Here is a 57,671-nt window from a genome sequence, read left to right as displayed (position 1 = left end):
CGCTGTCGTCGGCTTCCATCTCGAAGGCGAAGGGCATCGCCGCGGCGAACGGCGCTTCCTGCAGCGCGCGCTGGCAGAACGCGTGAATCGTGTGGATCGCGGCCTGATCGAACGTGGATACCGCGATGCGCAGGCGCTTCGCGGCTTCATCGGCGTCGAGGTCCGCGAGCGTCGTATCGAAAAGCTGCTCGATGAACGGATCGCCGCCGGCGTCGCCGTTTTCGATTGCATGCGCGACGCCCGCGAGCCGCGAGCGGATGCGCTCGTGCAACTCGGCGGTCGCGGCCTTCGTGAATGTCACGACGAGAATCTGCTCGACGGACAGCCGCTTTTCGAGCAGCAGGCGCACGTAGAGCGCGCAGATGTTCCACGTCTTGCCCGTGCCGGCGGACGCCTCGATCTGGTTCACGCCGTCGAGCGCGCATGAGAAGACGTCGAGTTCGCGCACTTCGTTGTTATCCAGAATAGTCATGCGCCGCTCCGCAGATGTTGCACGAGCGGTTCGAACACGATGCGCGCGATGGCTGCGAAGGCGTCGTCCAGTGCGAGATTCGCGCCGCGAAACGCGATGCGCAAAACGGGATCGTCGGACTCGGCGCGCGTGCGCTCGGACTCCCACGCGCCCTGCGCTTTCGCATCGCCCTCTTTCACCTTGAGCCACGCGCTTTTCGGAAAGAACCGGAGCGGCATGCGCCGTCCCGCGCGATACAGCGCGGCGAGCGCGGCGAGATGCGCGAGCGGATCGGCGACGGGCGCGAGCTCGAAGTCCGCCGCCTGCGAGCCGCGGCCATGCCACACCGTGCGGCGCGGGCCGTCGGGCAGCGCCGCGCAATACGCGAGATGCGCGAGCCACGCCGAAAGATAGTCGCGCGCGCGCGGCGCGTCGTAGCGATAGATCACCTGACCTTGCGGCGTCAGCGCGTTGAGCGTGCCGACGAGCGTCATCGGACGGAGATCGACGAGTGCATCGTCGTGCGCGCCGAAGAGCGCGACGTCATCCTGATCGTGTGGATGGGGCCAGCGCGGCGTGAGGTCGAGCGAGAACGGCAGACGTTCGATGCCCGCCGCCGTCGAGGCCCGCACGCGCTCCGCCAGATGTCCGAGCGCGTGCAGCTCGCGCGCCTGCCACACGCCGCCCGTCGCGCCACCGGGCATTTCGGGGCTCGCACGCGCGACACGGCGCGCGCGTTCGCGGGCGGCGCGATCGTTGTCATCGGCGGCTTCGAGCAATGCGGGCAGCACGCGCGCGGCAAGCGCATCGCGGCCTGAGAAGCCCAGTTCGAACGGCTCGGTGTCGTCGAGCTCGGCTTCGGCATCGAAGAGCGCAATGCCGAGCCTGTCGCGCAGCAGCGCGCGCGCGGGATGCCGCCAGAAGCGCACGAAGTCGTCGAAAGCGACCGTCTGCACGTCGTCTTCGCGCGGCAGGGGCGCGGAGAAAAACGGCGCGACCGGCTGCGTTTTGCCGGACTCCAGCGCGCGCGCGAGTTCGGCGCGCTCGGGCTCGTAGGTGAAGAGCCGGCCTTCCTCGTTGAAATAGTCGGGCGCGTAAGGCTGCAGCGGATGCTCGAACACGAAGCTCGCGCGCGCCGATTCCAGCGCCTCGGGCGCCGCGTGCTTGCCCGCGACCGACTTCGCCAGATAGTCGAGCAGTTCGTCGATGAGCGCGGCGGGCGGCAGCACGGCGTTGTCGCGAATGCTGCGGCCCGTGTAGGCGATCATGAACCGGTCGCGCGCGGCCAGCATGAGATCGAGGAACAGATTGCGCTCGTCGTCGCGGCGCTGCCGGTCGCCGAGCCGGGAAAAGCGCGCCATCAGGTCGAACTCGTCGGCGCGCGTGAGGCTCGGCAGCATGCCGTCGTCCATGCCGAGCAGGCAGACCACGCGATACGGCAGGCCGCGCAGGCTCGTCAGCGACGAAAACGTGACGCCGCCCCACGGCACGCCGCCGCGTGCGGGATCGTCGAGCGTATCGGTAAGCGCGGTGCGGATCACCGCCGCCGACACTTCCGTTGCGCCCGCGCCCTCGTCCATGGCGACGACGAGCGCATCGATCGCGCCGCGCACGTCGGACAGCGCATCGGTGAAGGCCACGCCCGCATCGAAAAAGCGTTCGAGCGCATCGAGCAGCAGATCGCCCCAGGCGCGCGCGGTGCGCGGGCTCGCGATGCGCTCGGCGAAGGCGTCGATGTCGTCGACGAAGCGCGTGAGGCGGCCGAGCAACTCGGCGTCCGAGCCGTTCGCGCCTTCGATCGGCAGCCACTCCGCGACCGGCGCGCCGCCCTCCGGCAACGCATAGCCGAGATAGAGACGCGTGAGCGCATCGGCGAACGTGTGGCGGGCGCGCCGCGCGCCCGCCGCCGCGAGCCACGCCTGCGCCGTTTCGAGCGCGCCGGCGTCGATGCCATAGCGCGCCGCGATGGCGTCCACACGCAGCCATTCGACGAGCTCCGGCGCGCCGACGCTGCGCTCGGTGAGCGCGAGCCAGTCGATGAGCGCGCGCGCCACCGGATTCGCCTGCGACGGCGGCAGGCCCGTGATGCGATACGGAATGCGCCGCCGCTCGTTGCTCGCCCCCGCGGGCGCGGTGCCGAAAATGCCGTCGATGAGCGGCCCCGCCACGGCGAGATCCGGAAACGCGACGAGCACGTCCGACGGCTCCAGCCCTTCGATATCGTCGAACCAGTCGAGCAGCCGGTCGTGCAGCACTTCGAGCTGACGCGACAGGCTGTGGCACACATGCACTTCGATGCCGTTCGCGGTGATCGCCTCGGGCTGCGGCCCGGCGTTCTCCTCATCGAGCGCGAGAATGCCGTTCTGCACGCGCGCGAGCCAGGTCGGGGCGGGATTGCCTTCGAAATGCTGCCGTTCGCTGGACGCCGCGCGCTCGGTCAGTTCGTGCAGCATGTGAAGCTGCGCCTGCGTCTGCCGGCCCCATTCCGCGAGCAGCGGATGACCGACTTCCTGATAATCCGCCTCGCCTTTCAATTCGAGTTGCTCGACGCGCGCCTCGCTTACGATATCGAACCAGAACTCGCGGCACGGATTGCTCGCATAGACGCGCACGTCGATCCAGCGTGACAGCTCGCGCAAGAGCGCGATATGCAGCGGCGGCATGGTCGGCAGCGCGAACACGCTGATGCGGCGCGGCCATTGCGCGCGCATCGCGGCATCGAGATCGAGATGGGGCGCATCGGCGAGAAAGCGGTACGCGGGCGGCGTCGGGTCTTTTTCGTGGCCGTTCGGATCGACCGCGAGATCCGCGAGCAGCGCGCGCCAGAGCGCGGCCTGCCAGCGTTCGTCCTCGCGCTGGATCTCGTTCGCGCCCGCGAGGCGCGGACCGCGCGTGTCGGCTTCGGCGCCCGAGCCGGAACCGCCCGCCAGAATCGACCCGCCCGCCTGCCATTGTCCCAGCCACTCCGGCCGATAGGTCAGATAGTGGTCGAAGACCGTTGCGATGCGGCGCGCGAGCTCATAGCGCATCGAATCGTCGGCGGCGTGGAGGTAGGTCGAGAGCCGCGCCGAATCGCCAAACGACGGGTCTTCGAAGAGCCGGTAGCAGCGCCACGCGAGCCGGTCCGGCGCGAACGGCGAATGCGTTGGAACTGGCAGCACGCGCCCGATCTGCGCCCACAGCCATTGCGCCAGATAGCAAAATTCGACGTTCGCGCAGATGCCGAAGCGCTCGGCCATGTCGAGTTCGAGTCGCCGCCGCAGGGCAGCGCTCGGCACGATCACGGCCTCGCGCGCGAAGGGATCGCCCTCGCGCATCGCGAAGGCGTCGAGGTCTTCGAAGAGCGCGGCGGCGAGCGTCTCGTGACGGTTCGAATAGAAGAGTTCGAGCATGGAAGGCGGTTTGCTACACGCCAGAAAATGGCGCGATTTGAAAAGCTTTGTCAGTTCAGGCGCCAGCATAGCAAAGCACGCGCGGCGCCGAGAACCTGGCCGAATGGCCGAGGTCCGAAGCCCATGGGAGTTGAGTTAGACTCGTTCTCGCCTCGTCCCCCGAAACATCAACGAGCGTCAAAAAACAGGAAGTCGATGCGCTATTCGTTCGAAATCAGGAAGTTTATTTACAGCCAGTATTTCTTCGGCGGCTTGCGCATCGCCGTGGGCGTGTCGCTACCCGCCGTTCTGATGCTCATCGTTTTTCACAATCGCGAGCTTGGTTTCACGATCGCGACCGGCGCGCTCGGCGCGTGTGTCGTCGACATGCCCGGCCCACTGCGGCACAAGCACAACGAGATGCTGGCGTGCTCGATCATCGGCTTCGTTGCGGCGCTTGCAACGGGTATTGCTTCGGCGCATGCGCTCACGCTCTGGCTGACCATCGTGCCGCTCACGTTCGTGCTGTCGCTCATCGTCGTGTACGGCAACCGCTGGCCGCAGATCAGTTTCGCCACGCTCTTCATGATGGTCGTCACGCTCGAGGAGCATTTCACGCCGATGCAGGCGCTCGTCAACGCGTCGTGGATTCTCCTGGGCGGCCTCTGGTACACGTACTGGGCGACGCTCGTGAGTCATCTGCTCGTGTATCGCATCGAGCAGCAGGCGCTGGCCGAAAGCATGTTCAGCTGTGCGGAGTATCTGCTCGCGCGCGCCGAGTTTTACGATGGCGAAGCCGATCTCGACGAATGTTACCGCGCGCTCATCGAAAAGCAGATCGCGGCCGTGGAGCGGCAGGAAGCGGCGCGCGACATCGTGCTGCGCAATCTGCCGAAAGTGAAGAGCGGCAAGCTCGACCCGCGGCGCGCCCGGCTCTTCAACCTGTTCATCAATGTGGTCGATTTGCACGAGTTTTTCGTCGGCGCGCATACGGATTATCCGCTCGTCAGAAAGACCTTCGCGGGTTCCGACGTGCTCGTTTTCTATCGTGACCTGATGCGCAAGGCCGCCGCCGACCTCGAGGAAATCGGGCTTGCGGTGCTGCAAAACGATCCGGCCGGCAAGCAGATCAGCGTGAAAGCCGAACTGCGCGCGATCGAATACGAACTGGAACTCATGCGCAAGCATGGCCTGCCGGAGAAGAATCCCGAAGCGTACACGGCGGCCACCGCCGTGTTCAGGCGCTTGTGGAGCGCCACGCGCCTCATCGACAAGATGCGCCGCCGCACACGCGACGACGCGAGCCAGACCGAAACCGAAGTGCGGATCGACCACGCGTTGTCGCGCTTCATTTCGAGCCGGCGCGTGCCGTTCATGCAGATATTCTCCAATCTCACGATGGCCTCGCCGAGCTTCCGGCATGCGTTGCGCGTGACCATCGCGGTGGGCATCGGTTACTGGGTCGGGCGTCTTTTGCCGCTCACCAACGCGTACTGGATCGTGATGACCACCGTCATCATTCTGAAGCCCGGCTACTCGCTCACGAAGCAGCGCAATACGCAGCGGATCATCGGCACGGCGATCGGCTGCGCGGTGACCATCGCGCTGATTCTCTTCGTGAAGGAGCCGCATATCCTGCTCATCGTGATGTTCGCGTCGATGGTGATGAGCTACAGCCTGCTGCTCTTCAACTACGCGGCGAGCGTGGTGTTCACGTCGTCGTATGTGCTCTTGATGTTCCATCTGCTCGCGCCGGGCAGCTTGCGGCTCATCGGCGAGCGCGCGATCGACACGGTCGTCGGCTGTGCGATCGCCATTGCGGCGAGTCATCTTTTCCCGTATTGGGAATATCGGCTGATGGGCAAGCTCGTGAAGGACCTGCTCGCCGCCACGCGCAACTATCTCGAAGCCAGCTGGTGGTGGCGGGCGAAGCCTGCGGCGCAGACGGCTCAGACGCAGGCGGCGCAGGCAGAAAAGGCGCGCGCGGCTTCTCCGGCCGATCGTGCGGTCTTTGCCGATGCGAATGCGCTCGCCGCCGTGTCAGCGGCAGCAACGGCCGGTGACGCCGTCAAAGAGCCGCCGCCCGACCCGGCGATCGTCGCGGATTCGGCCATGAAAGCCGCGAGCGCGACGGCGCAACGCCTGTCGTCGGTGAGCATCGGGGAAAGCACGGCGGCCACGGCGAGCAAGGGCGCGTCCGCCGCGGCGACGGTCGCCGCCACCGCGCTCGACCGCGACTTCCGCTACCGGCTTGCGCGCAAGAACGTGCACATTGCGTTCGCCAATCTGGCGCAGGCATTTCAGCGCATGATGCTGGAGCCGAAGGCGCAGCAGCGGTACGTCGCCGAACTGAACGACCTGCTCGTGCAGAGCCATGTGCTCGCCTCGCAGATCACCGCCGCCGCGCCGCTGCTGCAATCGCTCAATGAAGCGGGCGGCCAGCCGTTCGATCCGGTGCAGCGCACGTTCGGCGTCGTGCGCGACAATCTCGCGGGCGCCGAGGACAATCTTCCCGCCGCGCCGCAGCCCGATACGCCGCTTGCGCAAGCCGAAGCCTTGAAGGCGCTGCGGCGCGATCTCGACAAGATGGTGGTCGAGGCCGAGCGCGCGCAGTCGCTGCCCGCCGACGCGCTGCATGATCTGAAGCTGCTCGCGCATCAGTGCAAGCAGATGTTGACGGCCGCGTCGCTCATCGGAAAAGACGCGGCGCAGATTCGTTTGCCGGCCTGACGCCGCTATTGGGACGCGCCGATCGCGGGCACGGCCGGACGCACGTCGCTCGCAGCGGACGGCTGCGCGTTATCCCGATCGAACTCGCGTTTTTCGCGGATCGCGTTAAAGAGGACCGTGCCGATCACGATCAAAACGACCACGACGATGAACACGCTCACGGCGCGGGTCGGGTTTTTCTTCGGCTTGTCGTGACGGGGATCGCGTGGGGCGTTGTTCATGGAGGGAAGCGTGGGAAAGGCGCGGTTCGTGGAAAGAACCGCCATCCTACCCTCGCTGGATTTCAGTCGGGTTGCGCCGCACTGGCGCGCTCCCGTGCTCGACGGTGTAAAGCGTTTCGCTATGCGCGCGCCCGGCCTGAAATTCTCTGCTGCACCGGCGCGCTTGAACGCCGTCTCCCTGAACGGCAATACTACACACGATTCCATGCGCATCCGATCCCGGCTCGGCTGCAAGGGGCAAGGCCGGGATACCTAGTGACCGGACGCGTTGCGCCGCCCTCCCCGGGCGGCTTTTTTATTCGAATGGCCGGGCGAGGTAGCGCCGCCGAACGCCATCCGCGGCGCAATGAGAAAGCGAGAATGGCGGATCTTGCGATTCCGCCATTCTCGCTTCATCACGCGGCGGTTGGTCAGAACACGACCGTGCGGTCGACGACGACCTTGCCGTCGACAACCACGAGCGTGGACGTCATCCCCGACTGAGTCGGCGTACTCGGCTCGATCGGGCAGGACTTGCCGGATTGCTTCGCGGCTCCGCCCGCGACACCGGATTGAGCCAATGCATGACGGCTGATTTCAATCATTGTGTTTGTTCCTCTGGATTAAAGGCCCGCAGGCCGTGATGACGAGACGGGGCACGCCCCCTTGGGCTTTTTGATTCGATAAGGATACCGAATCTCATCGAATCTAATGCCCAGCGAGTCTCATCATACACACGCTCAATCTCCGCGTATTGCTTGTAATTCCTAACTTTATCTGCGAAAAAGCAGTGAACAGGCGCGATTCTCCTGCAGCGCCTGTGAGCATCCGAAGCTCAAGGCGCAAGCGTCGGCCGCACCGGCAATGCCGTCGAATACTTGATCTGCTCCATTGCGAAGCTCGAACTCACGTCGTAAAGCGGCACCGCGCGGATGAGCTGCTTGTACACGCGATCGTAGTCGTCGATATCGGACACCACGACGCGCAGAAGATAATCGGTCTCGCCGCTCATCCGGTACACCTCGACCACTTCCGGAATGTCGCGCACGGCGCGCGTGAAATCTTCCGCCCATGTCTGCGTGTGCTGATTCGTGCGCACCGCGACGAACACCGTCGTGCCCACGCCCAGCTTCTTCGGATCGCAAAGCGCCACCTGCGCGCGAATCACGCCCGTCTCCTTGAGTCGCTGAACGCGCTTCCAGCACGGCGTCTGCGACAGATTCACGCGTTGCGCGAGCTCCGCGATGGGCATCGTCACGTCGTTCTGCAGTAATTCGAGCAGTTTGCGGTCGATGAGGTCCATTCCCATGCTGCACCCCTTGGAGGAAATTATTCTATTTCTGGCTATCCGAGCGGAATTATATGGAAACTATTTCTGGAGGCAAGCCGGTATAAATAGTTTGACCCGATAACGACAGCAAGACGGCCCTCTCACTATGCGATCCGAACATGTCAGCCGCCCGGCGCGGCCCTTCTTCCCCGCTTCCGGCGGCAATCCGAGCGCGGCGCTGGAACAGCTGTGCCGCGAAATCGACGCCGCGTTCGAGGCCGCCGAAACGGCCCCGGGCGCGTCGTTCGGGCAACGCGTGCGCCTCGCGCTGCAACGCGCCATCGCCGGGCCGGACCTGCTGCGCCCGGATCAGCGCACAAGCAATGCGCAAGCCTATTGCCGTCATCTGCTCGCCGCCGATCCACTGAATCGCTATGCGATCGCCGCGCTCGTCTGGGAGCCGGGGCAAGCGAGCCCGGTGCATGGCCACCGGACGTGGTGCGGCTATGCGGTGATCGAAGGCACGCTGGAGGAGACGCTTTATCGCTGGGACCCGCTCGAACATTGCGCGGTCGCCACGCGGCGGCACGCCCGCGCGCCGGGCGCGGTGTCTTACGTGGATGCGGGACGCGGCGCGATTCATCAGCTCGGCAATCCCGCCGATGCCACCGCGCGCGCCGTGTCGCTGCATATCTACGGCGTCGCGGGCGCGCAGATCGCCACGCATGTCAACGATCTGCTCGCGGCATAAGACGACGTAAAGCGGCGCGCGCTCAGCCCTTCCCCGGCTCGGACGCCGTCGGAATCTGCGGCGGAATCGGCACGGACTGATCGGTCGGCGGCGGCGCGGCCTGGGGTTCGTGCGACACGTCGCGCGCCGCGGCCGTCGCGGGCTTCGTCCCACGCGCAGGGCCCGACCCGGCCGTCAACGCCTCTTCTTCCTCTTCCACCGGCGCGTTCGCCTCGCCGGTCCAGATGCGGCGCGCGCGTTCGCGCCCTTCGGCGTCGAGGCCGGACATCGCATCGCGCGTCATCTGAACGTGCATTTGCGGCACCGGAATCTCCATGCCCGCTTCGTCCATCTTGCGCTTGATGCGCAGATTGAACGCCCGCGCGACGCTCCATTGCTGCAGCGGCCGCGTCTTGATCTGCCCTTTCACGACCATCCAGTTCGGATCGAAGCGGTCGAGGCCCCACACTTCGACCGGCCCGAGCATTTCGAGGCGGTATCGGAAATCGGCCATCAGATCGGCGCCGACTTCGCGGATCATCTGCGTGACGTCGTCGATGTCGGCGGAAAACGGCACGCGCACTTCAAACACCGCGTACGCGAAGTCGCGCGACAGGTTTTTCACCGTCTTGATCTGCGAGAACGGAATCGCGTGGATCGCGCCCTGCCCGTCGCGCAGACGCACCGTGCGTATCGTCAGACTTTCGACGATGCCCGCGTGGCCGCCCTCGACCTCGATCGAATCGCCGACCGAAATCGTGTCCTCGATGATGATGAAAAGCCCCGTGATCAGATCCGCGACCAGCGACTGCGCGCCGAAACCGACCGCGAGACCGATCACGCCCGCGCCCGCGAGCAGCGGCGTCACGTTCAGGCCGAGATTGGCGGCCGTGACGATCGCAGCGACCGTCAGCAGGAACACGAACACGACGTTGCGCACGAGCGGCAGCATGGTGCGCGCGCGCATGCTCGGGCCGCGCCCACCGCGCCGCGCGGCATCCGGGCGCAGCGCTTCCTGAATGCCCGTGTCGATGAGAATCCAGATCAGCCAGACGACGAAGAACGTCAGCACGATCATCGCGACCGCGTGCGTGATGCCGCGCGCCGCGACGCTTTGCTCGGCCATGTGCGCGAGCGAAAAACCCCAGAAGCGCGACGACAGTTCCAGAAACACCAGCCACACGCCGACGACGATCATCGTGCCGACGAACTTGATCAGCCTGCGCACGTACGCCGATTGCCGGCGCGGCTTGCGTGACTTCGGCCGCGTGATGCGCACGACGATCGCCGACAGAAAGAACGCGACGACGAGCAGCCCTGCGGTCGCGATCGCCATCTGCAAGACGTTCTCCGACGTGCCGATGCCCATCAGCGTCGCCACCACCGACGCCGACGCGAGCAGCAACAGCGGCAATTGCCACAGCGAGGCGACCACTTCGAAGGTTTCGGTTGCGGCCTTGCGCGTGTTGCGCTGCTCGTAGGTGCGGCTGCGGATCAGATGCGCGACGGGACGCTGATAGGCCAGCGCGAAATACGCGGTGAGGCCCGCCGCGCCCATGTTCGCGCACGTCGATATCAGCGCGGAGAGATTGGTGCCGAGTTGCTGCGCGACATCGTAATTGGCGGCGGCGTCGCCGAGCGCGCCGAGCGTGCCGATCAGAAACAGGAGCCGCCGCGCGCGCACGATCAGCACGTTCACCGCCACGCGCCGGTGCGCCGAGCCGAACAGCGAAAACATGATGAGACAGATCGCCGAGAACACCGCGCCCGCGACGATCGCGTAAGCGGTGACCATCGCCAGCGTGCGGCCGAGCGACAGCGGCATGTAATGCGTGAAAGTCAGCGCCGCGAGAAACGCGAACAGATACGGCGCCACGCGACGCAACGTGAAGCGCAGCAGTTCGCCCGTGGTCGGATTCGAATGCAGGCCCGTGTCGATGCCGTAGCGCGCCTGCACGCGCCGCTGGATGTAGACGAGCACGAACGCGCACGCGCCCCAGCCCAGGAGCGTCGCGAAGAAGTTGAAGAGCGTGCGGCCAAACGATTCGCGGCTCTGGCTCGTGACGATCGTGAAGAGCTCGTTGCCCGCCGCGTTGAAGCGCCCGACCCAATACGCGAACGGCGTCTTGCCGCGCTTCACGTCGGCCTCGATGTTGGTGAGCGCCGACGCGATCGCGCCGAGCAGGCCCGCGTTCTGCGCCATCGTCGCGACGACCGAAGGCGCCGCCGGCGCGGACGCCGGCGTGCCGCTCGCGGCGGCGTCGGAGGCCGCAACGCCCGATGCGGGCGCGGCGGTGTCGGCCGCGCGCTTGGCGTCGCGCAGATGCTTCAGTTGCGCGACGAGCGCCGCGCGCTGCTTGTCGCTGTCGAGCGTCGTGATGATGTTGTCGAGCGAGCGCAGCATCTCGGCATCGGACATGGCGGGCGCATCCGCTCCCGACGCAGGCTCTGGCGCGGATGCGGGCGCGGCCGGCGTGATCAGTTCCTGGAAAGTAGGCAGCGTGAGTGCGGGCCCCGCGTGGGCGATCGATGCGGCAAGCATCGACGAGATGACCAACGAAATTGCGCAGCCAATATGTCGCGCGCGGACCCGCGCGAGCGCCGCCATCCAGGACATCGCGACTGACGCCCACGCGCGTGGCCGCGCGAGGTTGCGTGACTTCATAACGGTCTCGATTTCTGAAAGACCGCCAGTTTAGCGGCTGTGACTAGACGCCCGACCGTTGCGGACGTAACCGAATGTTAAGCGTCGCGCGCCGATTTTTCAGATGAAACGGCGCTGCGATTCGTCCCGCGACACGCTTGTTCGCGCTATTTGTCCATCTCCGTGCGCGCACCGCTGCCTTCGCCCGAAGGACTGGCCGCTCCCGCCGACGTGTTCGACGCGCTGCCCTGCGCGGACCATTCCTGCAACTTGCGCCCGGCCGACTGCAGGCCCGCGCCGGTCGCGCTCGCGGCGTTATTGATCGCGGCATTGGTCGCGCTCGCCGCATTGTCGAAGTTCGAGCGGGCCGTCGCAGCCACGCCGCTCGCGGAAATATCGGGCATCGAGCCGGCATTGCCGATGTTCTGCTGCGCCGACTGCTTGGCCGCATCGACTTTCTGGCCGACGTAACTCGCCGCCTGATCGAACTTCTGGCTGGTCTGGCTCGCCAGGTTGTTGAAGGCGCCCGCGGCCTGCCCCGCGGTGGCGTCGTGCTTCTCGCATGCGGCGAGCACGCCGAGCGCCGCGAGCGCGATGACGATTCGGGTCATGGGATTCATCTGCATGGTGTTACCTTCCGCGTGATGCGTGCGCATTCGCGCGCACGGCTGTGAGCATCTCAAGATTTCGGCCACATCATACGCCACGTCGAATGGCCGAACCTTGCATCGCAGGGGAACCTGATCGCCGACAAGCGCACTTTATTAGCCTTTCAAAATGGTTTCATAGAAAGCGCATCCGCGAAAAAATCGTGAATAGAACGTTCCCTCTACATTTAAGAGACTTCTGGTTTTAGCCGATATCGCCTTGGCATATATTCGCCGCGTCCCGCCTCCACGATGTCCAGCACCATGCTCTTCATGAATGTCGCTATCGCCCTTGTCGCAGGGTGCATGTTGTTCGAGCCGTTTACCCGCGCCCCGATCTCACGATTCACGACTGTCCGCATGCGCCGCAATCTCGCCAATCGCTCGTACTATCAGGCGGGCGCGGCATTCTTCGCTGCCTTGCTCATTGCGACAACCCCGCCGCCGCCGCAACAAATCTCGCCGCTGATCGTCTTCGCCGTCGCGCTGCTGCTCGTGTGCGCGAGCGTCTACTGGATTGTGCGCGGCAAGCGTTTGCGCAAGCCGCCGCGTGTGTTCAGCAGCGTGTATTGAGCTTTCGGCGCGGCGAGCATCGCGCCTTCGCCGCCTCTCTTGCAGGCCCCCTTCGCAGGTCCCCCGCCTTCCCCGCGCCCGTTTAGCCGATGCGGTTCGCCCGCATTAAAGGTATATTCGCGCCGAAGCATTTCGCGAACGCGCGGGCGAAAAAAAAGGCGCTACGTTTCCGTAGCGCCTTAAAAGTTCTAGCCATTCCGAGGGCCGTGCTAGAACCTGAGAGCCTGTCATCAAACCTTAACGGGAAGCGCATTCGCGCACATCGCTTCGGGTTTCGAAATTCGGTTCCATTTTTTCCGGGATCGCTGCCCAAGTCAAGCAAAATTTCGCAGTCCGGGCAAGTGCCCATCCATCGCTCAACTCATGCCATTGCGGAAAAAACTTTCATCAGTCATGCCGCTTATTGTGAACTCTTGCATCGTTTGCAAGTTTCTTGATTCCTGCTTGTAGAATTGCGGTCAGTTATCAAATAAAACGATGTTTCACAAAACAAATGCCTATGCAAATTGATCGGTCGATGGGCCGAGAGCGTGTCCGGGAAAAGGACGGCGAAGAAGTCACCGCGCTTGCGCGCGGGCTGGACGTGCTGCGCAGGATCGCCGCCGCCGATGCGCCCGTGAGCAACCGCGAGCTGACCGACTGGACCGGCATTCCGAAGCCGACGATCTCGCGCATTACCGCGACGCTCGTCGGCGCGGGACTGCTGCATCGTCTGCCGGACAGCGAACGCTTCGTGCTGACCGCGTCCGTGCTCGAACTGAGCAACGGATTCTTACGCAATTTCGATATTCGCGCACGGGCGCGCCCGTTTCTCATCCGGCTCGCCGAGCATACAGGACTATCTGTCCATCTTGCCGTGCGCGATCGTTTGGAAATGGTTGTAATCGATGCCATTCGGCCGCGATCGGCCGTGCTCGTCTCGCGACTCGAAGTCGGCGGCCGCATGGACCTGAGCCGCACGGCGGTCGGGCGCGCGTATCTTGCGGTGCTGTCGGAGGCGGACCGGCGCGCGCTCATCGGCAGTCTCCAGACCGCATCGGGCGACGACTGGCCTGCCATCTCGGGCGGCTTGCAGCGCGGCATCGACGATGCATTGCGCCTGGGCTTCGCGACTTCGCTCGGCGAATGGCATCACGGACTCAACGCCGTCGCGGCCGGCTTCGTCGGACCGTCGGAAGAGCGCTACTCGGTCAACTGCGGCGGCGCCGCGCATCAATGCCCCCGCGAAATCCTGTTCGACGCCGTGGCGCCCGCCCTGCTCGAATGCATCGGCAACATCACGCGCGAGATCGGCGGCACGCGCGCCGCCAGTTAGACTGAGCGCCGCGTGAAACTGTGCAACGACGTCGAAAGCCAGCGCCCGCACGCGTGTAACAGTCGTAATCAACAGAAAGAATGACGGGTGGACGGCCCCCGGTACGGGACGTAGCATCATGCTTCGCGCGCACCGGGGCCGCGCCGCGAGTCCAGCCAACTCTCCGGCCTTGCGCCCGCTTTCGCGGCCCCGACCATGCAAGGCTTCCGCTTCGGTTGCGGTTCATGCGCGCCCGAATCGCGACCGCCGCCCATCCGCGCTCCGTACGACAGTTTTGAAAGACCCAGCCACCGAACCGATGGACGACCATAAGAATCCCTCCGGGCAGCGCCCGACGCCTCCTACACACGCCGCCATCGAGCCCGCGCCGCGGCGTCGCCGGATCGTGCCGCTCATCGTCGCGATCCTGATCGTCGCGGGCGCGCTCGCGTGGTGGCATCCGTGGAATCGCGGCAGTGGCAGCGGCAGCGGCGCGAGCGGCCAGTCCGAAGCGCGTCAGGGCGGCCGGCGCGGCGGCCCGAGCGCGGCGAACCAGCCGCAGCCGGTGCACGTGGCGAGCGTCACGCAGGGTGAAATGCCGGTCGTCATCAATTCGCTCGGCACGGTCACGCCGCTTGCGAACGTCACGGTCAAGACGCAACTGAACGGCACGCTCGTCGATGTCGCTTTCAGGGAAGGCCAGATGGTCAAGAAAGGCGACGTGCTCGCCCAGATCGACCCGCGTCCGTATGAAATCTCGTTGCGCAACGCCGAAGGCGCGCTCGCGAAAGATCAGGCGCTCTTGCAGACCGCGCGTCTCGACTTGCAGCGCTACCAGACGCTGCTGTCGCAGGATTCCATCGCCAAACAGCAGGTCGACACGCAAGCCTCGCTCGTGAAGCAGTACGAAGGAGCGGTGAAGTCCGACCAGGCGAACGTCGATACCTACAAGCTCGACCTGACCTACGCGCGCATCACGGCGCCGGTGTCGGGGCGCGTCGGCCTGCGCCAGGTCGATCCCGGCAACTACGTGACGACCGGCGACACCAACGGCGTCGTCGTCATTACACAGTTGCAGCCGATCAGCGTGATCTTCACGACTTCGGAAGACAACCTCGCCGCCATTCTCAAGCCGCTGCGCGCGGGCACGAAGATGTCGGTCACGGCATACGACCGCGCCAACACCACGGCGCTCGAAGCGGGCTTCCTCGAAACGGTCGACAACCAGATCGACACGACCACCGGCACCGTCAAGCTGCGCGCCACGTTCGACAACAAGGAAAGCATGCTTTTCCCGAATCAGTTCGTGAACACGAAACTGCTCGTCGACGTCATCAAGAGCGCGACCATCGTGCCGACTTCCGCGGTGCTGAACGGCTCGTCGGGCGCGTTCGTGTACGTCGTGAAGCCGGACAACACCGTGACGGTGCGCAACGTGAAGATCGGCCCGGTCGACGGCGAGCGCACCAGCATCAAGTCGGGCCTGCAAGTGGGCGAGCGCGTGGTGATCGACGGCTCGGACCGCCTCAAGGAAGGCGCGAAGATCACGATTCCGGCCGAAAAGGCGAAGGCGGCCTCGGGTGCATCGGGCGCCTCGGGCGCTTCGGCGGCCGCGCCCGCTTCCGCCGCCTCGGGCACGCGCCACGGCGGACATCGCCGCCAGCAATCGCAGCAGCCGTAACACGTTAGCCAACGCATGAATCCATCCCGCATTTTTATCCTGCGCCCGGTCGGCACGGCGCTCCTGATGGCGGCGATCATGCTGGTCGGCCTGGTCGCGCTGCGTTTTCTGCCGCTCTCCGCGCTGCCCGCCGTCGACTATCCGACCATTCAGGTGCAGACGTTCTATCCGGGCGCATCGCCCGACGTGATGACGTCGAGCGTCACCGCGCCGCTCGAAAAGCAGTTCGGGCAGATGGCGAGCCTGAATCAGATGTCGTCGCAAAGCTCGGCGGGCGCGTCGGTCATCACCTTGCAGTTCTCGCTCGACCTGCCACTCGATATCGCCGAACAGGAAGTGCAGGCGGCGATCAACGCGGCGGGCAACCTGCTGCCGTCCGACCTGCCCGCGCCGCCGATCTACGCGAAGGTGAATCCCGCCGACGCGCCGATCATGACGCTCGCGGTCAGTTCGAAAACACTGCCGCTGACCCAGGTTCAGGATCTCGCGGACACGCGTCTCGCGCAGAAGATTTCGCAGGTGGCGGGCGTGGGTCTCGTATCGGTGAGCGGCGGCAACCGCCCCGCCGTGCGCATCCGGGCGAACACGCGCGCGCTCGCGTCGTATGGCCTGAATATCGACGACCTGCGCACCACCATTGCCAACCTCAACGTCAATACGCCGAAGGGCAACTTCGACGGCCCCACCCGCGCCTATACGATCAACGCGAACGACCAGCTCACCGACGCCGCCGCCTACCAGAGCGCGGTGGTCGCCTATCGCAGCGGCCGGCCGGTGATGCTGACCGATGTCGCGAGCATCGTCGAGGGACCGGAGAACACGAAGCTCGGCGCGTGGGTCGATTCGACGCCCGCCATCATCCTGAACGTGCAGCGACAGCCGGGCGCGAACGTGATCGCGGTCGTCGACGGCATCAAGAAAATCCTGCCGCAGTTGCAGCAATCGCTGCCCGCGGCGCTCGACGTGCGCGTCGTCACCGACCGCACCACCACGATTCGCGCGTCCGTGCGCGACGTGCAGTTCGAGCTCGCGCTGTCGGTCGTGCTGGTCGTGCTCGTCATCTATCTGTTCCTCGCGAACGTCTACGCGACCATCATTCCGAGCTTGTCCGTGCCGCTCTCGCTGGTCGGCACGCTCGCGGTCATGTATCTGTGCGGCTTTTCGCTCGACAACCTCTCGCTGATGGCGCTCACCATCGCGACGGGTTTCGTCGTCGACGACGCCATCGTGATGATCGAAAACATCGCGCGCTACGTCGAGGAAGGCGATCCGCCGCTCGAAGCGGCATTGAAGGGCTCGAAACAGATCGGCTTCACCATCATTTCGCTGACGGTGTCGCTCATCGCCGTGCTGATTCCGCTGCTCTTCATGGGCGATGTCGTCGGCCGCCTCTTCCACGAGTTTGCGATCACGCTCGCGGTGACCATCGTCATTTCGGCGATCGTCTCGCTCACGCTGGTGCCGATGATGTGCGCGAAGCTCTTGCGCCACACGCCGCCGAAGGAAAGCAAGCGCTTCGAAGCACGCGCGCACCAGTTCATCGATTACGTGATCGGGCGCTATGCGGTCGCGCTGAACTGGGTGCTGGCGCGTCAGCACGCGACGCTGTTCGTCTTCGTGCTCACGCTCGTTTTCACGGCCGTGCTGTACGTCTACATTCCGAAGGGCTTCTTCCCGACGCAGGACACGGGCGTGATCCAGGCCATCACGCAGGCGCCGCAGGCCGCGTCGTATCAGGCAGTCGCCGAGCAGCAACAGGCGCTGGCGAAGAAGATTCTGCAGAACCCGGACGTGGAAAGCCTGACCTCGTTCGTCGGCGTCGACGGCACGAATATCACGCTCAACAACGGGCGCATGCTGATCAACCTGAAACCGCGCGACGACCGCGACAACACGTCGAGCGAGATCATCCGCACGATCCAGAGCGAAGTGGCGGACATTCCCGGCATCAAGCTCTATATGCAGCCGGTGCAGGATCTGACGATCGACTCGACCGTGAGCCCCACGCAATATCAGTTCATGCTGACGGACCCGAATCCGGCCGAATTCGCGGAATGGGTGCCGAAGCTCGTCGACCGCCTGCAGCACACGTCGATCTTGACGGACGTCGCGACGGATCTGCAGCAGAACGGCCAGTCGGTGTATATCGAGATCGACCGCGCGACGGCGGCGCGCTTCGGCATCACGCCCGCGACGGTCGACAACGCACTCTACGACGCGTTCGGCCAACGCATCATCTCGACGATCTTCACGCAGTCGAACCAGTATCGCGTGATCCTGGAAGCCGAACCGTCCGACGCGCACTACAGCGAGACGCTCAACGGCATCTACCTGCCCTCCTCCACCGCGAGCAACGGCCAGGTGCCGCTTTCGTCCATCGCGAAGTTCCACGAGCGCGCCGCGCCGCTGCTCGTCACGCACCTCGGCCAGTTTCCGGCGACGACCGTTTCCTTCAACCTCGCGAAAGGCGCGTCGCTCGGCGAGGCGGTGAAGGCGATCGAGCAGGCGAAGCAGGACATCGGCTTGCCCGCGTCGTTCCAGATCCGCTTCCAGGGCGCGGCGCTCGCGTTCCAGGCGTCGCTGTCGAACGAACTGTTCCTGATTCTCGCGGCCATCGTCACGATGTACATCGTGCTCGGCGTGCTGTACGAGAGCTTCATCCATCCGATCACGATTCTCTCGACGCTGCCTTCCGCGGGCGTCGGCGCGCTGCTCTCGCTGATGATCACCGGGCACGATCTCGACATCATCGGCATTATCGGCATCGTGCTGCTGATCGGCATCGTGAAGAAGAACGCGATCATGATGATCGACTTTGCGCTCGAAGCCGAACGCGATGAAGGCAAGCCGCCGCGCGAGGCGATCTTTCAGGCGTGCCTCCTGCGCTTCCGCCCGATTCTCATGACGACGATGGCCGCGTTGCTCGGCGCGCTGCCGCTGATGCTCGGCTGGGGCGCGGGCTCGGAGCTGCGGCATCCGCTCGGCATCGCGATCGTTGGCGGGCTGATCGTGTCGCAGTTGCTCACGCTCTTCACCACACCCGTCATTTATCTCGGCTTCGATTCGCTCGCCCGCAAGCTGCGCGCGCGCTTTGGCCGCGCGCCGGACGCGGCGGCCGCAGGTGAAGGACGGTAAGGCATGAACCTGTCGCGCATCTTCATCGGCCGGCCCGTCGCGACCACGCTGCTCGCGATCGGGATCGCGCTCGCGGGCATGTTCGCGTTCGTGAAGCTGCCGGTCGCGCCGCTGCCGCAAGTCGATTTCCCGACCATTTCCGTGCAGGCGAGCCTGCCCGGCGCGAGCCCGGAAACCGTTGCGACGAGCGTCGCGAGTCCGCTCGAACGGCATCTGGGCACCATCGCCGACGTCAGCGAAATGACGTCGATGAGCTCCGTCGGCAGCACGCGTATCACATTGCAGTTCGGGCTGAACCGCGACATCGACGGCGCCGCGCGCGACGTGCAGGCCGCGATCAACGCCGCGCGCGCCGACCTGCCGGCCTCGCTGCGTCAGAACCCGACCTATCACAAGGTCAATCCGGCCGATGCGCCGATTCTCGTGCTCGCGCTCTCCTCGCCCACGCGCACGGCGGGCTCGCTCTACGATTCCGCCGCGACCGTGCTGCAGCAGACGCTCTCGACGGTGCCGGGCGTCGGCGAAGTCGATGTGAGCGGCTCCGCGAACCCGGCCGTGCGCGTCGAGCTGGAGCCGGGCGCGCTGTTCCACTACGGCATCGGGCTGGAAGACGTGCGCGCCGCGCTCGCATCGGCGAATGCGAACAGTCCGAAGGGCGCGATCGAGTTCAAGGGCACCCGCGTCCAGCTTTACACGAACGATCAGGCGAGCAAGGCCGCGCAGTACAAGGATCTCGTGGTCGCGTACCGCAACGGCTCGGCGGTGAAGCTGTCCGATGTCGGCGAAGTGGTCGATTCGGTCGAGGATCTGCGCAATCTCGGCCTCATCAACAACAAGCGCGCGGTGCTCGTGATTCTGTACCGGCAGCCGGGCGCGAACATCATCGAGACGATCGACCGCGTCAAATCCATGCTGCCGCAGTTGCAGGCCGCGCTGCCCGCCGACGTGCAGATCACCCCGACCGCCGACCGCTCCGTCACGATCCGCTCGTCGCTGCACGACACGGAGCTCACGCTCATGATCGCGGTGGCGCTCGTCGTGATGGTCGTGTTCCTGTTCCTGCGCAACTGGCGCGCCACGCTGATACCGAGCGTCGCCGTGCCGATATCGATCATCGGCACGTTCGCGGCCATGTATCTGCTCGGCTTCTCGCTCGACAATCTCTCGCTGATGGCGCTCACCATCGCGACGGGCTTCGTCGTCGACGACGCGATCGTCGTGCTGGAAAACATCACGCGGCATGTCGAGAAAGGCGTGCCGCGCATGCAGGCCGCGATACTCGGCGCCCGCGAAGTCGGCTTCACGGTGTTGTCGATCAGCGTGTCGCTCGTCGCCGTGTTCCTGCCGATCCTGCTCATGGGCGGCATCGTCGGGCGGCTGTTCCGCGAGTTCGCGCTCACGCTGTCGCTTGCCATTGGCGTGTCGCTCGTCGTCTCGCTGACCGTCACGCCGATGATGTGCTCGCGCCTCCTGCAGGAGCCGGGCGAGCGCAAGGAAGAAGGCCGCATCGCGCGCTGGCTGGAGCGCCAGTTCACGCGCATGCAGAACGGCTATGAGCGCACGCTCGGCTGGGCGCTCGCGCATCCGCGCACGATCCTCATGATCCTGCTCGCGACCATCGGGCTGAACATTTATCTGTATGTGATCGTGCCGAAGGGCTTTTTCCCGCAGCAGGACACCGGGCGCATCGTCGGCGGCATTCAGGCGGACCAGAGCACGTCCTTTCAGGCCATGAAGATAAAGTTCGCGGAGATGATGAAGATCGTCGAAGCGGATCCGGCCGTGGACAGCGTCGCGGGCTTCACCGGCGGGCGCTCGACCAATTCGGGCTTCATGTTCATTTCGCTCAAGCCCAAGAGCGAGCGCAAGGTGTCCGCCGACCAGGTCATCAACCGCCTGCGCAAGCCGCTCGCGGATGTCGCGGGCGCGCGCACCTTCCTGCAGGCGGTGCAGGACATTCGCGTGGGCGGACGGCAGTCGAACGCGCAGTATCAGTTCACGCTCTTGTCCGACACCACGTCCGATCTCTACAAGTGGGGCCCGCTTCTCACCGACGCGCTGCAAAAGCGCCCCGAACTCACCGACGTCAACTCGGACCAGCAGCAAGGCGGCCTCGAAGCCATGGTCACGTTCGACCGCGCCACCGCCGCGCGCCTCGGCATCAAGCCCGCGCAGATCGACAACACGCTGTATGACGCGTTCGGCCAGCGCCAGGTCTCGACGATCTACAACCCGCTGTCGCAGTATCACGTCGTGATGGAGCTCGCGCCGAAGTACTGGCAAGACCCGGAGATGCTCAAGCAGATCTGGATCAGCACGTCGGGCGGCACGGCAAGCGGCTCGGCATCGACGCAATCGACGACGACTTCGGCTTCGGCTTCGACAGCCGCGACGGGCTCCACGGGCGCGGGCGGCGCCTCGACGAGCGCAACCGACACGACCGCCGCCCTCGCGCTCGCCGCCGTGAAAAATTCGGCGACCAACGCGATTGCGGCCACCGGCAAGAACGGCTCGTCGTCGGGCTCGGCGGTGTCGACCGCGAAGGAAACGATGGTCCCGCTGTCGGCCATCGCGAAGTTCGGCCCGGGCAACACGCCGTTGTCGGTCAATCACCAGAGCCAGTTCGTCGCGTCGACGATTTCGTTCAATCTGCCGCCGGGCAAGTCGCTGTCGGACGCGACCGCCGCCATCTACGAAACGATGGCGGAGATCGGCATGCCGCAGACCATCCACGGCAGTTTCCAGGGCACGGCGCAGGCGTTCCAGCAGTCGCTCAACGATCAGCCGCTCCTGATTCTCGCGGCGCTCGCGGCGGTTTATATCGTGCTCGGCATCCTGTACGAGAGCTACATTCATCCGATCACGATTCTCTCGACGCTGCCGTCGGCGGGCATCGGCGCGCTGCTTGCGCTGCTTTTGTTCAAGACGGAGTTCAGCATCATCGCGCTGATCGCGGTCATTCTGCTGATCGGCATCGTGAAGAAGAACGCGATCATGATGGTCGATTTCGCCATCGAGGCGACGCGTCACGGCGCGTCCACGCCGCAGGACGCGATTCGCGAGGCGTGTCTCCTGCGCTTTCGCCCGATCATGATGACGACGGCCGCCGCCCTCCTCGGCGCGTTGCCGCTCGCGTTCGGCACCGGCGAAGGCTCGGAGATGCGCGCGCCGCTCGGCATCGCGATCGTCGGCGGGCTGATCGTGAGCCAGATGCTGACGCTGTATACGACGCCCGTCGTCTATCTGTACATGGACCGCTTCCGCATTCGCGCGGAGCAACGGCGTGCGCGCCGTCAGAGCGGCGCGCAACCGGCGAACGCATCCGAATGAGCCAGTGAGAAAATGCTGCGGACGCAAACGCGTCGCGCAGCGCACCGCGCCAAAATGACCTACTTTGTCGGATAGAAAACCACGGCGAAGGAGTGTCCCCGCATGAAAACGCTGAAGGTTCTGCTGATCGGCGCGCATGGCCGCACGGGCCGCCTCATCGCCGCGCGCCTGCACGAAGAAGCCATTTCCCTTCGCGCGATGCTGCGAAAATCCGCGCACAAGAGCGAGTTCGCCGCGATGGGCGCGGAAATCGTGCTCGGCGATCTCGCCAACGACTTCTCCCACGCCTTCGACGACATCACGCACGTGATCTACGCGGCCGGTTCGGCGCACGACGAAGGCGTGCACGAGCAACGCGCGATCGATCGCGACGCCGTCATGCGCACCGCCGATTACGCGAAGCGCCGGCGCGTGCGGCAACTCGTCGTCGTGAGCGCGCTGTCGGCGTTTTATCCGGAACGCAGCGGCTTTGCGTTCCGCCATTATTCGCGGATGAAGCGCGAAGCCGATGCCTATGTCGCGCGTCGCGGCGTGCCGTTTGCGATTCTGCGTCCCGGCCCGCTGTCGGATGAGCCCGCGCACGGCGCGATCGCGCTCGCCGACGCGCTCACGACACACAAGCCGCAGGTCGCGCGCGCCGATGTCGCGCGGATCGCGGTGCAGTGCGTGACGCTCGGCATACGGGATCGGCTGATCGCGTTCGTCGGCGGCGACCAGCCCATCGATATCGTGCTGAACACGCTATCGCTGCAACACGCGCAACACGCCCATCACGCTGCGCCGACGAGCCTGTAGCCGACACCCGTTTCCGTCACGATATGCTCGGGCTGCGCGGGATCGCGTTCGAGCTTCTGCCGCAAATGCGCCATGTAGATGCGCAGGTAATGCGGACTCTCGACATGCGACGGCCCCCACACTTCCACCAGCAATTGCCGGTGCGTGAGCACGCGGCCCGCGTGCCGCACGAGCGTCGAGAGCAGCCGGTATTCGATCGGCGTCAGATGCACGTTCTCGCCGCTTCGCGCGACGCGTCGCAGCGCGAGATCGACGGTCACATCGCCGAAGGTCACGACCGGCGTCTCGCTGCCCGACGCCTGATTGCGCCGCCGCAGATGCGCGCGAATCCGCGCCATCAGTTCGGAGACGCCGAAGGGCTTGGTGAGGTAATCGTCCGCGCCGGCATCGAGCGCGGCCACTTTCTCCTCTTCCTGCGTGCGCGCCGACAGCACGATGATCGGCAGCTCGGTCCAGCCGCGCAGTTCCCGAATCACGTCGATGCCGTCGGTGTCGGGCAGGCCAAGATCGACGATCACGAGATCCGGCTTGCGCGTCGCGGCTTCGACGAGGCCCTGCTGCCCGGTTTCCGCCTCGTGAACGGTCATGCCCTGACCTTCGAGCGAGACGCGCACGAAGCGGCGAATCTGCTTCTCGTCCTCGATGAGAACGACGGTTGCGGTCGGGTTCGAACTCAAGGCAGCAGAATCGTCGAGCCGGTGGTCTTGCGCGCTTCGAGGTCTTCGTGCGCGCGCGCGGCCTCGGCGAGCGGATAGCGCTGGCGCACGTTGGTCTTCACTTTGCCCGACGAGACGACTTCGAACAGCTCCGCGGCCATCGTGTCGAGATCGCTGCGCTTGGCGATGTAGCTGAAAAGCGTGGGCCGCGTGAAATACAGCGAGCCGCGTCCGGCAAGCTCCGACGAATCGAGCGGCGGCAACGGTCCCGACGAATTCCCGAAGCTCACGAAAAGCCCGAGCGGTGCGAGGCAGTCGAGCGACGCGATATACGTGTCCTTGCCGATCGAGTCGTACACCACCGGCACGCCCGCGCCGTTGGTGATCTCGCGCACGCGCTGCGTGAAATTCTCGCGCGTGTAGACGATCGGATGATCGCAGCCGTGCGCCTTGGCGAGCGCGGCCTTCTCGTCCGAGCCGACCGTGCCGATCACCGTCGCGCCGAGCGCCTTCGCCCACTGGCACGCGATCATGCCGACGCCGCCCGCCGCCGCGTGAATCAGCACGGTATCGCCCGCTTTCACGCGATAGGTCCGGCGCAGCAGATATTGCGCGGTGAGGCCTTGCAGCATGATCGACGCGGCATCCTCGTAGCTGATCGCATCCGGCAGCTTGACGACGTAGTCCGCCGACATCACGCGCTCCTCCGCATACGCGCCCGGCGGACGCGATGCATACGCGACGCGATCGCCCGGCTTGAATTGCGTGACGCCCTCGCCCACCGCCGTCACCTCGCCCGCGGCTTCCATGCCGAGGCCGCCGGGCAGCGGCATCGGATAGAGGCCGGTGCGGAAGTAGACGTCGATGAAATTCAGCCCCACGGCGTGATGCTTCACGCGGATTTCGCCCTTGCCCGGCGCGCCCACGTCCACATCGACCCACTTCATGACGTCGGGGCCGCCGGCCTTGTCGAATCGGATTGCCTTGGTCATCGCTTCGTTCTCCTTGTTCGTGCTCGGTTCGTGCTCGCTTCCTGCTCACGCGGCCCGCGCAAAGCGCAGGCGCAAATCGTCGAGGATCATGCGCGCCGTCGCGATATTGGTCGCGCACGGCACGTTGTGCACGTCGCAGGCGCGCACCAGCGCGTTGATGTCGGGCTCATGCGGCTGCGGGGTCATCGGGTCGCGCAGGAAGATCACGATATTCACGCGCCCTTCCGCCAGTTCCGCGCCGATCTGCAAATCGCCGCCGTGCGGGCCGGACAGCTTGCGCTCGACGTCGAGCCCGTGCGCCGCCGCAATGCGCCCGCCCGTCGTGCCCGTGGCGACGAGTTCGCACTGCGCGAGCGTATCGGCGAATTCGCCCGCGAGCGTGACGATGTCGTCCTTTTTCATGTCGTGCGCGATCAGCGCGACGCGTGTGGTCATGGTGTGCTCGCTATCAGTAGGTGCCGGGGTACGCGCCGCCGTCGATCAGCAGATTCTGCCCGGTGATGTAGCCCGCATGCACGCTGCACAGGAACGCGCACGCCTTGCCGAATTCCTCGGACGTGCCGAAGCGTCCCGCCGGCAGACTTTCCGCGCGGCGCTTGCGCACTTCGTCGAGCGGAAGATTCTGCGCCTTCGCCTGCGCTTCGAGCGTGACGGCGATGCGGTCGGTGTCGAACGAGCCCGGCAGCAGATTGTTGATGGTGACGCCGGTCGCCGCGACCTTGCGCGCGACGCCCGCGACGAAGCCGGTCAGACCCGAGCGCGCGCCATTGGAGAGCCCGAGCACGTCGATCGGCGCTTTCACCGATGAACTCGTGATATTCACGATGCGCCCGTAACCGCGCTCGATCATCCCGTCGATGGTCGCTTTCATGAGCTCGATCGGCGTCAGCATGTTGCCTTCGAGCGCCTTGATCCACATGTCGTGCGTGAAGGTGCGGAAGTCGCCCGGCGGCGGCCCGCCCGCGTTGTTCACCAGAATGTCCGGCGACGGGCACGCGGCGAGCGCGGCGGCATGCCCTTCGGGCGTCGTGATGTCGCCCGCGACGGTTTTCACGTCGACGCCGTATTGCGCGCGAATGTGCGCCGCGGTCGCTTCGAGCGTTTCGGCCGTGCGCGCGGTGATCACCAGATTCACGCCCTCGGCGGCGAGCGCCTCGGCGCAGCCGCGTCCGAGTCCCTTGCTCGCTGCGCACACCAGCGCCGTACGGCCCGCGATTCCCATATCCATCGTGCTTCCTCCAGTTTTGTTTGTCACAATTTGCGATGTCTCCGCGCAATTCTAGAAGAATCGGGGCGGCAACGTCGGCGGGCCGAATAGTCTTAGGGGCACGCCGCGTTTTGGGTAAACTGTCGCCACTGTCCGCGTCGCCCCAGGCGAGGCGCAAAAGTAACGAATGGCAGCCCATCACACGAGCAGGACGCGCAGCGCGCGAGACCCATGAAACAAGACAGCCGCTTTCCCAATCTCTTTATCCTCGATCACCCGCTGATCCAGCACAAGCTCACGCACATGCGCGACAAGGACACGTCGACGCGCACGTTTCGCGAACTGCTGCGGGAAATCACGCTGCTGATGGGCTACGAAATCACGCGCAACCTGCCGCTCACGACCAAGCGCGTGGAGACGCCGCTCGTCGAGATCGACGCGCCCGTGATCGCCGGCAAGAAGCTCGCGATCGTGCCGGTGCTGCGCGCGGGCATCGGCATGTCGGACGGCCTGCTCGACCTGGTGCCCTCGGCGCGCGTCGGGCATATCGGCGTGTACCGGGCCGAGGATCACCGCCCGGTGGAATATCTCGTGCGCCTGCCGCCCGATCTGGAAGAGCGCGTCTTCATCCTGTGCGATCCGATGGTCGCGACGGGCTATTCGGCGGTGCATGCCGTCGATGTCATGAAGCGGCGCAAGGTGCAGGCCGAGAACATCGTTTTCGTCGCGCTGGTCGCCGCGCCCGAGGGCGTGAAGGTGTTCCAGGACGCGCATCCGGACGTGAAGCTCTATGTCGCGTCACTGGATTCGCATCTGAACGACCATGCGTATATCGTCCCCGGCCTCGGCGACGCGGGCGACCGGCTCTTCGGCACGAAGAACTGAGCGTCGTTAAGCGCTTCTACCGACCGCCGCGCCACGCGCGGCGGTTTTCGTTTCAGCGCGCCTTTGCGCGCCGTTTTGCGATTACGCCCCGATTCGGCGTGATTTCCTCCGGTTTGCGCCGTCTTTGCCGCGCAGATCCGCGCACAGCGGCACTGAGCGCACGCCCCGCCATGCTAAAATTTCGGTCTGTTCCTATTCGGATTACGCCGGACCCGACTGGTCCACGCGGTCCGCGGGCGAACCCGGCCGCCGTTCACGAACGAAGCGCGCGCACGCGCGATCCATGAACGCGGCAAGCGGAACGCGAACAGACATTTTCAGCACGACAGCACACTAGGCGCGCGGCTTCCAGTTCCGCGCGCGATGGAGAAAGGTAATGGCGGGTCATTCGAAATGGGCCAACATCAAGCATAAGAAGGCCGCGGCCGACGCGAAGAAAGGCAAGGTCTGGACACGCCTCATCAAGGAAATCCAGGTCGCGGCGCGCATGGGCGGCGGCGAGATCGATTCGAATCCGCGCCTGCGCCTCGCCGTCGACAAGGCCTACGACGCCAACATGCCGAAGGACAACATCAATCGCGCGATCCAGCGCGGCACCGGCGGCGTCGATGGCGCGAACTACGAAGAAATCCGCTACGAAGGCTATGGCATCGGCGGCGCGGCGATCATCGTCGACACGATGACGGACAACCGCACCCGCACCGTCGCGGAAGTGCGCCACGCATTCTCGAAGTTCGGCGGCAACATGGGCACGGACGGCTCGGTGTCGTTCATGTTCGATCACGTCGGCCAGTTCCTGTTCGCGCCCGGCACGCCGGAAGACAAGCTGATGGACGCGGCGCTCGAAGCCGGCGCGGACGACGTGGTCACGAACGAAGACGGCAGCATCGAAGTGGTATGCCCGCCGAACGATTTCCAGAAGGTGAAGGACGCGCTCGAAGCCGCGGGCTTCAAGGCGGAACTCGCCGAAGTGACGATGAAACCGCAGACGGAAGTCGAGTTCAGCGGCGACGACGCGGTGAAGATGCAAAAACTGCTCGACGCGCTCGAAAATCTCGACGACGTGCAAGAGGTCTATACGAACGCCGCGATCAACGAAGACTGAAGCTTCGGATCGCGAGGGGCGCGGCGAAACCGGATTTCGCCCGCCCTCGATGGAATGTCTTTCGCTTCGGCTCCACATGCCGGAGCAGCGCCGCTCGTTCGACACCGAGTCGCCGCGGCGCGGCATCGCCCGTGGAAGGCGCGTGACGCAGCCGATGTCAGCGCGAGCCGCCTTCGCGGCGCCATGACGGCCGTCATGCGCGCGCTTTATGGTCGATGCGCCCGCCGCTTTTACTCAAGCCGCTTTTTGTCAGGATTTCGGGGATTCACATGAAGTTACTCGTCGTCGGTTCCGGCGGCCGCGAACACGCGCTGGCCTGGAAGCTCGCGCAATCGCCGCGCGTGCAGATCGTTTATGTCGCGCCGGGCAACGGCGGCACCGCGCAGGACGAGCGCCTGCGCAACGTCGACATCACGGACCCGGCGGAGCTCGCCGATTTCGTCGAAAAGGAACATGTCGCGTTCACGCTCGTGGGTCCGGAACAGCCGCTCGCGGCCGGCATCGTCAATCTGTTCCGCTCGCGCGGCCTGAAGATTTTCGGGCCGACGAAGGAAGCCGCGCAGCTCGAAAGCTCGAAAGACTTCGCCAAGGCGTTCATGAAGCGCCACAACATCCCCACGGCCGAGTACGAGACCTTCTCCGACATCGCCGCCGCGCACGCGTACATCGACGCGAAAGGCGCGCCGATCGTCGTCAAGGCGGACGGGCTCGCAGCCGGCAAGGGCGTGGTCGTGGCGATGACGCTGGAAGAAGCGCACGGCGCCGTCGATGCGATGCTCGCGGACAACAAGCTCGGCGATGCGGGCGCGCGCGTGGTCATCGAAGAATTTCTCGCGGGCGAGGAAGCGAGCTTCATCGTGATGGTGGACGGCAAGCACGTGCTGCCGCTCGCCTCCAGCCAGGATCACAAGCGTCTGCTCGACGCCGACCGCGGCCCGAACACCGGCGGCATGGGCGCGTATTCGCCCGCGCCGATCGTCACGCCGCAACTGCACGCGCGCGTGATGCGCGAGATCATCCAGCCGACCGTGCGCGGCATGGAAAACGACGGCATCCGCTTCACCGGCTTCCTGTACGCGGGCCTGATGATCGACGCGAACGGCAACCCGAAGACGCTCGAATTCAACTGCCGCATGGGCGATCCCGAGACGCAGCCGATCATGGCGCGCCTGAAGGGCGATTTCTCGAAGGTCGTGGAACTGGCGATCGACGGCAAGCTCGACACCGTCGATCTCGACTGGGACCGCCGCACCGCGCTCGGCGTCGTGCTGGCCGCGCACAACTATCCGGACACGCCGAGAAAGGGCGACCGCATCAACGGCATTCCCGCGGAAACCGAGAATTCCGTCACTTTCCATGCAGGCACCACGCTCGCCGACGGCAAGCTCACGACGTCGGGCGGGCGCGTGCTATGCGTGGTCGGATTGGCGGATACCGTACGCGGCGCGCAATCCGTGGTCTACGATACAGTGAATCAGATCTCGTTCGACGGCATGCAGTATCGCCGGGATATCGGCTATCGCGCGGTGAACCGCAAGCAATCCGCCGATAAAAGCACCGAAAAGCCCGCCGACAAGCACGGCTAAGCGCGGCCGGAAGGCCCGCATGAGCGACGCGCTGCCGGACCTCGTGTCCGGCAGCGCGCTTTTAAGCGTTTCGAAACGAAGGGTTAACCCCGGAACCGACCAGCCGCAATCGATGAGTGAACCGAACCGCAGCGCGGAACCGCGCGAGCAAGAAGACGCATCCCGCGATATCGGGGCCGTGCGCGACTATCTGACGGGCCTGCAAACGCGTATCGCCGATGCGCTCGGCAACTTCGACGGCACCGCTTTCGCCACCGACGCCTGGACCCGCGAGCCCGGCGCGCATCTGCGCGGCGGCGGCGTGACGCGCATTCTGGAAGGCGGCGGCTTTTTCGAGCGCGGCGGCATCGGCTTCTCCGACGTGCAGGGCGACGCCCTTCCGCCCTCCGCGAGCGCGGCGCGTCCGCAACTCGCCGGACGCGGCTTCGAGGCGCTCGGCGTCTCGCTCGTCATGCATCCGCGCAATCCGCACTGCCCGACCGTGCACGCCAACGTGCGCATGCTCACTGCGCTCAAGGAAGGCGAACCGCCGATCTTCTGGTTCGGCGGCGGCATGGATCTGACGCCGATTTACGGCTACGAGGACGACGCGCGCCATTTCCATCAGGTTTGCCGCGACGCGCTCGATCCGTTCGGCGTCGCGCTGTATCCGCGCTTCAAGACGTGGTGCGACGAGTATTTCTATCTGAAGCATCGCAACGAGCAGCGCGGCATCGGCGGCATTTTCTTCGATGATTACGCGGAAGGCGGCTTCGAGCGGGCGTTCGCGCTAATGCGAAGCGTCGGCGATGCATTCCTGAAAGCCTATCTGCCGATCATCGAGCGCCGCTGCGACACGCCGTACACCGAGCGCGAGCGCGAGTTTCAGGCGTACCGGCGCGGGCGCTACGTCGAGTTCAATCTCGTGTTCGACCGCGGCACGCACTTCGGGCTGCAAAGCGGCGGACGCACCGAGTCGATCCTCATGTCGATGCCGCCCGCCGCGAACTGGCGCTACGACTGGACCCCCGCGCCGGGCACGCCCGAGGCGCGGCTCTATTCGGACTTTCTGGTGCGGCGCGAATGGCTTTGAACCCCGCTGCGCCCTGCACGAAACGCGTCGGCATTTTCGGCGGCACCTTCGATCCGATCCACAACGGACATCTCGCGCTCGCGCGGCGCTTCGTCGAACTGCTTGGGCTGACCGAGCTCGTGCTGTTGCCCGCCGGCCAGCCGTGGCAAAAAGCGGGCGTCTCGGCGCCGGAGCATCGGCTGGCGATGACGCGCGCGGCCGCCGCATCGCTCACGCTCGACGGCGTGCGCATCACCGTCGGCACCGATGAAATCGATCGCCAGGGCGACACCTATACCGTCGACACGCTGGCGCACTGGCGCGAGCGCGAAGGCGCGCAGGCGTCGATCTCGCTTCTGATGGGCGCCGACCAGCTCGTCAAGCTCGACTCCTGGCATCGATGGAAAGAGCTCTTCGACTACGCGCACGTCTGCGTGGAAACGCGCCCGGGCTTCGATGTCGCGACGCTGTCGCCGGCCGTTGCCGCGGAAGTCGCGCAGCGCGCCGCGCCGCGCGAGACACTGCAGGCGAGCCCGCACGGGCACATGCTCATCGACGAAACGCTCCTGCTCGACGTATCCGCCACGGCGATCCGCGAAGCCGCGCGCACGATGACAGACGCGGCCGAGGCGCGCGCCCAGGTCCAGAAGCACGTCCCCGAGGCAGTATGGGACTATATTGTTCAACATCACCTGTACCGGACACGGTAAAGACACGGTAACTATGGAACTTCAGAAGCTGCAACGCGCGATCATCGACGGTCTGGAAGACGTCAAGGCGCAAGACATCAAGGTGTTCAACACGACGCATCTCACGTCCCTCTTCGACCGCGTGGTCGTGGCGAGCGGCACGTCGAACCGCCAGACCAAGGCGCTCGCCAACAGCGTGCGCGAGAAGGTCAAGGAAGCGGGCGGCGATATCATCAGCACGGAAGGCGAAGAGATCGGCGAATGGGTGCTGGTCGATTGCGGCGACGCGGTCGTGCACATCCTTCAGCCCGCGCTGCGCCAGTACTACAACCTCGAAGAAGTCTGGGGCGACAAGCCCGTGCGCGTGAAGCTGCAAAAGCCGAACATGTTCGGCGGCGCGAGCGTCACCGCGGACGAAGACGAGGACGACGAAAACGCCGCGCCCGCGGTCAAGCGTCCCGCGCGCAAGACCACGCGCAAGCACTGATCCCGCTTCATTCGATGAAGCTGGTCATCCTCGCCGTCGGACACAAGATGCCCGACTGGATCACGAATGGCTTCGACGAATATGCGAAGCGCATGCCGCCCGAGTTGCGCATCGAGCTGAAAGAGATCAAGCCCGAGCAGCGCTCGTCGGGACGCAACGCCGAGAGCGTGATGGCGGCCGAAAAACAGCGCATCGAAGCTGCCTTGCCGAAGAACGCGCGCGTCGTCGCGCTCGACGAACGCGGCCGCGACTGGACCACGATGCAGCTTGCGAACGCCCTGCCCGGCTGGCAGCAAGACGGGCGCGACGTCGCCTTCGTGATCGGCGGCGCGGACGGGCTTCATCCGGATGTGAAATCGCGTGCCGAAATCCTGCTGCGCGTGTCGAGTCTCACGCTGCCGCACGGCATGGTGCGCGTGCTGCTCGCCGAACAGCTTTACCGGGCGTGGAGCATCACGCAGAATCATCCTTATCATCGCGCGTGAGGCGGGAGCGAAGCTGGACTTCGAATGCCGCGCGCGTCATTCGAAATCAGGTTCCCGATGACTCACCCTTTCGTCTATCTCGCGTCCCAAAGTCCGCGCCGGCAAGAACTGCTGCGTCAGCTCGGCGTGCAGTACGAACTCCTTCTTCCCCGTCCCGATGAAGACGCCGAAGCGCTCGAAGCCGAGCTGCCCGGCGAAGCCGCCGATGCCTACGTCGTGCGCGTGTGCGCGCTCAAGGCGCATGCGGCGCGCGCGCGTCTTCTCAACGGCAAACACGCGAACGCGCCGATTCTCGTCGCCGATACGACCGTGACCATCGACGGACTGATCCTCGGCAAGCCGCTGCACGAAGAAGACGCGGTCGCGATGCTCGAACGCCTCGCCGGCCGCGCGCACGAAGTGCTGACCGCGATCGCCGTCGTGGATGGCGCGGGCGCGCTGCTCGATCCCGTGCTCTCGCGCTCGCATGTGCGTTTCGCGAAAGCCGACCGTGCTGCGCTGCAGCGCTACGCGGCATCGGGCGAGCCGCTCGGCAAGGCGGGCGCGTATGGGATTCAGGGCCGCGCGGCCGAGTTCATCGAGCGAATCGACGGGTCCTATTCGGGTATCATGGGTCTGCCCCTTTTCGAAACCGCAGCTCTCTTGCGCGTGGCGCGCGTCGAATTCTAAACAGGCCATGAACGAAGAAATCCTGATCAACGTCACACCGCAGGAAACCCGCGTCGCACTGGTTCAGCAAGGCGCCGTTCAGGAACTTCACGTCGAGCGCACGCTGTCGCGCGGACGCGTCGGCAATGTCTATCTCGGCAAGGTCGTGCGCGTGCTGCCAGGCATGCAGTCCGCGTTCATCGATATCGGTCTGGAGCGCGCCGCGTTTCTCCATGTCGCCGATATCTGGCATCCGCGCATTGCGGGCGAGTCGCACAATTCGACGCCGCATGTGCCGATCGAGAAAATCGTCTTCGAAGGCCAGGCGCTGATGGTGCAGGTCGTGAAGGACCCGATCGGCACGAAAGGCGCGCGCCTGTCGACGCAAGTGAGCATCGCGGGGCGCACGCTCGTGTATCTGCCGCAGGACCCGCATATCGGCATCTCGCAGAAGATCGAGAGCGAAGCGGAGCGCGAGGCCGTGCGCGCGCGCCTGACGGCCGTGTTGCCCGCCGACGAGAAAGGCGGCTATATCGTGCGGACCATCGCGGAAGACGCGACGAGCGAAGAGCTGGCCGCCGATGTCGCGTATCTGCGCAAGACGTGGGCGACCATCGTCGCGCAGGCGCAGCGCGTGCCGCCCACGTCCCTGCTCTATCAGGATCTGAACCTCGCGCAACGCGTGCTGCGCGATTTCGTCAACGACGAAACCACGCGCATTCAGGTGGATTCACGCGAGACGTATCAGATGCTCGCGGACTTCGCGGCCGAGTTCACGCCGGCGGTGGCGTCGCGGCTGCATCACTACACCGGCGAGCGGCCGCTCTTCGATCTGTACAACATCGAGACGGAGATTCAGCGGGCGCTGTCGCGGCGCGTCGATCTGAAGTCGGGCGGCTATCTGATGATCGACCAGACCGAGGCGATGACGACCATCGACGTGAACACGGGCGGTTACGTCGGCGCGCGCAATTTCGACGACACGATCTTCAAGACCAATCTCGAAGCGGCCCACACGATCGCGCGGCAACTGCGCTTGAGGAATCTGGGCGGGATCATCATCATCGATTTCATCGACATGGAGAATGTCGAGCATCGGGATCAGGTGCTGGGCGAACTGAAGAAGGCGCTGTCGCGGGACCGCACGCGCGTGACCGTCAACGGGTTCTCGCAGCTGGGGCTCGTCGAGATGACGAGAAAGCGCACGCGCGAATCGCTGGCTCACGTGCTGTGCGAGGCTTGCCCGACGTGTGAGGGCAAGGGGCAGGTGAAGACGCCGCGCACCGTGTGCTACGACGTGCTGCGCGAGATCATGCGCGAGTCGCGACAGTTCAATCCGCGCGAGTTTCGCGTGGTGGCTTCGCAGCAGGTCATCGATCTGTTTCTTGAAGAGGAATCGCAGCATCTGGCGATGCTGATGGACTTCATCGGGAAACCGGTTTCGTTGCAGGTGGAGTCGAATCTGAGTCAGGAGCAGTATGACATTGTGTTGATGTGAGGATCGGGCGGTGCCGGTTCGGATCTTCCAGAATCCAGAATCGACGAAGCATGGGGCGGTTTCAAACCGTGACGCTGATTTCAGGGCTGACTAGAATCGGCGAACTGCGTCATCGCGCGACGCCGGGAGGTTGGCCGAAGTGCGTAGCCCAGGTGTGAGCAGACGCTTGCCGAGTGCGATTCCTGGTTTCTCGACCACTCGATGCAATACCCAGGAGAGCCCAAGGGTCGCCGCTCCCACGACCGTAGCGACTACGGCGAATCGAAGCGGAGCGGAAGCGTTCAGATAGCCTTCGAATTTCGTCAGGTATCCGGCGACGGGTAGAAGAATCAACAAGTGGATCAGGTAGAAACCGTAAGCAAGATCGCCCAGTACCTTGCCTATCCGCATGCCAAGCAACCTGCGCGCTGCGCGTACGGCCCGCATCGACCCCGCACCGTGGCCCACGGATTCTGCCGAGAGGAGCATGAAAAGGGCAACGACAAGCACGATTCGTACGCCTGACATGGCGTCCGGATGTAGCGCGAACTGAATCGAAGGCAGGCTTGCAGCGAGCATCAGGCCCCGCGTTGCCTTCGAGCTGTCTCGCGTCAGTGCTGCGACCATGCCAGCGAGGAACATATATAACTTCATCGGCAGGAATGAGGGCATGGGAAAAGCCGCGAACAAGCCCGGTGCCATCAACTGAACTGCAAAAGCAACGATCGCCAACCCCGCGATCGCGATGAAAACTCCGTGCCTCGCAATCAGCAGCATCAGCAAAGGAAACACGGCATAGAACTGCATTTCCAAGCCAATCGACCAGTCTGGTAACGCGGTGTTGAACGAATATCGAGGCAGGACGCCGAACGAATAGGTAACGTGCGTCAATACGTTCCAGACACTGTGATCGAGATAACGCGAGTCCAATGTGGCCGTCGCTGGCCAGAAATGCGCAATCGAAGTGCGTGCATCAGCAAGATAGTGACCGGCGGCGAACGAAATCAAGAGCAACAGGTAGTAGGCCGGGGTAATTCGAAAGAAGCGCCTGCACCAAAATCTCCACCACGTGCGACCCGTGTTCCATGGCTCGTCGGCACGCCGCTCCAAGTAGTGGTGCGCCATCAGGAACCCGGAAAGGAACATGAATAAATCCACCGCCAGTTCGCCATAGGAAAGAATCGGGATGGACTTCATCCCGGTAAGAATCTGCACATGGCACAAAAAAACCCACATTGCCGCCAGGCCCCGCAAGCCATCCAAAGCGGGTATCTGACTTGCGTCGACACGCGTCTGCATTCTCGGAACGCCTGGTTGATACCCCATGGCTGCCTTATCTTCTTTCTGAACGAATCGTCTCGAATTGTACGTGATGCAGTCTCCGACGATCCGCGGGCAACGAAAAGCGGTTCAAAAGCTGACTGCGGGCCACCCGTTGAGCAGTTGTCCGCGAGTCTCAGATGCCATCGAGCAAAAAATCAGCGTCTTGAAAAGGTCAAACAACACGACATCGTGTTGATGCGACGCCGTGCGCATCGTCCAGCGATCGTCAGGCTCGCGCTCGCGCCGCCGCCACATCGCGGCCTTTCCCGGGCGCCGTGCCGATCAATATGCCGATGAGGAAGACGAAGAGATTGCCTTCCGTGAAGTTCAGCAGCAGAGAGTTCGCGAGGCAGCCGAGGACGAACGCGAAAAGGTAGCCGATCGCGATCAGCTTCGCGGGCTCCGCCAGCCGCCGGCACTCTCGCCCGATCGCGACCAGGAACCACACGAACAGCGCCACGCCGATGAGCCCGAGCTGCACGCCCATCAGGAAGAACTCGTTGTGGGGATTGCCCGCCATCGCCGCATGCCCGCCGGTCTGCGCGCTCGCGAGACGCTCGAACTGCGTGCGCACGCTTCCCACGCCGTAGCCGGCAATCGGCCGGTGCGACATCAGCTCGATGCTGCGGCGGTAGAACAGCAGCCGCACGCCCATCGACGTATTCTTGTTTTGCGTCTCGAACTGCGAGACTTCCTGCGCCGTGTCCGCAAGCCGCCGGTCTTTGGCGTAGAGCACGAAAGCGGCGATACAGACGCACACGGCGGCCACACCCACGCCCGCAAGCAGGCGCGCGCGCTTGTCGTAACGGCGGAACTGCGCCGCCTGCACGACCAGATAGATCGCGACATACGCAATCGCCACGACCTGCCCGGTGCGCCCCTGAAGCACGAACAGGACGTTGATCAGCGCGAGCAGCGCCACGAGATACAGCACCTTGCTTCGCCAGCCGCTCGCCGCCTTCGCAAGCGCAAAGGACAGGCAGACGAGGAACGCCATCATCAGGCCGCCCGAGATGTGATCCTTGAACACCCAGGGCCGCCTGACCGGGTCGTCCGCGTGCATCGGACCGAGCGACGTCCAGCCGAACGCGTTCGTGTATGTCAGCACCATAGTGAGCACGAGCGTGGCGAACAGGCTCCAGACGGCAGCGCGCGCAAAGAGCTTGCCGGCGTCGTCCGCGAAAACGAGCAGCAGGAGCGGGATGAACAGCAGCTTCCGATACTTCATCAGGAAGTCGAGCGCCTCCGCGAATCCAGCGGAACTGTAAGCCAGGCTCAGACTCAGCACGACGAACAGCGCGAGCGCGGCGGTGGCGCCCGCCGTCCACGTCAGCAAAGGCCGTGCGCGACGCCAGACTTCGGGCGAAATCAGCGCGAACAGCGCGAACGCGGCCGAACCGACGTTGACGCCCGCCGTCGAAATGGGGATCAGCGACAGCGTGATCAGCGCGAACCACCGCGCCAGAAACAATGAGTACGACTCCGTTCCCGAACGGCCCAGCATTGAGATGTGTGTGACTTGCATTGTGATGTTCTGCTACCCCGTTTCGGATCGAGCGCCCAAGGCGCGCTTTCAGGTCGTGTTTTTTCAGCGTGGCTCGCGCAGATAGAAGTCGGCACGTTCCCGGGCCGCTTTGGCCGAATACATCGTCTCCACCGTCGCGCGCGCGCGTTCGCCGATCGTTTTGCGCAGGCCGGCGTTCGCGAGAAGCGTGCGCACCAGTTGGTCTGCCTCGTCGGAACGATCGAAAAGGAAACCGTTCTCGCCGTGCCGGATCCAGTCGGCATAACCGCCGCGCCGGTGACAGACGACCGGCAGGCCGCACGCCATCGCTTCGAGCACGACGCGCCCGAAGGTCTCCACGTGCGCGCCAGTCCGATAATAAAAGATATCGAGCCCGCGCAAGAACGCGACGGTCGGAACCGCGCCCTCGGGCAGGATTTGCATCCGGAGCATGGCGCCGAGCGCGTCGCCCGATGCGGCGGAAAACTGGGTCGCGCCCTGCAGCCTGACTTCCGCGCCGTCCTCGATCCACGCCCGATAGAGCGGGATATCGTCGGTATCGTGCTTGTCGGTCGTATCGCGGCTCAGCCGGCCGATCACGGGCCGGGCGTTGTCCGGGCGCGGATCGGGCGAAGGCGAGAAACGCGCGATGTCGATCGGAGACGGCTGCACTTCACATTCGACGCCGAGCAGGCTGCGCTGGAAGTCGGAGATCGCCACATACTCGGTCCGTGGCCAGCGCAGCATGAAGGGATGCGCCGCCGTCAGCGAGAGAATTTTCGGATGAAACGTATTGAAGACGTAGATCAGGCGGCGCGGCGCTCGCACGAGATACGGCCACGCGGTGTGACGCCAGTGCGCGCCCACGAAAACGAAGGTGCCCCCCTCCGGACGCGTTCCCGGGCGAAGGCCAATGCGGCGAATCCCGTAGCGCTGCGCGAGATCGCGCGAAAAACGCGACGAGGACGACCACAGTGCCAACTCGCTTCGGTCTCGCAGGAGACCGGCGAGGTGCAGCGCTTCCTGCTCGCTGCCACCGTTTTCATTCATGAAACCGTTGATGATATGAATCACCGGCTTCGGAGCTGCATTAGGCATGACAGTTGTGAGTAACGCGGGTAAAGGCTCGCGAATCGCCGATTGTATCGACGGACCGCAAAGACACGCCGCAACGCTCGCCATGCGCTTTGCCGCTGCGCCCGCGGACAAAGCGCCCCGCGAACGAATCAGGCCGCCTGCTGCTGATATTGGATGCGATGCAGATGGGCATAGAGCCCGTCCAGTCGCAACAGCTCCGAGTGGCTACCCTGCTCGATGATCTTTCCGCCATCCAGCACGACGATCCGGTCGGCGCGCTCGATGGTCGACAGACGATGCGCGATCACGAGCGTCGTGCGGCCTTTCATCAGCGTTTCGAGCGCCGACTGCACATGCCGCTCCGATTCCGAGTCCAGGGCCGACGTGGCTTCATCGAGCACGAGAATCGGCGCGTCCTTGTAGATGGCGCGCGCGATCGCGAGACGCTGGCGCTGCCCGCCCGACAAACGCATGCCGTTTCCGCCGACGAGCGTATCGATGCCCTGCGGCAGCGACGATACGACGTCCGCCAGATTGGCCGCGGCGAGCGCGGCCAGCACCTTTTCGCGGTTGGGGATCGTACCATACGCGACATTGGCGGCGATGGTGTCGTTGAAGAGCACGACGTCCTGGCTGACCATCGCGATCTGGGCGCGCAGGTCGCGCAAGGCGAACTCGGGCAACGGCACGCCATCGACGAGCACCTCGCCCTCGGCGGGATCGAAAAAGCGCGGCAGCAGGTTCGCCAACGTGGTCTTGCCGCTTCCCGACGGCCCCGCCAGCGCGACCATCTCGCCGGGCGCGACTTTGAACGACACGCGATCCAGCGTGGCGCGCTCGCGCGACCCATAGTTGAACGACACGTTGCGAAACTCGATGCTGCCCTGAGCCCGTTCGAGGCGGCGGCCGCCGCCCGCGGGCTCCGGCGGTTCATCGATGAGGCCGAAAATCAGCTCGGCCGCGGTCACGCCGCGCTGCAGCGGCTGATTGACGTCGATCAGATGCTTGAGCGGTGAAATGACGAGCAGCATCGACGTCACGAAGGCGACGAAGCCGCCGACCGTGGTCTGGTCGCTTGCGGATTGCAGCACGGCGATGGTGATCACGATGGCGAGCGCGATCGACGCCAGAAACTGCGTCAACGGTTGCGCGAGCCCGCCCGACACCTGCATGCGCATGGAGTAGCCGCGCAGGCGGTTGCTCATCTCCGTGAAACGGCCGGTCTCGTACGGCTCGCCGTTATGCACCTTCATGACCTTATAGCCGCCCACGGTCTCTTCGACGATATACGAGAGATCGTTGGTGAGCATCTGATGCTCCCGGTTCAGACGGCGCAGGCGGCGGTTGATCTTCGAAACCAGCCAGCCGATGGCAGGCAGGATCAGCGCGACGATCAGCGTGAGACGCCAGTTGAGGATGAAGAGATAGCCCAACAGGAAGACGACAGTGAGCGAGTCGCGCACGAGCGTCACGACCACGCCGGACAAGATCTGCAGCACCTGATTGACTTCGAAGACGATCGCGTTGATGACCGTGCTCGCCGTCTCGCGCTGGAAAAAGCCCGCGCTCGCGTGAATCATGCGATCGAACATCTGGAGCCGCAACTGCAGCAGGATCTTGTTCGACACGTAAGAAAGCAGATAGCCCGAGGCGTACTGCGCGCTGCCCCGCACGAGCGCGAGGCCGATCACGGCCGCGGGCACCACCCATTTAGCCTTCTCGCTGCCGTTCGTGCCGAAGCCATGATCGAGCAGGGGTTTGAGCAGCATCGGGATGCCCGCTTCGCTCGCGGCGACGAACCCCATGGCGACGAGGCCGAGCAGCACGATGCTCATCAACGGCCGGATATAAGGCCACAGCCGCCTGACGACGGCCGTGGACGATGAATGCTCGCCGCCGCCGATGGTTTTTCTCAGTGTCTGCTTCTCGCTCAAATCGTCCTCTACATTGCGATGCCCCGCGCGCGAGACGCGGCCGGGCGGAAGGTCATGCCGAACGCCTTCTGGCCGGGCGTCACAATTTCGCTCATTTTAAACCGTCGTTGATGCGAAGCTCACATTACAGGCGCGTTCCTTCACCGGCGAGGCGCTTGCGATCGATGGTCTTAGAATACGCGTCAGCATGCATCCGGCGCGCACCCGTTTTTCATCACCACGACATGACGCAACCCACACTCGGCATCGCTCTCATCACCTACAACGCGGCCGCGCGGCTCGCGCAATGCCTGACATCCGTTTCTTTCGCCGATGACATCGTGGTGATCGATGGCGGCAGCACCGACGCAACCGCGGAGATCGCGCGCGCACACGGCGCCCGCGTGATCGTCGAGCGGGACTGGCCCGGCTTCGGCCCGCAGAAGAATCGGGCGCTCGACGCCCTTTCGACCGATTGGGTGCTTTCCATCGATGCCGACGAGGTCGTCACGCCGGAACTCGCCGCCGCGATCCGCGCCGCCATCGCCGCGCCCGCCGCCGACGTGTACGCGGTGGACCGCCTGTCGAGCTTTTGCGGCCAGTGGATCGAACACAGCGGCTGGTATCCGGACTGGATTCCGCGGCTTTTCAGGCGCTCGTCGGCGCGCTTCTCGGACGACCTCGTGCACGAACGGCTGGTGATGGCGGCGAAGACACCCGCCGTGCGCCTGCAAGGCAAGCTGATGCATTACTCTTACGAAGACTTCGAGACCGTCCTGCGCAAGCTGGACGCGTATTCCACGGCGGGCGCGCTGCAGCGCCACGCGGCAGGCAAGCGAGGCAGCCTGAGCATCGCGATCACGCGCGGACTGTGGGCATTTGCGCGAACCTACCTGCTGCGACGCGGTTTTCTCGATGGCCGCGCCGGCTTTCTGATCGCCGTCTTCAATGCTCAGACCGTCTACTACCGGTTTCTGAAGCTGGCGCATCTCGACCAGCCTCGCTGAAGCGCGACGCGCCTCAATACACGATCTCGATCGCGCTGCCCGCGAACTCGCCGCGCAGCGCCGTGATGAGTTCGTCGGTGGGCTTGACGCGCCACGCATCGCCGAGACGCACCTCACCCTCCGCATGTTCGCTGCGATAGACGATGCTCACGTTCAGCCCGTTCGGAATCGGCGCGCTCGAGCGTTGACGGCCGTTTTCCTTGACCGGCATCGGCGGCGGTTCGCTCTGCGCGCCCGCGGCATGCGCTTCGAGCACGCGGCGCAAACGCAGCGCATCGGCGTTGCCGTTCATTTCGACTTTCACGGACTGCGCATAACGGCTGCGCGCGCGTTCGAGATCCATCGCCGTATCGACGGTGAAGCGGATGCCGCCCGTGAACGCATCGTTGCGCGCCTGCCCCTGCACGACGAGCAGCTCGTCTTCCTTGAAGAGCGCCTTGTTCGCCTCGAACTGCTCGTTGAAGACGGTGACTTCGCACTGGCCGCTGCCATCGTCGAGATTGACGATCAGCATCTTGCCGCGCTGGGTCATCTGCGTGCGCATCGCGGAGATGACGCCCGCGACCAGCTTGTCGCGCCCTTCCTTCAGCTCGCCGATTTTCTGGCGCACGAAACGGCGCACCTCGCCCTTGTAGGCATCGAAAAGATGCCCCGACAGATAGAAGCCGAGTGCGGTCTTTTCTTCCTGCAGGCGCTTCTTGTCCGACCACATCGGTTCGTCGACGTATTCGTGCTTCGCGAGCGTGGCGTCGCCCATGTCGAAGAGACCGGCCTGCATGGCGTTGGCGGCGGCCTGGTCGGCGGCTTCCATCGCGAGCGGCACGGAAGCGAGCAGTTGCGCGCGATTCGCATGCAGCGTGTCGAACGCGCCCGAGCGGATCAGCGCCTCGACGGTGCGGCGATTCACGACACGCCGGTCGATGCGCTCGCAGAAATCGAACAGATCGACGAACAGGCCGTCTTCTCGCGCGCGCAGGATTTCCTCGATCGCGTTCTGGCCGCTGCCCTTCACCGCGCCCAGGCCGTAGCGGATCGTCTTCGAGCGCGTGCCGTCGGCCTCCGCGACCGGCTCGAAGCGATACGCCGACTGATTGATATCCGGCGGCAGCACCTTCATGCCGTTGGTCGCGCAATCCTCGAAAAGGATCTTCACCTTGTCGGTGTCGTCCATGGCGAGCGACATGTTGGCCGCCATGAATTCGGCCGGATGATGCGCTTTCAGCCACGCCGTGTAATACGCGAGCAGCGCGTAGGCCGCCGCGTGCGACTTGTTGAAGCCGTAGCCGGCGAACTTCTCCATCAGGTCGAAGATTTCGTCGGACTTCGCGCGCGTCAGGCCATTCACTGCCGCGCCCTGAGCGAAGATCTCGCGGTGCTGCGCCATTTCCTCGGGCTTTTTCTTGCCCATCGCGCGGCGCAGCAAGTCCGCGCCGCCGAGCGAATAGCCGCCGATGATCTGCGCCATCTGCATCACCTGCTCCTGATAGACCATGATGCCGTAGGTCTCTTTCAGAACAGGTTCGACGCGCGGATCCGGATACTCGACGATCTCGCGCCCGTGCTTGCGCGCGCAGAAGCTCGGAATCAGGTCCATCGGGCCTGGGCGATACAGCGCCACGAGCGCGATGATGTCCTCGAAGCGGTCCGGCTGCGCGTCCTTCAGCATGCCCTGCATGCCGCGGCTTTCCAGCTGGAACACGGCGACGGTGTTCGCTTTCTTCAGTATCTGGAACGAGACCGGATCGTCGAGCGGCACTTGCGCGAGATTCCAGTCTTGCTTCGACGGATCGAGGCGCCGGATGTAACGCTCGGCCCAGTCGAGAATGGTGAGCGTGGTGAGGCCCAGAAAGTCGAACTTCACGAGGCCGACGGCTTCTACGTCGTCCTTGTCGTACTGACTGACGACGCCGCCGTCTTCGCCCTGCGTGTAGAGCGGGCAAAAGTCCGTGAGCTTGCCCGGCGCGATCAGAACGCCGCCCGCGTGCATGCCGACGTTACGCGTGAGCCCTTCGACGCGCTGCGCGAGTTCGAGCAACTGATGCACTTCGTCTTCGGAATCGAAGCGCTCCTGCAGCGTCGGCTCTTCCTTCATCGCGTCCGCGATGGTCACGTGCTTGCCCGGCTTGAACGGAATCAGCTTGGCGATGCCATCGGTGAACATGTAGCCCAGATCGAGCACGCGGCCGATGTCGCGCACCGCGGCCTTCGCCGCCATCGTGCCGAAGGTCGCGATCTGCGACACGGCGTCCGCGCCGTACTTGCCCTTCACGTACTGGATGACGCGGTCGCGCCCTTCCTGACAGAAGTCGATGTCGAAGTCGGGCATCGACACGCGTTCCGGATTCAGGAAGCGTTCGAACAGCAGGTTGTAGCGCAGCGGGTCGAGATCGGTAATGCCGAGCGCATACGCGACGAGCGAGCCTGCGCCCGAACCGCGGCCCGGACCGACCGGCACGCCATTGTTCTTCGCCCACATGATGAAGTCGGCGACGATCAGGAAGTAGCCCGGAAAGCCCATCTTGATGATCGTGCCGCACTCGAAATCGAGGCGCGCGTAATACGTTTCGCGCTGCGCCTCGCGTTCGGTTTCATCGGGATAAAGCTGCTGCAGGCGGACTTCGAGCCCTTCCTTCGACAGTTGCACGAGATAGTCGTCGAGCGACATGCCATCGGGTGTCGGGAAGAGCGGCAGCTTCGGCTTGCCGAGTTCGAGCGTCAGATTGCAGCGCCTGGCGATCTCCACCGTGTTCGCGAGCGCGGAAGGAATATCCGCGAAGAGCGCGCACATTTCGTCCTGCGTGCGGAAAAACTGATCTTGCGTGAAGCGCTTCTGCCGGCGCGGATTCGCGAGGATATCGCCTTCCGAAATGCACACGCGCGCTTCGTGCGCGGTGAAATCGTCGGGGGTCATGAACTGCATCGGATGCGTCGCGACGACCGGCAAGCGCAGCTTCGCGGCCAGCGCGACGGCTTCCTGAATGTAGCCCTGCTCGCCCGGCTGTCCCGCGCGCTGCAGTTCGATGTAGAACGCATTGGGAAAGAGCTTCGCCCAGCGCTCGGCGTGACGTTGCGCGCTCGCCGCATTGCCCGCGGCGAACGCCATGCCGATATCGCCCGTCTGCGCGCCCGACAGCGCGAGCAGGCCTTGCGCCAGGCCGCCTTCGAGCCACTCCAGCATGACCTCGGCGCGGCCGCGATACTGATTCGTCAGCCACGCGCGGCTCAGCAGTTCGCACAGGTTCAGATAGCCCTGCTTGTCGCGCACGAGCAAAAGCAGGCGCGAGGGCTTGTCGCGGTCGTCTGGATTGGTGATCCAGACGTCGCAACCGGCGATGGGCTTCACACCCTTGCCGCGCGCTTCCTTGTAAAAGCGCACGAGACCGAATGCGTTGCCGAGATCGGTCAGCGCGAGCGCGCCTTGTCCGTCTTGTGCGGCAGCCTTGACGACATCGTCCAGCCGTACGATGCCGTCGGCGATCGAGAATTCGGAGTGGACGCGGAGATGAACGAAGCGGGGATCTGACATGGCGGTATTGTACATGCGGGCCGTCCCGAAATTGCCCTGACGGCGGCGCATTGGCCGAACGGATAAGCCCTTGAAGGCGATCGATATTGCGCGTGCGCAAGGCGGCGGGAATCGCCGCATCGCGTAATGCGGGAGCGCGCGCCGTTTGCGGGATAATACGTGTTTTGCGCGGCGCGTCCGTCCGCAACATTTACTCGTTCTTACCTGTTACACGCCGCATCGCGCGTCATCCGATCATGAGCATTCTGAACCTCTCCGCCTACAAATTCGTCAGCATCGAAGACGGCCCCGCGTGGCGGCCGCTCGTCACCGAACGCTGCAACGCGCTCGGTCTCAAGGGCACGATTCTGCTGGCGCCGGAGGGCATCAATCTTTTCATCGCCGGGCCGGTGTCCGAAGTCCGCGAGTTCATCGATTACATCCGCACGGATGCGCTCTTCGGCGGCCGTTTCGCCGATCTGCAATTCAAGGAAAGCCTCTCCGCGAAGCAGCCCTTTCGCCGCATGCTGGTGAAGCTCAAGCGCGAAATCATCACGATGAAAAAGCCCGCGATCAAGCCGGAACTCGGCCGCGCGCCTTTCGTGGATGCGCCCACGCTCAAGACGTGGCTCGACCGCGGCCACGACGACGCGGGCCGCCCGGTCGTGATGCTCGACACGCGCAACGCGTTCGAAGTGGATGTCGGCACGTTCGACAATGCGCTCGATTACCGCATCACGAAGTTCAGCGAGTTTCCGGAAGTCATCGAAAAGAATCGCGCGGATATGGAAGGCAAGACGGTCGTGTCGTTCTGCACCGGCGGCATTCGCTGTGAAAAGGCCGCGATTCACATGAAGGAAGTGGGCATCGAGCATGTTTATCAGCTCGAAGGCGGCATTCTCAAGTATTTCGAGGAAGTGGGCGGCGCGCATTACACCGGCGAGTGCTTCGTGTTCGATTACCGCACCGCGCTCGATCCGAACCTGCAGCCGACCGCGACCGCGCAATGCTTCGGTTGCCGCGCCGTGGTGCCGGTGGAAGATCAGGCGTCGCCGTACTACAAGCCGGGCGAGACGTGTCCGGCCTGCCATCCCGACGCGAAGGCCCGCGCGGCGGCGTAAGACCGAATGACGTATCGCGGCCGATTCGCGCCCTCGCCGACCGGTCCGCTCCATGCGGGCTCGCTCGTCAGCGCGCTCGCCAGTTTTCTCGATGCCCGCGCGCACGGCGGAAGCTGGATCGTGCGCATCGAAGACGTGGACGCGCCGCGCACCGTGCCCGGCGCCGCCGATGACATCCTCGCGACGCTCGCGCACTTCGGCATGCATTCCGATTCGCTTCCGGTCTGGCAGAGCGAACGCGACGCGGCCTATGCGGCGGCGTTCGCGCGGTTGCAGGCGGCGGGCTTCATCTATCCGTGCGGCTGCACGCGGCGCGAAATCGCGGATTCGCTGCTACACGCACATGCGCGCCACGCCACCCTCGCCTATCCGGGCACGTGCCGAAACGGTCTGCATGGAAAACCCGCGCGCGCATGGCGGCTGCGCGTGCCGGATGGCGCGGCGGCCGTCGTGTCGTTTCAGGATCGTTGGCAAGGCATGCAATCACAAGATCTGGCCACCGAGGTCGGGGATTTCGCGCTGAAGCGGGCGGACGGCTTGTGGGCGTATCAACTCGCGGTCGTCGTCGACGATGCCGACGCGAACATCACGCATGTCGTGCGCGGCGCCGATCTGCTCGATTCGACGGCGCGGCAAATCTACCTGCAACGGTGTCTCGACGTGCCGACGCCGGCTTATCTGCATGTGCCTGTCGTCAATAACGACGCCGGCGAGAAGCTCAGCAAGCAGACGGGCGCGGCCCCGCTCGATCGCCACGCGCCGCTCGATGCGCTCGTGCAGGCGGCGCGCCATCTGGGCCTCGACGTTGCGTCGTCGCTTTCATCGATCTCGTCGCTCGATACGTTCTACAGCGCCGCGACGGCCGCATGGGCGCAGCGCTTCGCGCGCTGAATTCCGCCGCCAGACGCAAAAAAGGCAGCCACGCGGGCTGCCTTTCTGACCTTTACGACGACTTGCGCGGCATGCCCAATCCGCCGAGCAAGGCCGCGAGCGGCTGCTTCGGCGCGCTCTTGCGCTCGGGCTCGACCGTTTCCTCCTGACGCTTCATCGCCGAGGGCGACGGCTCGTAGGGCTTCAGGAAAAACTCGTCGATGGGCTGCTGACGGCCGCGCGGACGATCATGCGTGCCCGCCGTGCGGCGGCGCGAGCCGGCTTCGTCGCGCGATCCGTGACGGTGCTCGGTGCGCTCCGAACGGCCGAAGCGCTCGTCGCGCCGCGGCGCGGACGTCGCACCATCGCGGCGCGCGCGCATCGTCACTTCGAGCGGCTCGACTTCGAGCGGACGCTTGATGAGCTTTTCGATGTCGGCGAGTTGCTTGCGCTCGTTCGCGCTGCACAGCGACAGCGCGTCGCCCGACGCGCCCGCGCGCCCCGTGCGGCCGATGCGGTGCACATAATCTTCCGCGTTGAACGGCAGGTCGAAGTTGATGACCGCCGGCAATTCGGCGATATCAAGACCGCGCGCGGCGACATCGGTGGCGACGAGCGCTTCGATCTCGCCGCGCTTGAACGCGTCGAGCGCCTGCATGCGCTCGCTTTGCGAACGGTCGCCGTGAATCGCCGTCGCGACGATGCCGTCCTTCTCCAGCACGCGCGCGAGCCGGCTCGCGCCGATCTTGCTGTTGCAGAACACGATCACCTGCTTCAGCTCGCGCTCGCGAATGAGCTGCGCGACCGCGCCGGATTTGTCGCTTTCATGAACCTCGAAGACGATCTGACGCACGTTCGTCGCGGTCGAATTGCTGCGGGCGACTTCGATCGTCTGCGGATTGCGCAGATACGTGGACGCGAGCTTCTTGATTTCCGGCGAGAACGTCGCGGAGAACAGCAGCGTCTGACGCTCCTTCGGCAGCAGATTCAGGATGCGTTGCAGGTCGGGCAGAAAGCCCATGTCGAGCATGCGGTCGGCTTCGTCGAGCACCAGCATCTGGACCTGGCCCAGATTGACCGTTTTCTGCTGGACGTGATCGAGCAGGCGTCCGGGCGTCGCGATCAGGATTTCGACGCCCCGGCGCAGCGCATCGGACTGCGGGTTCATGTCGACGCCGCCGAACACGACCGTGCTGCGCAGCGGCGTGTGCTTCGAGTACGTCTGCACGTTGGCGGCGACCTGATCGGCGAGTTCGCGCGTGGGCGTGAGCATCAGCGCGCGCACCGGATGGCGCGCCGGCGAGGCGCTCGTGTTCGCGCTCGGCAACAGGCGCTGGATGATCGGCAGCGAGAAACTCGCGGTCTTGCCGGTGCCGGTCTGCGCGGCGCCCATGACATCGCGGCCCGCGAGGACGACCGGAATCGCCTGCGCCTGGATCGGCGTGGGCGTGGTGTAGCCGGACTCGCGCACCGCCTTCAGGATGTCGGCGGCCAAACCGAACTGGTCGAACGTAGGCGCGGCGCCCAAAGCGGTGGACGTGTTCGTGGCGACGGAATCGGACATGGTGACTATATTGGCTATCGCAAATAATGCCGCTCGATGCGGCGCGCGTAAAAATCGGTCGGGTCGTTGGGTCGATCGTCGCGATCGCTTGCTTACGCGGATGGGTTTCGTGGGCGCACGCGATCGGCACATCGTGCGCGGCGCCGGGCTTGGGCGGCTGGTTTATCGTGTCTGGCGCGCCCGGTTCGAGCGCCGTTCGTTTCGATTCGTTTCGATTCGCGAGCCCGCGCCCAAATGGAACACGGCTTCGATGACGCCTTCAAGGCACGTGCATCGCTCGCTCGCGGTTCGTGGACGCCTCAGGCCGCGTACCGCTCGAACCGCCCGAACCGGCATCGACGGCGATGCCGGAAAACTCGAAATTCGGTCCGGCCGCGAATTCACAGCCGGAAAGCCGCACATTGTAGCACCGTGCGCCGCCCGGCTCCGGCGGCACGCCGCCGCGCCGGTCGAAGCCGAACCAGCACGCGGCGCGCCCGGCCCTACTTCTTGCGCGCCTCGCAATCGGCGAGCAGCGGCGGCGCGTCCTTCGCGGCCATTTCGTCGTAGAGATTGGCCTGCGGACCCTTGGTCCACCAGGTGTATTGATCGGCGACGTATTTCGCGCCCGATCCCGCGATCACGTTGACGAACAGCAGCTTGCGCCCGTCGACGGTCAGCGCCGCGAAGCTCTGATGGTTCCGGGTGTTGGTGTACTGCACGGACACGCTCTTGCCGTCCTTGCAGTCGTAGCGGGTCGTTTGCGTGGATGCGGTCTGGATCTGCGGCACGGTGAGCGGCATGGCGAGCGCGGTGTGGGCGCAGAGCGACGCGAGCAGCAAGGCGAAGAGCTTTTTCATCGTTCGGTTCGTGGTTCGTTGGATGCCGGTGCGTGGGCGATGGCGATGACGGATCGCGTCACGGGTCGATCACGTCCGCGCAGGCATCGGTGGGCGCGGCGGCGACGTGGCCGACGACCGGCACGATCTTCAGTCCCGCCGATGCGATCCGGCACGGCGCCGCCGCGAGGCCGCAGCCCGACAGTCCGATGGACGCCACGACGAGCGTGGCCAGTGCTTTCCAGTTCACGTTCTTGCTCCCGCCCGCGCTCGCGCGCCGCTTGCCTTGTTCGCTTCTCTTCGCTTAACTTGCCGCCACCGGCGTAACCTTCGACGCCGCGAGCCTTGCGCGCTCGCGCGCCTGCTCCGTGTCCGCGCCCGTCGCCAGCGCGACGCCCATGCGCCGCTTCGCGAAGCTTTCCGGCTTGCCGAACAGCCGCAGATCCGCGCCCGGCACGGCGAGCGCTTCAGCCACGCCCTCGAACGCGATGCCCGCTTGCTCCAGCCCGCCGTAGATCACGGCGGACGCGCCCGGCGTGGCGAGCGTGGTATCGACAGGCAAGCCGAGAATCGCGCGCGCATGCAGCTCGAACTCGGAGAAGCGCTGCGTCGCGAGCGTGACGAGGCCGGTGTCGTGCGGACGCGGGCTCACTTCCGAGAACCACACATCGTCGCCGCGCACGAAAAGCTCGACGCCGAAGAGCCCCCGGCCGCCCAGCGCGGTCGTCACCTTCGCGGCGACGTCGCGCGCTTTCGCGAGCGCGGCCGGACTCATCGCCTGCGGCTGCCACGATTCGACGTAATCGCCCGCCACCTGCACATGGCCGATCGGCTCGCAGAAATACGTCTGCGTCTCGCCGCTCGCCGCATCCGCCGCGCGCACCGTGAGCTGCGTGATTTCATAGTCGAAGTCGATGAAACCCTCGACGATCACACGCCCGTGATTCACGCGGCCGCCCGCCATCGCGTACTGCCACGCGGGTTCGATATCCGCGTCGCTTTTCAGCACCGACTGCCCCTTGCCCGACGAGGACATCACCGGTTTCACCACGCACGGGAAGCCGATCGTGCCGATCGCCGCCTTCATCTCGTCGAGCGATTGCGCGAACGCATACGGCGAAGTCGGCAGCCCGAGCTCCTCGGCGGCGAGACGCCGGATGCCTTCGCGGTTCATCGTGAGCTGCGTGGCGCGCGCGGTCGGAATGACGGTCGCGAGCCCGGCCGATTCGATTTCGGCGAGCGCATCGGTCGCGATCGCCTCGATCTCCGGCACGATCAGATGCGGCCGCTCCTGTTCGACGAGCGCGCGCAACGCTGCGCCGTCCGTCATGTCGATGACGTGCGCGCGATGCGCAACCTGATGCCCCGGCGCATTCGCGTAACGATCGACCGCGATCACTTCCACACCCAGACGCTGCAACGCGATGATCACTTCCTTGCCGAGTTCGCCCGCGCCGAGCAGCATCACGCGCGTCGCGTTGGGGGACAGCGGCGTACCGATGCGCAAGGCGCCGGGACGGAAAGGATCGGTCTGCATGAGTGCTCCAGGGATCGGTCGAGTGGCGAGGCCGGCCATGCTCGAAAGCCGGGTGGGCCGCGATATTGAATGGCCGCGATGTTAACACGCAGCGCGCGCACCGGCACTTTGCCGTCCGGCTTGCCGACAGCGTCGTCACAGACGGTATTGACACGCGAACGCGCACCGGAATTCCCCGCGCGGTCGCCGCTTGCATCGGCGTTGCCAGGACGCCGCCGATCATTTTGTTGCATCCGGAAGCTGGACAAATCGTAGGACGCGTGCGATACCCTTACGGTTTCGCCAGCTTCAGGATCATCGATGCCCAGTCCCTTCCTTCGCGCGTCCGCTACCGTTTTTTCCCGGCCGCGCTCATCGTCAGGTTTCCTGTCGCGCCGCAAAGCATGGCTCTCGCTGGTTTCCCGCACTTGCACGCTGATTGCCGCCGCGAGCATCGCCGCCGGCTGCGCGATGCCGAAACACCCGGATGTGGCGGCCCCGCCCACGGATCCCTATAATCCCGCCGCCACGCAGTTGCTCGACGACACGCAATGGGCGCTCACGAGCTGGACCGACGCGAGCGGCCAGCCGCGCGCCGTGCCGCATGCGGGCGAGAACGCCGCGCAGCCGCTCACGCTCGATTTTTCGACCGCGAGCGGGCATCGCCGGGCGAGCGGCTTTTCGGGCTGCAACCGCTTCAGCGGCGCCTACGATCTCAAGAACGGCAAGCTCACGTTCGGCCCGCTCGCCGGCACCCGCATGGCGTGCGTCTCCGGCGCGGGCGCCGCGCTCGAGCGGCCGTATCTCGACGCGCTCGCGCACGTCGCAAAAAGCGGCGTGCAGATGAATCCTCCGCAAGCGCTGCAACTCACGCTCGACGACGGTCAGGTGCTCACCTTCGCGCCACGCGCCGGGAAGTAAGGAGCGCGCCGCGCGCATTGTCGAAACAGGTGTTGCGTACTTGCGGCAGGCGCGTCGCACATGCGCGGCACCCGTTAAACTGCTCCATCGAACAGCCCGGACCGCAGGCGGCATCGCCGTGGCCGGGCAGCAGTCTCATCCGTTTGACACAACATTGATTCAATCTCAGGCATGCACATGGTAGTTCTCGGCTGGTTCGGTGCATCGGTCGTCTGGTTTCTTCCGCTTCTCTGGCGCATCGTCAGGCTCGCGCTGCCGGGCGGCACGCGCGGTGCAGGCACGATCCGTCTCTGGCTCGGCTTCGTCGCCGTGCTGCTCGCGAGCAGCACGCTCGAAGGTGCGCTCGCGGGCTCGTTCGAAACGCAGGTGAATATCAATCGCTGCGGACGCGCGCTCGCCTCGGGCCTGAGCGGCATCGCGCATCCGGGCGGCGCGGCCGCGATCGCGGCGCTGGTGCTCGCGATCTTCCTGCCGTGGCTCGTCGAATTCAGCTGGCGCTCGGTGCTGGCCTGGGCCGACGAGGCGTTCGGCTTCGGCCTGCCGCAAAGCTGGCTCACGCCGCGCGAGCGCGAGAGCGAGCCGCGGCAAAGCGCGCCGGGCCGCGACAAAATCGCGAGCTGGTTTGCGCGCCGCCCCCGCGCGAAGACACCTCGCGAGTCCCAGGAGCGCGGCCATCGCGCGGAGCGTTTCGATGCGTCGTCATCGCGCATTGCGCCCGACGAACCCACGCTCGGCCTGCCAACCGGCAATCGCAGCAGCCGTTATCAGCGGCCGACCGTGTGGCGGCCGCCCGCGGTGGGCAAGAACGCCGGCCGCGCCGCCGCGGCCAGCGCGAGCGCCGTGGCCACTGCCGAAGCGTATGCGAAACGTCCCGCCTTCGAGGCGGCCGGCGTCCCGCGGCCGGCCACGCACACTGAACCCGTCGCGCCTTCGGGCTGGTTGAATCCGCCCGTGTCTTCGGCGAATCGCGATGCCCGCGCGCCGTTCCCGCCGCGTCAGGCGTCCGCGTTCGAGCCGTCGGGATCGGGCTTGCGCGCGTCCGTCGCTGCCGACGAGCCGCGTGCCCGGACGCAGCCGACGCCCGCGCCGCGCGTGGATCGTCCGCGCAGTCCGCCGTCTTCGATGCCCGCGCAACGGAGCACGGGCGCGGCGAGCCTGTCGACGTCCGTCGCGCCGGCTGGGCATGCCGCGCGCGGGGCATCGTTGCCACAATCTCAGCAGCCGCCGCAAGGGTTCAGACGCCCGCTCGCGCGCCCGGTCGCGAGCGCCGCCCCGCGCGAGTTCGCGTCGGCGCCGCTCGCCGCGCCCGCGTTCTCGCGCCCGGCCGCGCCGCTCGGACCGCCCTCGCCGCCGCCCGCGCCCGACGCCATTCAGGCGACGCTGCGTTCCATCGAGGAAAAGACCGCGTTGTGGACGTCGCTGGCGGGCGCGAGCCTCGCTCGCGGACACGTCGCGATGGCGCGCGCGGGTCAGTCGGCCATTCCGCCGGAGGCCGAAGCGCCGGCGTTGGCAGCGGCGCCGAGCGATGAGCCTGCCGTGGAATCCGTCGAAATCCCGCGCGCTGAACCGTCGATAGCGCCGATTACGCCGATAGTGCCGCCCACACCCGCGCCCACGATCGAAGACCACGACGACCTACCGCTGATCGACGCCCTGGCGATCGCGCCCGCGCTCGTCGAGCCGCCGCCGCTTTTCGACATCCGCCTGCCTGAGCCGCCGCTCGCAGAAGCCGTGGCCGAGCCGATCGCACCGCCGCAACCCGCTTCGCCGCCGGCCAGCGAAATCGCCACGATCGAGGCGCAAGCGCCCGCGCCCATCGAAATGCTGTCCGAGCCGCCGTCGCCCCAGATTGAGGAGCCGATTGCCGTTTTGCCCCCGGTGCATGACGCGCGCGAGATCGCGCAGACGCCGCCGTGGCTCGACGCCGTCGATTCGGGCAGCGAAGAGCGCGAGCCCCCTCCCCCGTCGCTCGTGCACATCGCCGATGAACCGGTCGCGGCACTCGAAGCGCCAGCCGAGCTCGAAGAGGACGCGGACGCGCCTGAAGCCGAGCGCCAGGCGGCGGGCGACGAATTCGCGTCGCCGTCGAACGTCGTGCGCTTTCCCATCGCGACCAGCGTGGCGGCCGCGCACGCCGAAAGCCGGCCAAGCACGCCGCCCGGCTCCCCGCCCGAACCCCGCGCACCCGTGCGGGGCTCCGCGCCTGCCGAATTCGAGTTCCACGCGCCGCACGCATCAGCGGTGGAATTGCCGACGCTCGATCTGCTCGAACCCGCCTCGGACGAAGCCGAACCCGTTTCCGAAGAGCACCTCGCCGAAACCGGCCTGTTGATCGAGCAGCGCCTTCAGGAATTCAAGGTGCCGGTGACGGTGGTCGGCGCATCGGCCGGTCCGGTCATCACGCGCTTCGAGGTCGAGCCGGCGCTCGGCGTGCGCGGCAGCCAGATCGTCGGGCTGATGAAGGATCTGTCGCGCGGGCTCGGCCTCACGTCGATCCGCGTCGTCGAGACGATTCCCGGCAAGACCTGCATGGGCCTGGAACTGCCGAACGCGAAGCGTCAGATGATCCGGCTTTCGGAGATTCTCGAGGCCGACGTCTACCGCAGCTCGAAGTCCAATCTGACGATCGCGATGGGCAAGGACATCATCGGCAATCCGGTCGTGACGGATCTCGCGAAGGCGCCGCACATGCTCGTCGCGGGCACGACGGGCTCGGGCAAGTCGGTGGCGATCAACGCGATGATCCTCTCGCTGCTCTACAAGGCGAAGCCCGAGGACGTGCGCCTCATCATGATCGACCCGAAGATGCTGGAATTGTCCGTCTACGAGGGCATTCCGCATCTGCTCGCACCGGTCGTGACCGACATGAAGCTCGCGTCGAACGCGCTCAACTGGTGCGTCGGCGAAATGGAGAAGCGCTACCGGCTGATGTCGGCGGTCGGCGTGCGCAATCTGCAAGGCTTCAACCAGAAGATCCGCAATACCGAAGCCGCGGGCAAGAAGCTCACGAACCCGTTCTCGCTGACGCCCGATGCGCCCGAGCCGCTGTCCACGCTGCCGCTCATCGTCGTGATCATCGACGAACTGGCCGATTTGATGATGGTCGCCGGCAAGCAGATCGAGCAGTTGATCGCGCGGCTCGCGCAAAAGGCGCGCGCGGCGGGCATTCACCTGATTCTCGCGACGCAACGGCCTTCGGTGGACGTGATCACCGGCCTCATCAAGGCGAATATTCCGACGCGCGTGGCGTTCCAGGTGTCGTCGAAGATCGATTCGCGCACGATTCTCGACCAGATGGGCGCGGAATCGCTGCTCGGCGCGGGCGACATGCTGTTCCTGCCGCCCGGCACGGGCTATCCGCAGCGCGTGCACGGCGCGTTCGTCGCGGACGAGGAAGTGCATCGCGTGGTCGAGCATCTGAAGCAGTTCGGCGAGCCCGAGTACGAGGAAGGCATTCTGTCCGGCCCGACCGCCGAGGGCGGCACGCCCGACCTCTTCGGCGACACGCCCGACGCCGAAGCCGATCCGCTCTACGACGAAGCCGTGGCCTTCGTCGTGCGCACGCGGCGCGCGTCGATTTCGTCGGTGCAGCGGCAATTGCGCATCGGCTATAACCGCGCGGCGCGGCTCGTCGAGCAGATGGAAAGCGCCGGCCTCGTCTCGCCGATGGGCAGCAACGGCAACCGCGAAGTGCTCGCGCCGCCCGGCCCGGCGGACTGACGCGGCGCGGGCTTCACCAGAGCCGCAAGCGGCGCAACAGGAAGATCGTGATGGCGGCGCAGGCCGCCATCACGCCGATCACGATCCAGAACGAAACGGGATCTTTCGTGCCCGGCAGCCCGGCCACGTTCATGCCGAAGATGCCCGTCACGAGCGTTGCGGGCAACAGCAACGCGGACATGATCGCGAGCCACAGCAGCTTGCGGTTGATGTCTTCCGAAAGCGCCGCGGCGATTTCATCCTGCAAGAGCTTCGCGCGCTCGTAGAGCCCTTCCAGCCCGCCGCCCAGACCGTTCAGCACCTGAATCGCCTGGACGAGCGCTTCCATCGAACGCGGCTCGGCCCATTCCAGCTTGCGCAGCACGAGCTGGGTCAGCGCGTTGCGCTCCGGGTCGATGAAGCGCCGCACTTCCACGAGACGCCGCCGCACATCGCCCAGCACCGAGCGGCACTTCACGTGACCGCCTTCGAGCACGCTTTCCTCGACATCGTCGAGACAGTCGCCGATTTCGTCGATGCGGTCCGCGAAAGTCTCGTTCAGCGCGCGAATCAATCCCGCGAAGAGATCGACGGTGTCGCGGAACGTCGTGCCTTCGAGCACGGCGTGGCGCAGCCGGTCGGTCGATTCGAGCGGCCGCGCGCGCACCGTGATCATGCGGTGCCGGTCGACGTAAAAGCGCAGCGCGCCGGTCGCGCGGTTCACCTCGCGCGCGCCGGGCGCGGCGGCATCCGGCGTCTTCGCCACGAGTTCGAGGTCCGCGACGACGCCATACATGAAGTTCGAGCCGATATGCACGCGCGGACGCTTGTCCTCGCCGTTCAGGAACTCGCGCGCGACATCGGGCATCGACGTGACGCCTTCGAGCCAGCCTTCGACGGTATCGTCGTTCGCGGACAAGTGCAGCCACGTCGGGCCGTCGCCCACGACCGCATCGCGCGCTTCGTCCCACGTGAGCCGCAACGCCTCGCCGCCGGCGAAGCTGAACGCGCTGATGAAACCCGGCGGCGCGGCCTCCTTGCGCTTGAGCGGGCGTTCATTGGCGTCGAGCGGGTGAGCGGTGTTCAATCGTGTGTTTCCTGCCATTGCCTTTCAAATTTCCTCAGTACACCTTTCAGTCGCGCGCTGTCGCATGGCGCCGTGCGGATTGCATCGTACTAGAACTCATAGCGGCCCCAGAAAAACGCCACGTCGCCGTCGTTCAGGCCAGGAATGCGCGGGATGAAGGTCGCCATCGCCGAGGCGCGCTGAAAGCGCACGGAACCGATCGGCAGCGCGAGCGGCAACGGCAGGTAATGCGCGATATCGCTGCGCGCCGTCACGCCGACGAAGAATCCGCCCCCCGCCTGCAAGCCGCCCAGCACCGGCTTCGTGTACCACTGTCGCGCATAGCCGCCGATCGGCTGGACGTTGTGATGCGAGTCCGAAAAAGCGAACGCGAACAGAATGTCCTCGTTGCCGTTCGCATCGGTCCAGTGCTTGCCCGCGCCGCCGCCGTACGACCACGGGTTCAACTCGCTGCGGTTGTCGAAGCCGTCGATGTGCCAGCCATAGCCGGTCACATACAGATCCCACGTGCCTTCGTGCGCGACGCGCATCACGCGCTCGCACGCCGACGAGATCCAGTCCCGTTGATAGTCGCAGTCCGTGCCGCTCGCAAGGACGGCGAGCGGCGCGCATAGCGTCGATACCGTGACCGCCTTGACCCATGTGCTTTTCATGGTCGCGAACCGGTCGTCATCCGCTCACGAAGGCGACACGAACTTGAAATCCACCGGCGAGCCGATCGACAGGCGCTTCGGGTCCGACGCGAGTTCGCCCGATTCCGGATCGCGGCGGAAGAAATAGGCGCTGTCGCTTTCCTGATTGCCGACGACGAGCCAGCGCCCGGTCGGATCGATGGCGAATTCGCGCGGCGTCTTGCCGAGCGTCGGATAACGCTTGACGAGCTTCAGATGCCCGTTTTTCGGATCGACCGAGAACGCGACGATCTCGTTCGCATCGCCGCGATTCGTCGCGTAGAGGAAGCGCCCGTCCGGCGACAGATGGATCGCGCCGCCGCCGATCTTGCCTCTGAAGCCCGGCGCGATCATCGATACGGTCTGAACTTGCGTGAGCTTGCCGTCGCGATAATCGAACACGAGCACCGACGCGTTCAGTTCGGTCGTCAGATAGGCGCGCCTGCCGCTTTCGTCGAATATCAGATGGCGCGGGCCGGAGCCCGGCGCGACGGGCGCGTAGCGCGCTTCGGTCGGCCCGAACAGCCCGCGCTTCGACTGCGACGGATCGGGCGTGTAGCGATACGCGAACACCTTGTCGACGCCGAGATCCTGTGCGAAAAGATACTTGCCGTCGGGCGAGAAGACGGTCGAGTGGACGTGCGAATTGTCCTGCCGCCCTTTGACCGGGCCGCCGCCCTCGTGATGCACCGTCAGCACCGACGTACCCAACTGACCGTTCGCCGCGAGCGGAAAGACGGCGAAACTGCCGCCCGGATTGGACGCGACCGAATAGTTGGCGGTCAGCAGATATTTGCCGTCGGGCGAGATCGCCAGATAGCACGGATCGTTGCCGTCCGAGGAAACGCGGTTCAGAAAGCTCAACTGGCCAGTCGCGCGATCAAAGCGAAACGCGCTCACGCCGCCGCGCTGCGTTGCCGGGCCGTTGTCGCCGGGCAATTCGTTCACCGCGTACA

The 57,671-nt window shown here is 65.3% G+C and carries 45 protein-coding genes (2 of these 45 cut by a window edge); 22 read left to right on the top strand and 23 right to left on the bottom strand.

What is annotated here, in order from left to right; translation table 11 throughout:
• A protein-coding gene (gene recB / locus AWB70_RS04240) for an exodeoxyribonuclease V subunit beta (RefSeq protein ID WP_053567801.1) crosses the window boundary here: on the bottom strand, positions 1-472 show its 5' portion. The gene continues 3,221 nt to the left of window position 1, outside the view; 472 of the gene's 3,693 nt are visible here — the first part of the coding sequence; its start codon is at positions 470-472; its stop codon lies off the left edge, out of view.
• Positions 469-3,843 carry an exodeoxyribonuclease V subunit gamma gene (gene recC / locus AWB70_RS04235; protein ID WP_060854053.1) on the bottom strand — a complete coding sequence of 1,125 codons (3,375 nt, stop codon included), beginning with the start codon at positions 3,841-3,843 and terminating at the stop codon, positions 469-471. The genes recB and recC overlap by 4 nt, the downstream gene beginning before the upstream one ends.
• Before the next feature lie 195 nt (positions 3,844-4,038).
• Between recC and AWB70_RS04230 the strand changes: the two genes are divergently transcribed.
• Positions 4,039-6,552 (top strand): FUSC family protein, encoded by a 2,514-nt coding sequence (locus AWB70_RS04230; protein WP_053567799.1) that lies wholly within the window; start codon positions 4,039-4,041, stop codon positions 6,550-6,552.
• A gap of 5 nt (positions 6,553-6,557) precedes the next feature.
• Here the strand turns inward: AWB70_RS04230 and AWB70_RS39680 are convergent, their stop codons facing one another.
• The 3 genes from AWB70_RS39680 to AWB70_RS04220 all read right to left on the bottom strand — a co-directional run bounded on the left by AWB70_RS39680 (position 6,558) and on the right by AWB70_RS04220 (position 8,061).
• Positions 6,558-6,986 carry a hypothetical protein gene (locus AWB70_RS39680; RefSeq protein WP_374730225.1) on the bottom strand — a complete coding sequence of 143 codons (429 nt, stop codon included), beginning with the start codon at positions 6,984-6,986 and terminating at the stop codon, positions 6,558-6,560.
• A gap of 197 nt (positions 6,987-7,183) precedes the next feature.
• On the bottom strand, positions 7,184-7,357 hold the full coding sequence (locus AWB70_RS38640) for a hypothetical protein (protein WP_156902993.1): 174 nt from the start codon (positions 7,355-7,357) through the stop codon (positions 7,184-7,186).
• Between the two features lie 230 nt (positions 7,358-7,587).
• On the bottom strand, positions 7,588-8,061 hold the full coding sequence (locus AWB70_RS04220; RefSeq protein WP_014190921.1) for an Lrp/AsnC family transcriptional regulator: 474 nt from the start codon (positions 8,059-8,061) through the stop codon (positions 7,588-7,590).
• A gap of 127 nt (positions 8,062-8,188) precedes the next feature.
• On the opposite strand from AWB70_RS04220, the gene AWB70_RS04215 reads away from it, so the two are divergent.
• Positions 8,189-8,773, top strand: a complete 585-nt coding sequence (locus AWB70_RS04215; protein WP_082378037.1) for a cysteine dioxygenase family protein — start codon at positions 8,189-8,191, stop codon at positions 8,771-8,773.
• 22 nt (positions 8,774-8,795) lie between these two features.
• Here AWB70_RS04215 and AWB70_RS04210 read toward each other — a convergent pair whose 3' ends face one another.
• A complete protein-coding gene (locus AWB70_RS04210; protein WP_053567798.1) occupies positions 8,796-11,417 on the bottom strand; it encodes a mechanosensitive ion channel family protein in 2,622 nt (873 codons plus the stop codon).
• A gap of 146 nt (positions 11,418-11,563) precedes the next feature.
• The gene (locus AWB70_RS04205; protein WP_053568104.1) at positions 11,564-12,022 is read right to left on the bottom strand and encodes a BCAL1086 family glycoprotein; all 459 of its coding nucleotides are present in this window, start codon (positions 12,020-12,022) and stop codon (positions 11,564-11,566) included.
• A 381-nt stretch (positions 12,023-12,403) separates the two neighbouring features.
• Here AWB70_RS04205 and AWB70_RS04200 point away from each other — a divergent pair, with 381 nt between their 5' ends.
• The 6 genes from AWB70_RS04200 to AWB70_RS04175 all read left to right on the top strand — a co-directional run bounded on the left by AWB70_RS04200 (position 12,404) and on the right by AWB70_RS04175 (position 22,851).
• Positions 12,404-12,616, top strand: a complete 213-nt coding sequence (locus AWB70_RS04200) for a hypothetical protein (RefSeq protein ID WP_053567797.1) — start codon at positions 12,404-12,406, stop codon at positions 12,614-12,616.
• Between the two features lie 499 nt (positions 12,617-13,115).
• On the top strand, positions 13,116-13,931 hold the full coding sequence (locus AWB70_RS04195) for an IclR family transcriptional regulator (protein ID WP_053567796.1): 816 nt from the start codon (positions 13,116-13,118) through the stop codon (positions 13,929-13,931).
• Positions 13,932-14,229: 298 nt separating this feature from the next.
• A complete protein-coding gene (locus AWB70_RS04190) occupies positions 14,230-15,591 on the top strand; it encodes an MdtA/MuxA family multidrug efflux RND transporter periplasmic adaptor subunit (protein WP_053567795.1) in 1,362 nt (453 codons plus the stop codon).
• 15 nt (positions 15,592-15,606) lie between these two features.
• Positions 15,607-18,726, top strand: a complete 3,120-nt coding sequence (locus AWB70_RS04185) for an MdtB/MuxB family multidrug efflux RND transporter permease subunit (RefSeq protein WP_053567794.1) — start codon at positions 15,607-15,609, stop codon at positions 18,724-18,726.
• A 3-nt stretch (positions 18,727-18,729) separates the two neighbouring features.
• Positions 18,730-22,056 carry an efflux RND transporter permease subunit gene (locus AWB70_RS04180; RefSeq protein ID WP_053567793.1) on the top strand — a complete coding sequence of 1,109 codons (3,327 nt, stop codon included), beginning with the start codon at positions 18,730-18,732 and terminating at the stop codon, positions 22,054-22,056.
• Between the two features lie 102 nt (positions 22,057-22,158).
• Positions 22,159-22,851 (top strand): NAD(P)H-binding protein, encoded by a 693-nt coding sequence (locus AWB70_RS04175; RefSeq protein WP_053567792.1) that lies wholly within the window; start codon positions 22,159-22,161, stop codon positions 22,849-22,851.
• Here AWB70_RS04175 and kdpE read toward each other — a convergent pair.
• From kdpE to AWB70_RS04155, 4 genes are read right to left on the bottom strand one after another with little or no spacing between them, the layout of a single operon-like run.
• Positions 22,827-23,528, bottom strand: a complete 702-nt coding sequence (gene kdpE, locus AWB70_RS04170; protein WP_014190912.1) for a two-component system response regulator KdpE — start codon at positions 23,526-23,528, stop codon at positions 22,827-22,829. The two genes, AWB70_RS04175 and kdpE, sit on opposite strands and share 25 nt — an antisense overlap.
• On the bottom strand, positions 23,525-24,499 hold the full coding sequence (locus tag AWB70_RS04165) for a quinone oxidoreductase family protein (RefSeq protein WP_053567791.1): 975 nt from the start codon (positions 24,497-24,499) through the stop codon (positions 23,525-23,527). The genes kdpE and AWB70_RS04165 overlap by 4 nt, the downstream gene beginning before the upstream one ends.
• 45 nt (positions 24,500-24,544) lie before the next feature.
• A complete protein-coding gene (locus AWB70_RS04160; RefSeq protein ID WP_014190910.1) occupies positions 24,545-24,934 on the bottom strand; it encodes a methylglyoxal synthase in 390 nt (129 codons plus the stop codon).
• Between the two features lie 13 nt (positions 24,935-24,947).
• The gene (locus AWB70_RS04155) at positions 24,948-25,727 is read right to left on the bottom strand and encodes an SDR family oxidoreductase (protein WP_014190909.1); all 780 of its coding nucleotides are present in this window, start codon (positions 25,725-25,727) and stop codon (positions 24,948-24,950) included.
• 210 nt (positions 25,728-25,937) lie between these two features.
• Here AWB70_RS04155 and upp point away from each other — a divergent pair, with 210 nt between their 5' ends.
• From upp to rng, 9 genes are all read left to right on the top strand, one after another.
• Entirely contained in the window at positions 25,938-26,591 is a 654-nt protein-coding gene (upp, locus tag AWB70_RS04150) for a uracil phosphoribosyltransferase (RefSeq protein ID WP_014190908.1), read from the top strand.
• A gap of 376 nt (positions 26,592-26,967) precedes the next feature.
• Complete coding sequence (locus AWB70_RS04145; protein ID WP_008350627.1) at positions 26,968-27,696, top strand: YebC/PmpR family DNA-binding transcriptional regulator; 729 nt, start codon at positions 26,968-26,970, stop codon at positions 27,694-27,696.
• A gap of 269 nt (positions 27,697-27,965) precedes the next feature.
• Positions 27,966-29,282 carry a phosphoribosylamine--glycine ligase gene (gene purD, locus AWB70_RS04140; RefSeq protein WP_053567790.1) on the top strand — a complete coding sequence of 439 codons (1,317 nt, stop codon included), beginning with the start codon at positions 27,966-27,968 and terminating at the stop codon, positions 29,280-29,282.
• A gap of 112 nt (positions 29,283-29,394) precedes the next feature.
• Positions 29,395-30,354: an oxygen-dependent coproporphyrinogen oxidase gene (gene hemF, locus AWB70_RS04135; RefSeq protein WP_053567789.1), complete on the top strand. Its 960-nt coding sequence runs from the start codon at positions 29,395-29,397 to the stop codon at positions 30,352-30,354.
• Positions 30,345-31,043, top strand: a complete 699-nt coding sequence (locus AWB70_RS04130; RefSeq protein WP_053567788.1) for a nicotinate-nucleotide adenylyltransferase — start codon at positions 30,345-30,347, stop codon at positions 31,041-31,043. Before hemF ends, AWB70_RS04130 begins: the two co-directional genes overlap by 10 nt.
• Positions 31,044-31,056: 13 nt before the next feature.
• Entirely contained in the window at positions 31,057-31,509 is a 453-nt protein-coding gene (gene rsfS / locus AWB70_RS04125; RefSeq protein WP_053567787.1) for a ribosome silencing factor, read from the top strand.
• A 14-nt stretch (positions 31,510-31,523) separates the two neighbouring features.
• Complete coding sequence (gene rlmH, locus AWB70_RS04120) at positions 31,524-31,994, top strand: 23S rRNA (pseudouridine(1915)-N(3))-methyltransferase RlmH (protein ID WP_014190903.1); 471 nt, start codon at positions 31,524-31,526, stop codon at positions 31,992-31,994.
• A 57-nt stretch (positions 31,995-32,051) separates the two neighbouring features.
• Positions 32,052-32,663, top strand: a complete 612-nt coding sequence (locus tag AWB70_RS04115; RefSeq protein ID WP_087086230.1) for a Maf family protein — start codon at positions 32,052-32,054, stop codon at positions 32,661-32,663.
• Between the two features lie 7 nt (positions 32,664-32,670).
• Entirely contained in the window at positions 32,671-34,140 is a 1,470-nt protein-coding gene (rng, locus tag AWB70_RS04110) for a ribonuclease G (protein WP_014190901.1), read from the top strand.
• A 90-nt stretch (positions 34,141-34,230) separates the two neighbouring features.
• Here the strand turns inward: rng and AWB70_RS04105 are convergent, their stop codons facing one another.
• The 4 genes from AWB70_RS04105 to msbA form a co-directional block, all read right to left on the bottom strand.
• Entirely contained in the window at positions 34,231-35,418 is a 1,188-nt protein-coding gene (locus AWB70_RS04105; RefSeq protein WP_060854052.1) for an acyltransferase family protein, read from the bottom strand.
• A gap of 250 nt (positions 35,419-35,668) precedes the next feature.
• Positions 35,669-36,967, bottom strand: a complete 1,299-nt coding sequence (locus AWB70_RS04100) for an O-antigen ligase family protein (RefSeq protein ID WP_235024137.1) — start codon at positions 36,965-36,967, stop codon at positions 35,669-35,671.
• A gap of 63 nt (positions 36,968-37,030) precedes the next feature.
• Positions 37,031-37,996: a glycosyltransferase family 4 protein gene (locus tag AWB70_RS04095; RefSeq protein WP_235024136.1), complete on the bottom strand. Its 966-nt coding sequence runs from the start codon at positions 37,994-37,996 to the stop codon at positions 37,031-37,033.
• 176 nt (positions 37,997-38,172) lie between these two features.
• Positions 38,173-39,939 carry a lipid A export permease/ATP-binding protein MsbA gene (msbA, locus tag AWB70_RS04090; protein ID WP_198066068.1) on the bottom strand — a complete coding sequence of 589 codons (1,767 nt, stop codon included), beginning with the start codon at positions 39,937-39,939 and terminating at the stop codon, positions 38,173-38,175.
• A gap of 242 nt (positions 39,940-40,181) precedes the next feature.
• Between msbA and AWB70_RS04085 the strand changes: the two genes are divergently transcribed.
• Positions 40,182-40,943, top strand: coding sequence for a glycosyltransferase family 2 protein (locus AWB70_RS04085; protein ID WP_053567781.1), 762 nt, complete (start codon positions 40,182-40,184; stop codon positions 40,941-40,943).
• A gap of 13 nt (positions 40,944-40,956) precedes the next feature.
• On the opposite strand, the gene dnaE is transcribed toward AWB70_RS04085, so the two are convergent.
• The gene (gene dnaE / locus AWB70_RS04080) at positions 40,957-44,469 is read right to left on the bottom strand and encodes a DNA polymerase III subunit alpha (protein WP_374730224.1); all 3,513 of its coding nucleotides are present in this window, start codon (positions 44,467-44,469) and stop codon (positions 40,957-40,959) included.
• A 236-nt stretch (positions 44,470-44,705) separates the two neighbouring features.
• Between dnaE and AWB70_RS04075 the strand changes: the two genes are divergently transcribed.
• Positions 44,706-45,569: a sulfurtransferase gene (locus AWB70_RS04075; protein ID WP_053568102.1), complete on the top strand. Its 864-nt coding sequence runs from the start codon at positions 44,706-44,708 to the stop codon at positions 45,567-45,569.
• Positions 45,570-45,575: 6 nt separating this feature from the next.
• Positions 45,576-46,460, top strand: a complete 885-nt coding sequence (gene gluQRS, locus AWB70_RS04070; protein WP_053567780.1) for a tRNA glutamyl-Q(34) synthetase GluQRS — start codon at positions 45,576-45,578, stop codon at positions 46,458-46,460.
• Positions 46,461-46,512: 52 nt separating this feature from the next.
• On the opposite strand, the gene AWB70_RS04065 is transcribed toward gluQRS, so the two are convergent.
• From AWB70_RS04065 to purT, 4 genes are all read right to left on the bottom strand, one after another.
• Positions 46,513-48,003 (bottom strand): DEAD/DEAH box helicase, encoded by a 1,491-nt coding sequence (locus tag AWB70_RS04065; RefSeq protein ID WP_053567779.1) that lies wholly within the window; start codon positions 48,001-48,003, stop codon positions 46,513-46,515.
• Positions 48,004-48,485: 482 nt separating this feature from the next.
• Positions 48,486-48,842 carry an MliC family protein gene (locus tag AWB70_RS04060; RefSeq protein ID WP_053567778.1) on the bottom strand — a complete coding sequence of 119 codons (357 nt, stop codon included), beginning with the start codon at positions 48,840-48,842 and terminating at the stop codon, positions 48,486-48,488.
• Positions 48,843-48,900: 58 nt separating this feature from the next.
• Positions 48,901-49,071, bottom strand: coding sequence for a DUF6726 family protein (locus AWB70_RS38945; RefSeq protein WP_167350980.1), 171 nt, complete (start codon positions 49,069-49,071; stop codon positions 48,901-48,903).
• 54 nt (positions 49,072-49,125) lie between these two features.
• Entirely contained in the window at positions 49,126-50,358 is a 1,233-nt protein-coding gene (purT, locus tag AWB70_RS04055) for a formate-dependent phosphoribosylglycinamide formyltransferase (RefSeq protein ID WP_053567776.1), read from the bottom strand.
• A gap of 300 nt (positions 50,359-50,658) precedes the next feature.
• On the opposite strand from purT, the gene AWB70_RS04050 reads away from it, so the two are divergent.
• Positions 50,659-51,258 carry an META domain-containing protein gene (locus AWB70_RS04050; RefSeq protein WP_053567775.1) on the top strand — a complete coding sequence of 200 codons (600 nt, stop codon included), beginning with the start codon at positions 50,659-50,661 and terminating at the stop codon, positions 51,256-51,258.
• A gap of 171 nt (positions 51,259-51,429) precedes the next feature.
• Entirely contained in the window at positions 51,430-54,978 is a 3,549-nt protein-coding gene (locus tag AWB70_RS04045) for a DNA translocase FtsK (RefSeq protein ID WP_063177195.1), read from the top strand.
• A gap of 13 nt (positions 54,979-54,991) precedes the next feature.
• On the opposite strand, the gene AWB70_RS04040 is transcribed toward AWB70_RS04045, so the two are convergent.
• The 3 genes from AWB70_RS04040 to AWB70_RS04030 form a co-directional block, all read right to left on the bottom strand.
• Positions 54,992-56,044: a CorA family divalent cation transporter gene (locus AWB70_RS04040; protein WP_063786671.1), complete on the bottom strand. Its 1,053-nt coding sequence runs from the start codon at positions 56,042-56,044 to the stop codon at positions 54,992-54,994.
• 89 nt (positions 56,045-56,133) lie between these two features.
• Positions 56,134-56,697, bottom strand: coding sequence for an antimicrobial peptide resistance and lipid A acylation PagP (locus tag AWB70_RS04035; protein ID WP_053567773.1), 564 nt, complete (start codon positions 56,695-56,697; stop codon positions 56,134-56,136).
• Between the two features lie 24 nt (positions 56,698-56,721).
• On the bottom strand, positions 56,722-57,671 hold the 3' portion of the coding sequence (locus AWB70_RS04030; RefSeq protein WP_053567772.1) for a lactonase family protein. Its footprint extends 385 nt past the window's final position; 950 of the gene's 1,335 nt are visible here — the last part of the coding sequence; its start codon lies beyond the right edge, outside the window; its stop codon occupies positions 56,722-56,724.

It is taken from the genome of Caballeronia cordobensis, from assembly GCF_001544575.2.
GTDB classification, from domain to species: Bacteria; Pseudomonadota; Gammaproteobacteria; order Burkholderiales; family Burkholderiaceae; genus Caballeronia; species Caballeronia cordobensis.
The sequence above is the reverse complement of the archived record's forward strand: the minus strand, read 5'-3'. Positions and strand labels throughout refer to the sequence as shown.

Coding starts and splice junctions, on each gene's coding strand:
- recC (WP_060854053.1), bottom strand. CDS start 3,843: ATGCTCGAACTCTTCTATTCGAACCGTCACGAGACGCTCGCCGCCGCG.
- AWB70_RS04230 (WP_053567799.1), top strand. CDS start 4,039: ATGCGCTATTCGTTCGAAATCAGGAAGTTTATTTACAGCCAGTATTTC.
- AWB70_RS39680 (WP_374730225.1), bottom strand. CDS start 6,986: ATGCGCATGGAATCGTGTGTAGTATTGCCGTTCAGGGAGACGGCGTTC.
- AWB70_RS38640 (WP_156902993.1), bottom strand. CDS start 7,357: ATGATTGAAATCAGCCGTCATGCATTGGCTCAATCCGGTGTCGCGGGC.
- AWB70_RS04220 (WP_014190921.1), bottom strand. CDS start 8,061: ATGGGAATGGACCTCATCGACCGCAAACTGCTCGAATTACTGCAGAAC.
- AWB70_RS04215 (WP_082378037.1), top strand. CDS start 8,189: ATGCGATCCGAACATGTCAGCCGCCCGGCGCGGCCCTTCTTCCCCGCT.
- AWB70_RS04210 (WP_053567798.1), bottom strand. CDS start 11,417: ATGAAGTCACGCAACCTCGCGCGGCCACGCGCGTGGGCGTCAGTCGCG.
- AWB70_RS04205 (WP_053568104.1), bottom strand. CDS start 12,022: ATGCAGATGAATCCCATGACCCGAATCGTCATCGCGCTCGCGGCGCTC.
- AWB70_RS04200 (WP_053567797.1), top strand. CDS start 12,404: ATGCGCCGCAATCTCGCCAATCGCTCGTACTATCAGGCGGGCGCGGCA.
- AWB70_RS04195 (WP_053567796.1), top strand. CDS start 13,116: ATGCAAATTGATCGGTCGATGGGCCGAGAGCGTGTCCGGGAAAAGGAC.
- AWB70_RS04190 (WP_053567795.1), top strand. CDS start 14,230: ATGGACGACCATAAGAATCCCTCCGGGCAGCGCCCGACGCCTCCTACA.
- AWB70_RS04185 (WP_053567794.1), top strand. CDS start 15,607: ATGAATCCATCCCGCATTTTTATCCTGCGCCCGGTCGGCACGGCGCTC.
- AWB70_RS04180 (WP_053567793.1), top strand. CDS start 18,730: ATGAACCTGTCGCGCATCTTCATCGGCCGGCCCGTCGCGACCACGCTG.
- AWB70_RS04175 (WP_053567792.1), top strand. CDS start 22,159: ATGAAAACGCTGAAGGTTCTGCTGATCGGCGCGCATGGCCGCACGGGC.
- AWB70_RS04165 (WP_053567791.1), bottom strand. CDS start 24,499: ATGACCAAGGCAATCCGATTCGACAAGGCCGGCGGCCCCGACGTCATG.
- AWB70_RS04160 (WP_014190910.1), bottom strand. CDS start 24,934: ATGACCACACGCGTCGCGCTGATCGCGCACGACATGAAAAAGGACGAC.
- AWB70_RS04155 (WP_014190909.1), bottom strand. CDS start 25,727: ATGGATATGGGAATCGCGGGCCGTACGGCGCTGGTGTGCGCAGCGAGC.
- upp (WP_014190908.1), top strand. CDS start 25,938: ATGAAACAAGACAGCCGCTTTCCCAATCTCTTTATCCTCGATCACCCG.
- AWB70_RS04145 (WP_008350627.1), top strand. CDS start 26,968: ATGGCGGGTCATTCGAAATGGGCCAACATCAAGCATAAGAAGGCCGCG.
- purD (WP_053567790.1), top strand. CDS start 27,966: ATGAAGTTACTCGTCGTCGGTTCCGGCGGCCGCGAACACGCGCTGGCC.
- hemF (WP_053567789.1), top strand. CDS start 29,395: ATGAGTGAACCGAACCGCAGCGCGGAACCGCGCGAGCAAGAAGACGCA.
- AWB70_RS04130 (WP_053567788.1), top strand. CDS start 30,345: ATGGCTTTGAACCCCGCTGCGCCCTGCACGAAACGCGTCGGCATTTTC.
- rsfS (WP_053567787.1), top strand. CDS start 31,057: ATGGAACTTCAGAAGCTGCAACGCGCGATCATCGACGGTCTGGAAGAC.
- rlmH (WP_014190903.1), top strand. CDS start 31,524: ATGAAGCTGGTCATCCTCGCCGTCGGACACAAGATGCCCGACTGGATC.
- AWB70_RS04115 (WP_087086230.1), top strand. CDS start 32,052: ATGACTCACCCTTTCGTCTATCTCGCGTCCCAAAGTCCGCGCCGGCAA.
- rng (WP_014190901.1), top strand. CDS start 32,671: ATGAACGAAGAAATCCTGATCAACGTCACACCGCAGGAAACCCGCGTC.
- AWB70_RS04105 (WP_060854052.1), bottom strand. CDS start 35,418: ATGCAGACGCGTGTCGACGCAAGTCAGATACCCGCTTTGGATGGCTTG.
- AWB70_RS04100 (WP_235024137.1), bottom strand. CDS start 36,967: ATGCAAGTCACACACATCTCAATGCTGGGCCGTTCGGGAACGGAGTCG.
- AWB70_RS04095 (WP_235024136.1), bottom strand. CDS start 37,996: ATGAATGAAAACGGTGGCAGCGAGCAGGAAGCGCTGCACCTCGCCGGT.
- AWB70_RS04085 (WP_053567781.1), top strand. CDS start 40,182: ATGACGCAACCCACACTCGGCATCGCTCTCATCACCTACAACGCGGCC.
- dnaE (WP_374730224.1), bottom strand. CDS start 44,469: ATGTCAGATCCCCGCTTCGTTCATCTCCGCGTCCACTCCGAATTCTCG.
- AWB70_RS04075 (WP_053568102.1), top strand. CDS start 44,706: ATGAGCATTCTGAACCTCTCCGCCTACAAATTCGTCAGCATCGAAGAC.
- gluQRS (WP_053567780.1), top strand. CDS start 45,576: ATGACGTATCGCGGCCGATTCGCGCCCTCGCCGACCGGTCCGCTCCAT.
- AWB70_RS04065 (WP_053567779.1), bottom strand. CDS start 48,003: ATGTCCGATTCCGTCGCCACGAACACGTCCACCGCTTTGGGCGCCGCG.
- AWB70_RS04060 (WP_053567778.1), bottom strand. CDS start 48,842: ATGAAAAAGCTCTTCGCCTTGCTGCTCGCGTCGCTCTGCGCCCACACC.
- purT (WP_053567776.1), bottom strand. CDS start 50,358: ATGCAGACCGATCCTTTCCGTCCCGGCGCCTTGCGCATCGGTACGCCG.
- AWB70_RS04050 (WP_053567775.1), top strand. CDS start 50,659: ATGCCCAGTCCCTTCCTTCGCGCGTCCGCTACCGTTTTTTCCCGGCCG.
- AWB70_RS04045 (WP_063177195.1), top strand. CDS start 51,430: ATGCACATGGTAGTTCTCGGCTGGTTCGGTGCATCGGTCGTCTGGTTT.
- AWB70_RS04035 (WP_053567773.1), bottom strand. CDS start 56,697: ATGAAAAGCACATGGGTCAAGGCGGTCACGGTATCGACGCTATGCGCG.